General features: G+C 72.5%; 40 protein-coding genes and 1 pseudogene. 18 read left to right on the plus strand and 23 right to left on the minus strand.

Features of this window, described 5'->3' with window-relative positions:
* The 4 genes and pseudogenes from NFU81_RS17035 to NFU81_RS17050 all read right to left on the minus strand — a co-directional run.
* Window positions 1-557: pseudogene (locus NFU81_RS17035) on the minus strand (hypothetical protein); the annotation flags it as partial.
* A gap of 76 nt (window positions 558-633) precedes the next feature.
* Window positions 634-2,184 carry a GT4 family glycosyltransferase PelF gene (gene pelF, locus NFU81_RS17040; protein WP_251490576.1) on the minus strand — a complete coding sequence of 517 codons (1,551 nt, stop codon included), beginning with the start codon at window positions 2,182-2,184 and terminating at the stop codon, window positions 634-636.
* A gap of 109 nt (window positions 2,185-2,293) precedes the next feature.
* A complete protein-coding gene (locus NFU81_RS17045) occupies window positions 2,294-4,471 on the minus strand; it encodes a hypothetical protein (RefSeq protein WP_251490579.1) in 2,178 nt (725 codons plus the stop codon).
* 305 nt (window positions 4,472-4,776) lie between these two features.
* Window positions 4,777-5,346 (minus strand): peptidoglycan-binding domain-containing protein, encoded by a 570-nt coding sequence (locus NFU81_RS17050; protein ID WP_251490582.1) that lies wholly within the window; start codon window positions 5,344-5,346, stop codon window positions 4,777-4,779.
* A 430-nt stretch (window positions 5,347-5,776) separates the two neighbouring features.
* On the opposite strand from NFU81_RS17050, the gene NFU81_RS17055 reads away from it, so the two are divergent.
* The 3 genes from NFU81_RS17055 to NFU81_RS17065 all read left to right on the plus strand — a co-directional run bounded on the left by NFU81_RS17055 (window position 5,777) and on the right by NFU81_RS17065 (window position 9,046).
* Window positions 5,777-6,025, plus strand: coding sequence for a hypothetical protein (locus NFU81_RS17055; protein WP_251490584.1), 249 nt, complete (start codon window positions 5,777-5,779; stop codon window positions 6,023-6,025).
* A gap of 216 nt (window positions 6,026-6,241) precedes the next feature.
* Window positions 6,242-6,727 carry a hypothetical protein gene (locus NFU81_RS17060; RefSeq protein ID WP_251490587.1) on the plus strand — a complete coding sequence of 162 codons (486 nt, stop codon included), beginning with the start codon at window positions 6,242-6,244 and terminating at the stop codon, window positions 6,725-6,727.
* A 186-nt stretch (window positions 6,728-6,913) separates the two neighbouring features.
* Window positions 6,914-9,046, plus strand: a complete 2,133-nt coding sequence (locus tag NFU81_RS17065; RefSeq protein ID WP_251490590.1) for a SpoIIE family protein phosphatase — start codon at window positions 6,914-6,916, stop codon at window positions 9,044-9,046.
* 73 nt (window positions 9,047-9,119) lie between these two features.
* Here NFU81_RS17065 and NFU81_RS17070 read toward each other — a convergent pair whose 3' ends face one another.
* Entirely contained in the window at window positions 9,120-10,616 is a 1,497-nt protein-coding gene (locus NFU81_RS17070) for an immune inhibitor A (RefSeq protein ID WP_251490593.1), read from the minus strand.
* 353 nt (window positions 10,617-10,969) lie between these two features.
* Between NFU81_RS17070 and NFU81_RS17075 the strand changes: the two genes are divergently transcribed.
* Entirely contained in the window at window positions 10,970-12,367 is a 1,398-nt protein-coding gene (locus NFU81_RS17075; protein ID WP_251490595.1) for an NADP-dependent succinic semialdehyde dehydrogenase, read from the plus strand.
* A 117-nt stretch (window positions 12,368-12,484) separates the two neighbouring features.
* On the opposite strand, the gene NFU81_RS17080 is transcribed toward NFU81_RS17075, so the two are convergent.
* Window positions 12,485-15,763 (minus strand): discoidin domain-containing protein, encoded by a 3,279-nt coding sequence (locus tag NFU81_RS17080; RefSeq protein WP_251490598.1) that lies wholly within the window; start codon window positions 15,761-15,763, stop codon window positions 12,485-12,487.
* Between the two features lie 108 nt (window positions 15,764-15,871).
* Window positions 15,872-17,965: a discoidin domain-containing protein gene (locus NFU81_RS17085; protein ID WP_422665224.1), complete on the minus strand. Its 2,094-nt coding sequence runs from the start codon at window positions 17,963-17,965 to the stop codon at window positions 15,872-15,874.
* Between the two features lie 409 nt (window positions 17,966-18,374).
* Here NFU81_RS17085 and NFU81_RS17090 point away from each other — a divergent pair, with 409 nt between their 5' ends.
* The 6 genes from NFU81_RS17090 (at window position 18,375) to NFU81_RS17115 (ending at window position 28,919) form a co-directional block, all read left to right on the plus strand.
* The gene (locus NFU81_RS17090; RefSeq protein WP_251490601.1) at window positions 18,375-19,616 is read left to right on the plus strand and encodes an FUSC family protein; all 1,242 of its coding nucleotides are present in this window, start codon (window positions 18,375-18,377) and stop codon (window positions 19,614-19,616) included.
* Window positions 19,617-19,899: 283 nt separating this feature from the next.
* Entirely contained in the window at window positions 19,900-24,180 is a 4,281-nt protein-coding gene (locus NFU81_RS17095; protein ID WP_251490603.1) for a galactose-binding domain-containing protein, read from the plus strand.
* A gap of 232 nt (window positions 24,181-24,412) precedes the next feature.
* Window positions 24,413-25,849 carry an RICIN domain-containing protein gene (locus NFU81_RS17100; protein WP_251490607.1) on the plus strand — a complete coding sequence of 479 codons (1,437 nt, stop codon included), beginning with the start codon at window positions 24,413-24,415 and terminating at the stop codon, window positions 25,847-25,849.
* A gap of 197 nt (window positions 25,850-26,046) precedes the next feature.
* On the plus strand, window positions 26,047-26,562 hold the full coding sequence (locus NFU81_RS17105; RefSeq protein ID WP_251490609.1) for a mycothiol transferase: 516 nt from the start codon (window positions 26,047-26,049) through the stop codon (window positions 26,560-26,562).
* A gap of 211 nt (window positions 26,563-26,773) precedes the next feature.
* Window positions 26,774-28,381 carry an MFS transporter gene (locus NFU81_RS17110; RefSeq protein ID WP_251490818.1) on the plus strand — a complete coding sequence of 536 codons (1,608 nt, stop codon included), beginning with the start codon at window positions 26,774-26,776 and terminating at the stop codon, window positions 28,379-28,381.
* Between the two features lie 28 nt (window positions 28,382-28,409).
* On the plus strand, window positions 28,410-28,919 hold the full coding sequence (locus tag NFU81_RS17115; protein WP_251490611.1) for a MarR family winged helix-turn-helix transcriptional regulator: 510 nt from the start codon (window positions 28,410-28,412) through the stop codon (window positions 28,917-28,919).
* Window positions 28,920-28,923: 4 nt separating this feature from the next.
* Here NFU81_RS17115 and NFU81_RS17120 read toward each other — a convergent pair whose 3' ends face one another.
* Window positions 28,924-30,432, minus strand: a complete 1,509-nt coding sequence (locus tag NFU81_RS17120; RefSeq protein WP_251490613.1) for an MFS transporter — start codon at window positions 30,430-30,432, stop codon at window positions 28,924-28,926.
* A gap of 153 nt (window positions 30,433-30,585) precedes the next feature.
* Between NFU81_RS17120 and pgm the strand changes: the two genes are divergently transcribed.
* Entirely contained in the window at window positions 30,586-32,226 is a 1,641-nt protein-coding gene (gene pgm, locus NFU81_RS17125; RefSeq protein WP_251490615.1) for a phosphoglucomutase (alpha-D-glucose-1,6-bisphosphate-dependent), read from the plus strand.
* Window positions 32,227-32,274: 48 nt separating this feature from the next.
* Here pgm and NFU81_RS17130 read toward each other — a convergent pair whose 3' ends face one another.
* The 5 genes from NFU81_RS17130 to NFU81_RS17150 form a co-directional block, all read right to left on the minus strand.
* The gene (locus NFU81_RS17130; protein ID WP_251490618.1) at window positions 32,275-34,041 is read right to left on the minus strand and encodes an ABC transporter ATP-binding protein; all 1,767 of its coding nucleotides are present in this window, start codon (window positions 34,039-34,041) and stop codon (window positions 32,275-32,277) included.
* Between the two features lie 184 nt (window positions 34,042-34,225).
* On the minus strand, window positions 34,226-35,311 hold the full coding sequence (locus NFU81_RS17135; protein ID WP_251490621.1) for an S-(hydroxymethyl)mycothiol dehydrogenase: 1,086 nt from the start codon (window positions 35,309-35,311) through the stop codon (window positions 34,226-34,228).
* Window positions 35,312-35,452: 141 nt separating this feature from the next.
* A complete protein-coding gene (locus NFU81_RS17140) occupies window positions 35,453-36,184 on the minus strand; it encodes a chaplin (protein ID WP_251490624.1) in 732 nt (243 codons plus the stop codon).
* 198 nt (window positions 36,185-36,382) lie between these two features.
* Window positions 36,383-36,601, minus strand: coding sequence for a DUF5133 domain-containing protein (locus NFU81_RS17145; protein WP_251490627.1), 219 nt, complete (start codon window positions 36,599-36,601; stop codon window positions 36,383-36,385).
* Between the two features lie 237 nt (window positions 36,602-36,838).
* A complete protein-coding gene (locus NFU81_RS17150; protein WP_251490630.1) occupies window positions 36,839-37,012 on the minus strand; it encodes a hypothetical protein in 174 nt (57 codons plus the stop codon).
* A 389-nt stretch (window positions 37,013-37,401) separates the two neighbouring features.
* Between NFU81_RS17150 and NFU81_RS17155 the strand changes: the two genes are divergently transcribed.
* Entirely contained in the window at window positions 37,402-38,664 is a 1,263-nt protein-coding gene (locus NFU81_RS17155) for an MFS transporter (RefSeq protein ID WP_251490820.1), read from the plus strand.
* A 31-nt stretch (window positions 38,665-38,695) separates the two neighbouring features.
* Here NFU81_RS17155 and NFU81_RS17160 read toward each other — a convergent pair whose 3' ends face one another.
* The gene (locus NFU81_RS17160; protein WP_251490633.1) at window positions 38,696-39,097 is read right to left on the minus strand and encodes a YchJ family protein; all 402 of its coding nucleotides are present in this window, start codon (window positions 39,095-39,097) and stop codon (window positions 38,696-38,698) included.
* Window positions 39,098-39,215: 118 nt separating this feature from the next.
* On the opposite strand from NFU81_RS17160, the gene NFU81_RS17165 reads away from it, so the two are divergent.
* The gene (locus tag NFU81_RS17165) at window positions 39,216-39,593 is read left to right on the plus strand and encodes a hypothetical protein (protein ID WP_251490635.1); all 378 of its coding nucleotides are present in this window, start codon (window positions 39,216-39,218) and stop codon (window positions 39,591-39,593) included.
* Between the two features lie 425 nt (window positions 39,594-40,018).
* On the opposite strand, the gene NFU81_RS17170 is transcribed toward NFU81_RS17165, so the two are convergent.
* On the minus strand, window positions 40,019-41,563 hold the full coding sequence (locus NFU81_RS17170) for an ATP-dependent DNA ligase (protein WP_251490637.1): 1,545 nt from the start codon (window positions 41,561-41,563) through the stop codon (window positions 40,019-40,021).
* 91 nt (window positions 41,564-41,654) lie between these two features.
* On the opposite strand from NFU81_RS17170, the gene NFU81_RS17175 reads away from it, so the two are divergent.
* The 3 genes from NFU81_RS17175 (at window position 41,655) to NFU81_RS17185 (ending at window position 43,740) form a co-directional block, all read left to right on the plus strand.
* Window positions 41,655-42,278, plus strand: a complete 624-nt coding sequence (locus NFU81_RS17175) for an alpha-ketoglutarate-dependent dioxygenase AlkB (protein WP_251490641.1) — start codon at window positions 41,655-41,657, stop codon at window positions 42,276-42,278.
* Window positions 42,279-42,582: 304 nt separating this feature from the next.
* Complete coding sequence (locus NFU81_RS17180; RefSeq protein ID WP_251490644.1) at window positions 42,583-43,077, plus strand: DUF5709 domain-containing protein; 495 nt, start codon at window positions 42,583-42,585, stop codon at window positions 43,075-43,077.
* A 99-nt stretch (window positions 43,078-43,176) separates the two neighbouring features.
* Complete coding sequence (locus tag NFU81_RS17185; RefSeq protein WP_251490647.1) at window positions 43,177-43,740, plus strand: FUSC family protein; 564 nt, start codon at window positions 43,177-43,179, stop codon at window positions 43,738-43,740.
* A 25-nt stretch (window positions 43,741-43,765) separates the two neighbouring features.
* On the opposite strand, the gene NFU81_RS17190 is transcribed toward NFU81_RS17185, so the two are convergent.
* A complete protein-coding gene (locus NFU81_RS17190; protein ID WP_251490650.1) occupies window positions 43,766-44,188 on the minus strand; it encodes a hypothetical protein in 423 nt (140 codons plus the stop codon).
* A 171-nt stretch (window positions 44,189-44,359) separates the two neighbouring features.
* On the opposite strand from NFU81_RS17190, the gene NFU81_RS17195 reads away from it, so the two are divergent.
* Window positions 44,360-45,124: a class I SAM-dependent methyltransferase gene (locus NFU81_RS17195; RefSeq protein WP_251490652.1), complete on the plus strand. Its 765-nt coding sequence runs from the start codon at window positions 44,360-44,362 to the stop codon at window positions 45,122-45,124.
* Between the two features lie 130 nt (window positions 45,125-45,254).
* Here the strand turns inward: NFU81_RS17195 and NFU81_RS17200 are convergent, their stop codons facing one another.
* From NFU81_RS17200 to NFU81_RS17225, 6 genes are all read right to left on the minus strand, one after another.
* A complete protein-coding gene (locus NFU81_RS17200) occupies window positions 45,255-47,882 on the minus strand; it encodes a discoidin domain-containing protein (RefSeq protein ID WP_422665218.1) in 2,628 nt (875 codons plus the stop codon).
* Window positions 47,883-48,313: 431 nt separating this feature from the next.
* Entirely contained in the window at window positions 48,314-49,006 is a 693-nt protein-coding gene (locus tag NFU81_RS17205; RefSeq protein ID WP_251490655.1) for a maleylpyruvate isomerase family mycothiol-dependent enzyme, read from the minus strand.
* Between the two features lie 201 nt (window positions 49,007-49,207).
* The gene (locus tag NFU81_RS17210) at window positions 49,208-51,154 is read right to left on the minus strand and encodes an alkaline phosphatase family protein (RefSeq protein WP_251490658.1); all 1,947 of its coding nucleotides are present in this window, start codon (window positions 51,152-51,154) and stop codon (window positions 49,208-49,210) included.
* Between the two features lie 183 nt (window positions 51,155-51,337).
* Window positions 51,338-52,600 (minus strand): iron uptake transporter deferrochelatase/peroxidase subunit, encoded by a 1,263-nt coding sequence (efeB, locus tag NFU81_RS17215; protein ID WP_251490661.1) that lies wholly within the window; start codon window positions 52,598-52,600, stop codon window positions 51,338-51,340.
* Window positions 52,597-53,856, minus strand: a complete 1,260-nt coding sequence (locus NFU81_RS17220) for an EfeM/EfeO family lipoprotein (protein WP_422665219.1) — start codon at window positions 53,854-53,856, stop codon at window positions 52,597-52,599. The genes efeB and NFU81_RS17220 overlap by 4 nt, the downstream gene beginning before the upstream one ends.
* Window positions 53,857-54,293: 437 nt before the next feature.
* A complete protein-coding gene (locus NFU81_RS17225; protein WP_251490664.1) occupies window positions 54,294-55,052 on the minus strand; it encodes a dienelactone hydrolase family protein in 759 nt (252 codons plus the stop codon).
* A gap of 156 nt (window positions 55,053-55,208) precedes the next feature.
* On the opposite strand from NFU81_RS17225, the gene NFU81_RS17230 reads away from it, so the two are divergent.
* Window positions 55,209-56,057, plus strand: a complete 849-nt coding sequence (locus NFU81_RS17230; protein ID WP_251490667.1) for a LysR family transcriptional regulator — start codon at window positions 55,209-55,211, stop codon at window positions 56,055-56,057.
* A 3-nt stretch (window positions 56,058-56,060) separates the two neighbouring features.
* Here NFU81_RS17230 and NFU81_RS17235 read toward each other — a convergent pair whose 3' ends face one another.
* Window positions 56,061-57,431: a glycoside hydrolase family 3 N-terminal domain-containing protein gene (locus NFU81_RS17235; protein ID WP_251490669.1), complete on the minus strand. Its 1,371-nt coding sequence runs from the start codon at window positions 57,429-57,431 to the stop codon at window positions 56,061-56,063.
* Between the last annotated feature and the right edge of the window lie 240 nt (window positions 57,432-57,671).

A 57,671-nucleotide genomic window follows, 5' to 3' on the forward strand; every position in this document is an offset into this window, starting at 1 on the left:
GCGCCGCCGCTGAGCAGGCAGCGGGCCGCCGCCCGCCGCCGCCCGGCGAGCAGCAGCAGGCCCGCCCGGTGCGCCAGCCCCTGGTTCCAGCCCCAGCTGAACAGCGCCGCCGCGGCCCAGCCCGCGACCGCGCCGCTCACCCCGAACGGCCCGTCGGGGCCGCCCGCCCAGCGCCCGCCGATGACGTAGGCGACGCCCGGCAGCGCGAAGGTCAGGCCGCGCAGGACGCACCGCCCGAGGTCCGTGCGCCACGGGTCGGCGGCCGGCGCCGGCTCCGGGTAGGCGCGCGGCACCAGCGCGAAGAGCGTCCCGGCCAGCGCGAACAGGTCGCGGTGCTCGTAGCGTTCGGTGATCTGCTCGTCGGTCAGGCCCTCGGACTCCAGCAGCGCGGCGATCTCGTCCGGGTGCACCGCGCTCGCGCACGCCTCGGCCAGCCGCTCCGCCAGCTCCACGACCGGGTCGGCGACCGCCCACGACGGCGTCCGCCGCCGCCGCGGCAGCCGCACCAGGGCACCCGCCGCCCCGTCCCCGCCGACCACGGAGAGCAGCCCGCTCATGCGCCGCCCCCCGCCCGGGACCACGGTGCCGGGGCTGCCGCATCCCCGCGGGCCGGCCGTCCGGCCTGCCGCGCGCTCATGCCGTGCCCTCCGCCCGCGGGTCCTGTGCCGCGTCCTGTGCCGGATCCGCGCGCCAGACACGGGACATCCAGGTCACGCCGCCGTACTGCTGCGCGGTACGCGGCTCGGCCGGCGACAGGCCGGTGTAGATGGCGCGGAAGGCGTCGATCGTCTGGCGCAGGGTGAACTGGTCGATCACCCGCAGCCTGGCCGCCTCGCCGAGGGCCGCCCGCCGCGCCGGGTCGCGCAGCAGCGCCAGCGCGGCCAGCGCCATGGCCGCCGGGTCGCGCGGCGGGACCACGAGACCGGTCTCGCCGACCGCCTCGCGCACCCCGCCGACATCCGTCGAGACGGTGCAGCGCCCGCAGGACATCGCCTCGATCAGGGTGAAGGGGAAGCCCTCGCTGATACTGGAGAGCATCACCACCTGGCCGGCCGCGTAGGCGGTGCGGATGTCGTCCACCCGCCCCTCGAAGCTGACCGCGTCCGCCGCCCCGACCTCCGCGGCCAGCGCCTCGCACCGCGCCCGGTAGTCCTCGCCGCCGCGCGGGGTGCCGCCGAAGATGCGCAGCCTGGCCGCCGGTATCTCGTCGCGGACCAGCGCGAACGCGCGGATCAGCGTCTCCAGGTCCTTGATCGGGTCGATCCGCCCCGCCCAGGTCAGCGTCGGCACCTCGGGCTCCGGCCCTGCCGGCGGGAAGGCACCCGGGTCGACCCCGTTGTAGACGGTGCGGATACGGTCCGCGTCCGCGCCGCCGTGCTCCTCCCAGCGGCGGTTGTAGCGGTTGCCGGGGGTGATCAGCGCGCTGTGCCGGTACGCCTCGCGCGCCAGCAGCCGGAAGAAGTGCAGCATCAGGGACTTGACCGGCCAGCGGTAGGGGCCGGTCCGGTGTCCGAGGTAGCGCTCCCGCTGGTAGACCCCGTGCTCGGTGAGCAGCAGCGGCACCTCGTCGCGGTGGTGGGCGAGCAGGCCGGGCAGGGTCGCGAGACCGCCGCTGACCGCGTGCGCCACACCGGTCGGCGCCGCCGCGGCGAGCGGGCGCAGCGCGTGCTCCAGCAGGTCGGTGCCGGTCAGCGCGTCGTGCTGGGTCGGCAGCGCCGCGGCCACGTCCGTACCCGGCCGCCGCCACAGCCCGGCCAGGGTGCGTACCGCTGCCTCCGAGCGCAGCCCCGCCGACAGCGCGCCGGAGCCGGCCCACCTGGCGAGGTCGTACAGCGCGGGGCCGAACAGCTCGTCGTCGCTGCCCCCTTCGGCCAGCAGCGCGGTCAGCAGCCGCTCCCACGCGGCGAGGAAGGCCCGCCGCTCCCGGCCGCGCGGCTCCCGGCCCTGCGGGGTGTCACCCCACATCGGGATCGACTCCAACGCCGTCACGTGCGACGGCAGTTCCCATATTGGCTGCTCAAGTCCCGTCGCGGTGACCGCCGTCACCCGGAATTCGACGTCGGGCATCGCGCGGACCAGCTGGTCGCACCAGACGCTCACCCCGCCGGGGCTGTGCGGATACGTCCCCTCGGTCAGCAGCGTCACCCGCGCGACACGCGACGGCTCGCAGAAGGCTGCGTGCATGAAGTGGTGTCCCCCCTGGACTGGGTCGGTACGGCCGGGGCGCAGCGCGCGCCCTGCCGTGCGGGCGGGGCGACCACCGCCCCGCCCGCACGTGTGTCGCTGCTGCGGGCTAGCTGCGCGCGCTGTCGCCGGGTCCCGCGGGCACGGCGTCCGCGACGCCCTCGGGCACCGGCAGCCGGCCGGCCGGTGCGGCGAGCTTCGCCGGGCTCTGCACCGCGGCCGCCGGCGCCGCCGGAACCGCGGCGGCGGGCAGCGTGAGGGTGACCGAGCTCTGCAGCAGCCCCGGCTGCGCCCAGCCGGACAGCCGGCCCGCGTAGGGGCTGCCGAAGGCGGACGAGCCCAGCAGCTGCGCCTGCCGGGTGGCGGCCGGCGCGGTGACGTCCACCGGCACACCGCTCGGCGCGCTGACGGTGACCGTGCCGCCGATGCGGTAGGCGGTGACCCTGCCGCCCTTCCACGCTGTGCTCCAGGCGGCCCTGCGCTGCAGTTCCGTGGCGATGTCGGCGGTCCGCAGGTTCTCCGTGGGCGTGTCCGCCGCGAAGAGCGCCGCGTAGTCGCCGAGCACCCGCTCCAGCACCGGGTAGGCGATCCGGTCCTCGGCCAGGTTCGACTGGTGGATGAAGTGCGGGCGGGGGTTGTTGCCCAGGACGTGGCCGAGGTCGATCCTGGCCTCCAGCGGCACGATGTACGACGCGTAGCCGGTGGCCGCGTCCAACGGGGCGATCAGGCACGTGGAGTTGCCCGAGGTCGCGCACGCGCCGCTGCCGCCCTGCGCGAGGTTGGTGTAGATCCAGTTGTACTCGTCGGTCTCCTCCTGCGCGGTGCCCGCGTTGTAGAAGACGTTCATCGGGAAGCGCGGCACGGTGAGTGCCGGGCCGACCTTGCGCTGGTCCGGCTCACGGGAGTTGTCGCTCGCCAGGTAGTCGACACCGAGCCCGCTCAGCGCGCTCGCCAGGTTGGGGTTGTCGGCGGGCTGCTGCGGCAGCACCTTGAGACCGGAGTGCTCGCCGGTCACCAACTCCTCGTCGTCCAGGCTCAGTCCGTGGTTCGCGGCCCAGGTGCGGTTGTCCCGGACCGCCGCGGTGATGTCGGCCCTGCTCACCCACTGGGTGGCGCCTGTCGCGGTCGTCTCGCAGCGCCACGGCACCACGCTGACGTCCTGGACGCAGCCCAGGAAGGGGTGCAGATAGGTGTGGTTGACCCAGCGGTAGCTGTTCCTGTCGGCCACCAGCTGGTTCGCCAGCGGGTCGGAGGCCGTGTCGTGGTCGGACTTCCAGTCCTCGCTGCCGCCGCCGTTGAAGACGAAGTCGAAGGTGAGGCCGTGCGCCGCCGACCACTGCCTGGCGTAGGCCGCGTCGGCCGCCGTCATCCGGATCGGGTCGGTGTCCTCGCCGGTGCCGATCGGGCAGTCCACGTCGCCGGGCGTGCAGTCGAGAGTGGAGTTCCACCGGTCGTCGGCCAGGAAGACGTCGTCGACCTGCACCTCGAAGTAGTTGCGGTCGGCGCCCAGATGGATGCCCTGGGTCATCCACTCCACGATGCCGCGGGCCAGCAGCCGGAACTGCTGCTGGTACTGGTTGTAGACGAAGGGGATCACCAGCTCGGTGCGCCCGTCGTGGGCGTACTGCCCGACCAGTACTCCGCGCTGCGTGCTGCCCGGGATGAGCGCGTCCACCAGCGGGGTGAAGCTCGCCCCCGCCGCCTGGGTGCCGAGCGGCGTCGCCAGGTAGCCGTAACTCTCCGACTGGTCGGGGTCGTTGTCCTCGAAGGGCACCGCGCCCCTGAGGTACCCGAAATCGCCCGCCGCGCCCTGCGCGGTCACCTGGCCCCGCACGCCGTCGAGCCGGCCGATGTAGCCGCCGGTCTGCGCGTAGTCCAGGCCCACGGCGGGCTGCGCGTAGGTGTACGCGTCCACCTGCCGGATGCCGAACGCCGCCTCGTACGCCGCCAGCGCCGCCATCTCGGCGGAGCCCGCGCCGAACGGGTTGTCGTTCGGCAGCACCACTGCCTGGAACCTGGCACGCGGCCGCCCCGAGACGGTGTCGCTCAGGAAGCCGGCGTTGATCACCGGCCGGCCGGCGGCGGCCAGGTCCACCGTGGTGTACGGAGTACCCGCGCCGTCCAGCTCCGAGGTGATCGCCGCGGTCGCCGGACCGCCGTCGTCCACCACCAGCACCCTGAGATCGACCCGCGGCGGCAGTGCGGAATGCGCCGCTGTCGGCGCGACCGCCAGTGCCACCAGTGCCGCCGCGGACGCGACGGCTGCGGCACGCAATGCTCTGCCCATGAATTACCTCCCCCGGGAGTCACCGCATCCCTGTCGGCGCACTCCCATGCGCGACGGCCTGTCCGGCCGTATTTCCGGGGACCATGGTGGGGTACTTCGCGGAGGACTTGTGACCATTCTGCGAAGGTGATCGAAAAGGCTGTGTCATACACCGGGGAGTGTTCGAAGCAGAGTTCCTCTCACCTGCGGCGTTGCGGTGTGTCATGTTCGCGGCGCGTGCGGATTATCGACCTTGATGATGAATGGCCGGGCATATTTTCGATTATTACCCGGACGGGGGAGGGAATCGGAATCACGTACGAAATTCACGAAATGAGTGCGGCGCGGGTGCAGATGCCGTATACGCCGGGCGGATCGCAGATCAGGCCGCGGTCGCTCTGCAATTGCCGCACGCCGCGGACGGTGGCGGCGTCGAACACGCCGGTCTGCGAGACGTAGGTGAAGCCCTGGTCGAACAGCAGCCGCTGGAGGTCGGTGACGTCCGGTCCGCGGCTGCCGGCCCGCAGCACGCGCGGGCCGGCAGCCGGGCGGGCCGTGCGGTGCGGCGCCGGGACCCGGGTCGGGGCCGGCTTCCGCAGCGGCTTGCTCAGCGGCTTCTGCACCGGCTTCCGCGCCGGAGGTGCCAGGTCGGGGGCGACGGGGGCCGCACCCAGGTCCTCGGCGGCGGGCGCCGACTGCGGCCAGGCCTGCCAGGCGAGCGCCGCGGCCAGGGCCACGCCCGCGACGGCCAGGGAGCACAGCAGGAGCGGGCGCTCGCGCCAGCCGGGCCGGGGCGCGGGGAAGACCACGTCGATCACGTCGGGCGGTTCCTCGCCGTGCCGCCCCGCGGGTCTCGCCACGATGTCGGCCGGCCTGTGCGCGTCCCTGTCCTTCACTCACGGCACGATAGCGACCCCGCTGCGTGGCCCCCGGCCCACCCTCGCGCTAGTCGATCGGCGGCGGGGACGGCGCAGGCGTGGGCTCGGGAGAGGGCGGGACGGGGGACGGCGGGGTGGGGAGAGGGTTCGGGGCCGGCCCCGGAACCGGATGCGGCTCGGGCGAGGGCACCGGAGGTCCCGGCACCGGCTCGTCCGGCGGCGGCACCGGTGGGAATGTGTCAGGGTACGGACTGGTCATCACACGCTCCGTAGGAGATCGCGTACTGTTCGCCCCCTCGCGTACCCCGCCCTCGCGCACCCATGCGGCGCACGCCCTCCCGCGCGCCCCGCGCGCGCTCCGTGGGGGTGAATCCCGCCCCTTTCTGCAACTGTGCCCCGCCCGCCGCGGTCCCTCCCGGCAACCGATCCACGGCGGAAGGAGTCGACTGTGCCCGACGACTGGGAACGCCACGACTGGGAACGCCACGACCGGGAGTGCCACGACTGGGAACGCCTGCAGGAACCTGGCCTCGTGCACGTGGTGGTCACCGCCCGTGACGCGAACAGCGCCTACCGTGTCTTCGACGCCCTGGTCGACCGCTTCCCGGCCGTCGATCCGCCCGCGTGGCTGACCGCACCGCCCGGCCTGGTGGCCTTCGCCGTGCTCACCCCGACCCGCGCGGCCGACCGCGGCTGAGCCCGCCCCACCCGAACGGTCCCGCCGGCCGCGGCCCGTACGGTCAAGGCCAACACGGCCCGTCCCGGCGGGAGTCGGGCGCCGACCCGGCGCCGTGCGACAGCCGGGCGGTCGGCCCCCGGCGCGCGCCCGCCGGGGCGCCGCCGTTGGATACCGGAAAGTGCCGGCCGCGCCGTTGGAGCGGTCACAGGACCGCCCCCGGCACCGGGAGTGCCGATGCGCGCCGGGCTCATATCCGCAGCCGCCCTCGCCCTGGCCGCGCTCGCGGCCGCCGCGGACGCCCCGGCCGCCCCCGCGGCCGAAGGCCCCGGCTTCACCGCCACCCCGGCCACCGTCGCCCCCGGCGACACCGTCACCCTGCGCGCGGCCGGCTGCGCGGGACGCGCGACCGCCTCGGCGCCCGGCCTGTTCGGCAGCGTGGCCCTCGGCCCGCGCGACGGCGGCGGGCAGAGCGCCACGGTCACCGTCGGCCGGTACGCGGCAGCCGGCGTGCGCCACGACGTCGCCTTCTCCTGCGACGCGGACCGGGCCGCCGTCCCGCTGGCCGTCGTGGACCGCGGCAGCGCCGCGCCCGGCACCGTGCGGACCGGCCTCGGCGGCGGTGTGACCGGCCCCGACTCGGTCAAGGTGGTGGCCGTGGCGGCCCTGATCGGCGCGACGGGACTGGTCGTCGTCCGCCGTCGCCGCACCGCCCCGCGCTGAGCTGCGGTTCGCACGAAGCGGGCCGCGGCCGGCGCCTGGCCCGACGCCCGCCGCCGCCGCGGGAGGGAGAAGTGCATATGGGGGCATAATGGTTGTGATGCCTATAAATCATGCCGAAGCATTCCTGATGGTCCGCCTCGCGGAAGCGGCCCGATGACCGCAGGTCCGACCCCCCGGAGCAAGTGCATGACAGCGCGTAAGCGACCGGTCCGCCGAGGCTACGACCCCAGGGTCGGCCCGGCCATCGATTGGGGACGGCCTCCCGAGGCGGAGATCGGCCCGGGGGAGCGGCTGGCCCTGAACGGCATGGGCAGCTTCGACTGGGACCTCGACCTGGGGACGTTCGAACTGGACGCGGCCGGCCTGCAGGTGTTCGACCTGCGCCCCGAGGAGTTCGACTCGCGCCCCGACACGCTGGTGCTGCGGGTCTCACCCGAGGAGGGCCTGCGGCTGGACTACGCGCTCAGGAGAGCGCTCCAGGCAGGCCACCGCAGCTACGGCGGCTACTTCCAGATCACCCGCAGGGACGGCACCAAGCAGTGGGCGCACACCCAGGGCACGATCCTGCGGGATTCCCGGGGCAACGCGTACCGCATCGTCGGCATCGTCAGGGACGCCACCGACGAGCTGACCCAGGCGCCCGAGGTCGAGCCCGTGCGGCCGGTGGACGAGCGGCAGAGCCTCGCCCCGATCGTCCGGCTGACCACCGAGGCGCTGTCCCGCGCGGTCACCGTCGGGGATGTCACCCGGGTGCTGACCGGCGCCGGCGGCCTGGAGCGCTTCGGCGCCGACGGGCTGGTGCTCGGGCTGATCGAAGGCGGCAACCTGCGGTTCATCGGGGTGAGCGGCGCCGCGGACGGCCCTTTGAGCGAGCTGCCGCCGCTCCGGATCGACGGGTCGCTGCCGCTGGGCGAGGCCGTGATGACCCAGCAGCCGAGCTTCGTGCGGTCCTTCGCCGAGCTGGGAGAGCGGTTTCCCGCCTCCAGGCCCTACGTCGCCGGCCTGACCGGCCTGGACGCGGCCGCCTTCCTGCCGCTGGTTGCCCAGGGCCGCTCCATCGGCGGCCTGGCACTCCTCTACCGCTCGGGCGAGGTCTTCACCCTCGCCCACCGCGAGCTGTGCGCGGCGCTCGCCGCGATCGTGGCGCAGTCCCTGGAGCGGGCGATGCTCTTCGACCGCGAGCGGGAGTTCGCCACCGGGCTGCAGGCGGCGATGCTGCCCAGGGACATACCCCGGGTCGACGGCGCGGGCGTCGCGGTCCGCTACCACGCCGCCTCCAGCGGTCGCGAGGTCGGCGGCGACTGGTACGACGTGGTGGCGCTGCCGCGGAACCGGGTGGGCCTGGTCGTCGGCGACGTCCAGGGCCACGACACGCACGCCGCGGCCGTCATGGGCCAGCTGCGGATCGCGCTGCGCGCCTACGCCGCCGAGGGCCACCCGCCGTCGACGGTGCTTGCCAGGGCCTCCCGCTTCCTCGCTGAGCTGGACACCGAGCGCTTCGCGACCTGCTCCTACGCGGAAGTCGACCTGGCCGGAGGCTCGGTGCGCGCCGCCAGGGCCGGCCACCTCGGCCCGCTGGTGCGGCACACCGACGGCCGCACCGGCTGGCCCCATGTGCGCGGTGGTCTGCCGCTGGGCCTGGCCACGAGCATGAACCTGCAGGAGTTCCCCGAGACCCGGCTCGACCTGGTGCCCGGCGAGACCCTGGTGTTCTGCACCGACGGGCTGGTCGAGGAGCGCGGCCTGGACATCACCATCGGTATGGCGGCGCTCGCCGAGGCGGTGCGCGACGGCCCCGAGCACCACGAGGCGCTGGCCGACCACCTCGCGGACAACCTGTGGCAGCGGTGGGGCTCGCAGGACGACGTGGCGCTGCTGATACTGCGCCGCGACCCCGACCCCGGCACCCCGCGCGCGCCCCGGATGCACTCCTACGTCCACCAGGCCGACCCCGAGGGCCTGGCCGACGCCCGCGGCGCGCTGCGCCAGGCGCTGGAGGGGTGGGAGCTGACGGAGCTGGCCGACGACGTCGAGGTCGCCGCAGGCGAGCTGCTGGTCAACGTGCTGCTGCACACCGAGGGCGGTGCGGTGATGACCCTTGAGGTGCTGCCCGAGCCGGTCCGCCGGGTGCGGCTGACCGTGCAGGACCGCTCCAGCGTGTGGCCGCGCCGCCGTTCCCCCGGCGAGGCCGCCACCTCAGGGCGCGGGCTGCTGATGATCGACGCGCTGGCCACCCACTGGGGTGTCGAGCCGCGGGGTGACGGCAAGGCCGTCTGGTGCGAGTTCGGCGCCGCCGCCGAGCGCAGCCTGCTCGGCTGACGGCCGGGAGCCGGCAGCTGCCGGCTCCCGGCCCCTCCCGCCGGCCGCCGGACGGCCGGCGGGAGGCGGGCGGTCAGCTGACGGCGAGCGCCACGTCGTCGATGACGAAGGACGTCTGCAGCTTGGAGCCCTCGGTCCCGGTGAACTTCACCGTGACCGTCTGCCCGGCGTAGGCGCTCAGGTCGAACGAGCGCTGGGCGAAGCCGGCCGCCGCGTTGACGTTGCTGTACGTCGCCGGCGTGCTCAGCACGGTGCCCGCGGAGTTCAGCACCTGCACCTTGAGGGTGTCGTACACCGTCGAGCCGGTCTCGGCGGTGTCGATGTGCAGCCAGAAGCTCAACCGGGCGGCGCAGCCGGCCGGGATGGTGATCGACTGGGCGACGGTGTCGGTCGTCGCGGTGCCGTAGCCGTCGAGCCACGCCTTGTACGAGCCCGCGTGCGCGGCCTCGCCGCTGCTGTTGTTGATCACCCCGCTGGTCGCCGTCCACGAAGAACTGCCCGACTCGAACCCGGGGTTGGCGATCAGCTGGGCGGCGGTGCAGCTGCCGCCACCACCGGTGGTGCCGCCGGTGGTGGTCGGCGGGGTGGTCGTGGTGCTGCCCGAACCCGCCAGCCAGGCCGTCGCGTTGAGCGCCAGCGCCGCGTCGGTGCCGGCCGGGTCGTTCCACCCGTCGTAGAGCGTGTTGCCCGACTGGCCGGTGCCGTCGTCGGCCGGGGAGCTGTCACCCCAGATCGCCACCCGGCCGCTGCCGAAGGTGCTGGTGGCGAAGAAGGCGCCGCTGTTGCCCGACGAGCCGGTGCGGTAGAGCAGGCCCTTGACGTTCGGGTTGTCGGCCGGCTTGAGGGTGAAGGTGGTGCCGTCGCGCAGGATGCTGCCGGTGACCGTGCCGAACGGGCCGTGCAGCACCGGGTCGGAACTGCTGCTGATCGCACGGGGGTTGTCGGTGCTGATGTCGAGAAGGTCGACGGAGAAGCCGAACGGGTCGGTGTTGTCCACCCCGTTGCTGGTCAGCAGGTCGTTGATCACGCACGGCGAGTCGCAGCCGTCGTTGTTGCGGTCGCTGTTGTTGTGGTCGGAGATCAGGAACAGCCCGCCGCCGTTCTGCACGAACGTCATCACCGCGGTCTTCTCCGCGGCGCTGAGCTTCACGTTGGGCTCGGTCAGCACGAAGGTGTCGAAGTTGCTCAGGTCCTGGGCGTTGGAGCTGCTGCCGTAGGTGATGGTCCGGCCGGACGGCAGGGTGCTGAGGCTGTAGCCGCCGGCCTTCTGCAGGGCGACGCCCCACGAGGACAGCGCGCCGGTCCAGTCGGTCTCGGCGCTCGGCGTGGCGTCCTGGCCGAGCGGGTCGGGCTGGCTGGTGCTGATGATCCAGTCGGCGTTGCCGGCCGTCTCCGCCTTGGTGTTGTCGAACAGCACCCGGTGGGTGCCGGCCGCGGCGGGGGCTGCGGCGGCCGGCGGCGCGGCCTGCGCGCTGCCGGTGGCGACGCCGGCCGCTGCCAGGGCGATCACGCCCAGGGCCGCGGTCGCGCCGAGCGCGATCCTGCTGCGGGACGTACGGGGACCAGGCATCCGTCAACCTCCAGGTGGGGGGCGGTGAATGGGGTGCGGGAAACGATTCTGCGCGCGTAGAACCTGTGACTGATGTGTCGGGCGTTACCAATGGATGAACGCTGCAGGTCAGCTCCTTCCCGGCGGGGTGCCGCCGGTTGCGGGATCACCCGGACGGAGGTAGGTCCGGCGGCCGGGTTGCGCCGGGCGGGTGCCGTGCGCCCGTGCGCGGGCGCAGCGCCGCCGCCCGGCGCGGCGGTCGGGGGCAGGATGGCGGCGCAGCCGCATGGACACGGCAGGCGCGGGTACCCGCGCCTCGTGGGCGCCCGGCCCGCGCGCCCGCCCGGCCGGCCCGCGGCACGAGGAGGAGCAGCATGCCGATCGCCACCGTGAACCCCGCGACCGGGGAGACGGTCCGTACCTTCGACCCGCTCGACGCGCAGGGCGTCGAACAGCGGATCGCCGCCGCGGAGAGCGCATTCCGCAGCTGGCGGGAGACCGACTTCGGGACCAGGGCGCGGCTGCTGGACGCCGCCGCCGACCTGCTCGACAAGGAGCGGGACGAGATCGCCCGCACCATGACCACCGAGATGGGCAAGACGCTGGTCGCCGCCCGCGCGGAGGCGGCCAAGTGCGCCAAGGCGATGCGCTGGTACGCCGCCCGCGCCGAGGGCCTGCTCGCCGACGAGCACCCCGACCCCGCCGACGTCGAGGACAGCGGCGCCGCCCGGGCGTACGTCCGCTACCGCCCGCTGGGGGTGGTGCTCGCGGTGATGCCGTGGAACTTCCCGCTCTGGCAGGTGGTCAGGTTCGCCGCGCCCGCGCTGATGGCCGGCAACGTCGGGCTGCTCAAGCACGCGTCCAACGTCCCGCAGACCGCCCTCTACCTGGGCGAGCTGTTCCACCGCGCCGGCTTCCCCGAGGGCTGCTTCCAGACCCTGCTGGTCGGCTCCGGCGCGATCGAGGGTGTCCTGCGCGACCCGCGGGTGGCCGCCGCGACCCTCACCGGCAGCGAGGGCGCGGGCCGCGCGGTCGCCTCGGTCGCGGGCGACGAGGTCAAGAAGACGGTGCTGGAACTCGGCGGCAGCGACCCCTTCGTGGTGATGCCGTCGGCCGCCGCCGACCTCGACCGGGCGGTCCAGGTCGCGGTCACCGCCCGGGTGCAGAACAACGGCCAGTCCTGCATCGCGGCCAAGCGCTTCATCGTCCACACCGACGTATACGACGACTTCGCCGAGCGCTTCACCCGGGCGATGAGCGCCCTGCGGGTCGGCGACCCCACGACCCCGTCCACCGACGTCGGCCCGCTGGCCACCGAGCAGGGCAGGGCCGACCTGGAGGAGCTGGTCGACGACGCGCTCTCCCGGGGCGCCGAGGCGCTGTGCGGCGCCCGCCGCCCCAAGGCGCTGCCGCCCGGCTGGTACTACGAGCCGACCGTGCTGGCCGGGGTCACCGAGGCGATGCGCATCCACCGCGAGGAGGCCTTCGGCCCGGTCGCCACCCTCTACCGGGTGCGGGACCTGGGCGAGGCGGTGGCGCTGGCCAACGACACGCCGTTCGGCCTGAGTTCCAACGTGTGGACCACCGACGAGGACGAGCAGCGGCGCTTCGTGCGCGACCTGCAGGCGGGCGGGGTGTTCTTCAACGGCATGACCGCCTCGCACCCGGCGCTGCCCTTCGGCGGCGTCAAGCGCTCCGGCTACGGCCGGGAGCTGTCCGAGCACGGCATCCGCGAGTTCTGCAACACCACCACCGTCTGGTACGGCCGCTGAACCCGCACGCCCCTGCATTGTCATGTACATCTGCCTCCCCACGGGGAGTCGTCTTCACCCATGGGGAGGCAGAATCCGTGGGCCGGCCCGCGGCTCGGCGAGCCGCGGGCCGGACCGTCAGGTGACCGTCCAGACGAAGGTCGCGGTGTCGGCCGCGCCCTGCCCGTCCGAGGCCGTCACGTCGACCGTGCTGGTCCCCTTCGCCTCCGGGGTGCCCGAGATCACCCCGTCGCCGCCGATGGCCAGCCCGGCCGGCAGCCCGGTCGCGGTGAAGACCGGGGCACTGCCGCCCGTCGCCTTCGCCGTGACCGCAAGACGCACCGGGACGCCTGCCGGGCTGCTCATGCCGTGCGGGTTGGCCACCGTGACCGAGGCCGCCGCGGTCGCCGCCGCGCCCACGGTCTTCGCGCTCATCGCGGTCGGCACGTTGAGCGTCCCGGTCAGCGGCAGGTTCCGCGACGAGTCGCCGACCATGACCTGGTAACCGCCGGCCGCCGTGGTCCAGTTGTTCGCCGTGGTGTTCCAGTACGCCAGGTCGTGCGCGGTCACCGTGAAGGTCACCTTCGCACTCGCGCCCGGCTGCAGGTCCACCCGCTGGAAGCCCTTGAGCTGCTTGGCGGGCTCACCGGTGGACGCCGGGTCGCCGACGTACAGCTGGGCGATCTCGGCGCCCGCCCTGCTGCCGGTGTTGGTGACCGTCGCGCTCACCGTGGCGTTGCCGCTGCCGTCGAGCGCGCCCACCTGCAGCCCGGAGAAGCCGAAGGTGGTGTACGACAGGCCGTACCCGAACGGGAAGAGCGGGGCGATGTTCTGCGCGTCGTACCACCGGTAGCCGACCTTGAGGCCCTCGCTGTACTGCACGTTGCCGTTGCCCGGCCACTGCGCCGCGGTGTGCGCCGGCACGTCGCCCAGCGAGGCGGGGAAGGTCACCGGCAGCTTGCCCGACGGGTTGACGTCGCCGAACAGCAGCGCGGCAAGGGAGTTGCCGACCTCCTGGCCCGCGTACCACTCCTCGATCACGCCCTTGACCTGCCCGAGCCACGGCATGGTCACCGCGGAACCGGTGTTGAGCACCACCACGGTGTTCGGGTTGGCCGCCGCCACCTGCTGGACCAGCTGGTTCTGCGTGCCGGGCAGGTCGATGTCCGCCAGGTCCGCGCCCTCGTTCTCGCCGTAGCCGACGCAGACCACCGCCACGCTCGCCGCACGCGCCGCGTTCACGGCCGCGTTGACGTCGTTGCCGTCGTTGTACGTCACCGTGGCGCCGGCGCCGGCACGGGCCTTGATCGCGTCGATCGGTGCCTTCGTGCCCGAACTGGTCGCGGTGGCGCTGCCGCCGCCGACGCTGCGCACCCCGGCGCCGCCGTCCGGGCCGATCACCGCGATCGAGGTGGCGTTCGCCCCCGACAGCGGCAGCACGCCGCTGTTCTTCAGCAGCACCGAGCCCTGCTCCGCGACCTGGCGCGCGGTGCTCTGGTGCGCCGCGCTGGTCACCACCGAGTCGCGGTTGCCGGTCTTGACCTTCTCGAAGATCCCGAACGCGAACATCTGCGTCAGCACCCGGCTGACCATCGTGTTCAGCGTCGCCTGGCTGACCGTGCCGTTGGCGAGCGCCTGGGACAGGAAGTCGGCGTAGAAGTAGCCGCCCGGCATCTCGACGGTCATGCCGTTGTTGGCCGAGTCCACCGTGGAGTGCGCGCCGCCCCAGTCGCTGGTGACGAAGCCGCCGAAACCGGCCTGCTGGTAGAGCGCGTTGTTCAGCAGGTTCGCGTTCTGGCACGCGTAGACCCCGTTGACCGTGGAGTACGCGCACATCACCGACGCCGACGCGCCCTTGCCCACCGCCGCCTGGAAGGCCGGGAAGTAGATCTCCTGCAGGGTGCGCTGGTCGACGATCGCGTTGTCCTGCGGCCCGTTGCGGTTGGTCTCCTGGTTGTAGACCGCCACGTGCTTGGCCTCGGCCATCACGCCCTGGCTCTGGATGCCCTGGATGCCGGCGGTAGCCATCTGGGCGCTCAGATACGGGTCCTCGCTGTACGTCTCGAAGGCCCGGCCCCAGCGCGGGTCGCGGACGATGTTCATCGTCGGGCCGAGCGCCACGTCCGCGCCCTTGCCCGCGAACTCGGCGCCGGCGACCGTGCCGTAGCTCTTCTGCAGAGCGGTGTCCCAGGTCGCCGCGGACGACACCGCGGACGGCAGTTGCGTCACCCCGCCGAAGCCGTCGCCGACCCCGCTCGGGCCGTCGTGGAAGCCCATCGCCGGGATGCACAGCGACGGGATCGCCGCGGTGTCGCCGATGTAGGGCGAGCTGGCACCGGTGCCGTGCAGCATCTGGATCTTCTGCGCCTGCGTCATCTGCGCCAGCAGCTGCGCGACCCGGGTGGCCACCGGGGCGGTCGAACCCACCCACGGGCAGTCGCCGTTGCCGCCGCCCGGCGGCGTCGTGGCGTCACCCGGCGTCAGCACCGTGAAGTCCCACAGCGAGTAGCCCCACTGGGTCGCCCTGGCGGTGCCGTACATCCGCACGTAGCGGCCGGTCGCGGTGAAGGAGTGCGTCTCGGTGCCGCCCGCGCCCGCCGTCGTGGAGTAGACGGTGTTCCACGTGCTGCCGTTGTCCGAGACCTGGATCTGGAACGCGGTCGCGTACGCCGCCTCCCAGGTCAGGCTCACCCCGCAGACCGGCTGCGAGGAGCCCAGGTCCACCTGGACCCACTGCGGGTCGGCGGCGGCGCTGGACCAGCGGGTGCCGGGGTCGCCGTCGAAGGCCGCGGACGCCGGGGTGCCGGCGTTCTCCGTCGAGGAAGCGGTCGCCGGCTTGCCGACCGCCGCCGTGGTGTTGCCGCAGGCGGCCGGCTGGGTGCCGGAACCGCCCCAGACCTGGAACTCCCAGAGCGAGTAGCCGTACTGCGTGGCCCTGGCGGTGCCGTACATCCGCACGTAGCGCCCGGTGCCGGTGACGTCCAGGGACTGGGTGCCGCCCGAGCCGGCCGTGGTGGTGTAGACGTCGGTCCAGGACGCGGCGTTGTCGGAGACCTGGATGCGGAAGGCCGTCGCGTAGGCGGCCTCCCAGTTCAGTACGACCTTGCTGATCGGCTGCGACGAGCCGAGGTCGACCTGCAGCCACTGCGGGTCGGCGAACGCGCTGGACCAGCGGGTGCCGGTGTTGCCGTCGACAGCGGCGGAGGCGGCGGTGCCGGCGTTCTCCGCGGAGGACGCGGTGGCCGCCTTGCCCTGGGAGAGCAGCACCGGGTCGGCCGCGCGGGCGATCCTGGGCGTGGCCACCAGGGCCAGCGCGACGACCAGGACGAAGCCGATGACGGCGGCGAGCCGGGACTGGGCGGCGGTCAGCCGCCGTCGCCGAAGCGGTGGGGGAGCGCCGAACGAGGCTTGCAGCATGGGGGTCGCCTCTCTCACCCGTCGGCCCGGGGCCGCCGGGTGGTGTGGGGGGAAGGGCGGATGCCCGGGTCCCGTGCTGCGTGGGACCCGGGCATCCGGGGGTGTGCGCTACTGCGAGACGCGCACGTAGTCGATCAGCATGCGCTGCGGGAAGACCGTGCTGGCGTCCGGTGCACCGGGCCAGTCACCGCCCACCGCGTTGTTGAGGATGATGTAGAACGGGTGGTCGTACACCCACGGGCCCCGGGTGGACTCCACCGTCGCCTTGTCCGCGGTGAAGAAGGCGTGGCCGTCCACCGAGAAGGTCATGTGGCTGGAGTCCCAGTCCACGGCGTAGGTGTGGAAGTCGTTCGCGAAGTCCGAGCCCGCGATCTGGTACGGCTGGCCGTAGCCGTTGCCGCCGTTGTAGGCCGGCGCGTGCAGCGTGGAGTAGACCGAGTCCGGGACCTTGCCGACGTGCTCCATGATGTCGATCTCACCGGAGTTGGGCCACGGGGTGCCGGTCTTGAAGTTGGAGCCCAGCATCCAGAAGGCGGGCCACAGGCCCTGGGTGCCGGACACCTTGATCCGCGCCTCGACGTGCCCGTAGGTGAAGTTGAAGTGGTCCGAGGTGTTGATCCGGCCCGAGGTGTACTGGTGGCCCTGGACGTTCTCCTTCCTGGCCTCGATGACCAGGTTGCCGTTGCCGTCCATCGAGGTGTTGTCCCCGTTGGTGTAGTACTCCAGCTCGCCGTTCTGGCCGCCGCCGACGTCCTGGGTCCACTTGCCGGTGTCCGGCTTGGTGCCCGTGGCGCCGTTGAACTCGTCGCTCCACACCAGGTGTTCGGGGTTGCCCGGGTTCGGCGGCAGGGCGGGCGGCGCGGTGGGGTTGCCGCCGGTGCCGTAGACGTCGAAGGTCCACAGCGAGTAGCCGTAGCCGTTGCTGCGCGCGGTGCCGTACATCCGCACGTAGCGGCCGTTGCCGTCCACGGTCAGGGTCTCCTTGAAGCCCTTGCCCGTGGTGGTGGAGTAGATGCTCGTCCAGTTGGTGCCGTCGGGCGAGGTCTGGATCTGGTACGCCGTCGCGTAGGCCGGGTCCCACTGGAGCACGACCTTGGTGATGTGCGCGGTCGCGCCCAGGTCCACCGCGATCCAGCCCGGGTCGACCCAGCCGTTGGTGTCACTGGTCGCCCAGCGGGTCGCCGGGTCCTCGTCGAACGCCTTGGACGGGGTGCAGCCGGTGCAGCTGTTGGCGTCCTGGTACGTCGAGGAGGTCGCGGGCTTGTTGTACGACAGGAGCTTCGCGCCGTCGGTCGGGGGAGTGGTGGTGCCGCCGGTCGTACCGCCGTTCGCGGCACCGCCGTTGCCGCCGGTACCGCCGGTGAAGACCTGGAACTCCCACAGCGAGTAGCCGTACTGGGTGGCGCGCTGGGTGCCGTACATCCGCACGTAGCGGCCGGTGCCGGTGAGCGTGATCAGCTCGGTGGCGCCGGGTCCGGTGGTGGTGGAGTACGCGTTGGTCCAGCTGGTGCCGTTGTCCGAGACCTGGATCTGGTAGGCCTTGGCGTAGGCGTTCTCCCAACTGAGCTGGACGCCGCAGATGTTCTGCGACGAGCCGAGGTCGACCTGCAGCCACTGCGGGTCGGCGGCCGCGCTGGACCACCGGGTGCCGTTGTTGCCGTCCACGGCGGAGGAGGCCGGGGTGCCGGCGTTCTCGGTCGAGGAGGCGGTCGCGGTCTTGTTCAGCGCCGCGTTCGTGGTGCTGCAGGCGGCGTTGCCTGTGCCGGTGCTGCCGTAGACCTGGAACTCCCACAGCGAGACGCCCCACTGGGTCGCGCGCTGGGTCGTGTTGATCCGGACATAGCGCCCGGAACCGTTTACGGAAAGTGTCCCGTTGCCACCGGTCGCGGTGGTGGTGGAGTAGACGGTGGTCCACGTGGTGCCGTTGGCCGAGGTCTGGATCTGGTAGGCCGTGGCGTAGGCGTTCTCCCAGTTCAGCGTGACCTGGGTGATGTCGGAGGTCGCGCCGAGGTCGACCTGCAGCCACTGCGGGTCGGCGGCGGCGCTGGACCAGCGGGTGCCGGTGTTGCCGTCGACCGCGGCCGAAGCGGGGGTGCCGGCGTTCTCGGTCGAGGACGCGGTGGCGGTCCTGCCCTGCGAGAGCAGGGTGCCCGCGGCCTTGGCCTGGCTCTGGGTGACCGCGAGTGCGAACGCCGCGAGCACGGCGGCGACGAACGCGAAGACGAGGGAGCGGGGTATGCGTCTGGACAGCTGTGGGGGGTTGCCGGTCACGGCGTCTCCTGGGTGCGTGTGAGAGCGCTCTCTGGTTGCTGTGATGATTACGGCGCTGTTGCTGACCCGTCAAGAAAGTGAACGAGATTGGTACTACTGTTTCGGCGCGTTCCGGCTTGCCGTCGATCTCCGAACGATCAGCGAACTCCTTGCCCGTAAAGGTGAGTTATGCGGCATCTCGTTGCGTGCAATGTCTTGACACGCCGTCCGGTGCCGCCGGCCCCATGGCTCCGGGGGTGTGAACCCGCCTTCCCCCGACGTGCCGAACGGCCGTGACGGGCTCCTTCGTGCCTAGGCTGTGCCGGGCCAGCGAGATCGCCAGGAGCGGGAAAGGTCATGGATGCCCGACGTTCCAGAACCCATGGTCAAGCTCGTCCGGTGGTCGGCGGAGCCGGCCTCGGCGCAGATCCTGCGGTCCACGGCGGCCTCCGTCATCTCCTATGTCGTCGCCGTGTGGCTGCTGCCCAACCCGGCCCCGCTGACCGCGCCGCTCACCGCGCTGCTGGTGGTCCAGGTGACGCTGTACTCCACGCTCACCACCGGGATCAGCCGGGTCAACGCGGTGGTCGCCGGCGTGCTGATCGCCATCGGCTTCAGCGCGCTGGTGGGCCTGAGCTGGTGGAGCCTCGGCCTGATCATCCTCACCTCGCTGCTGATCGGCAGGTTCGTGCGGGCCGGCGAGTTCGAGATCGAGGTGGCGATCAGCGCGATGCTGGTCCTCGGGGTGACGCAGGTGGCCAACACCGCCTGGGACCGGATCTGGGAGACGCTCATCGGGGCGGGCGTGGGGCTGCTGTTCAACCTGCTCGCGCCGCCGGTGTGGGTGCAGCCGGCCGGTGAGTCGATCGAGTCGATGGCCCGCCGGATGGGCCGGCTGTTCCGGGACATCGGCGGCGAGGTCGCCGGGCATCTGCCGGTCGCCCACGCCGCGTCCCGGCTGCACGAGGCCCGCCGGCTCGACCACGACATCGCCGAGGTGGACGCCTCGCTGCGGCAGGCGGAGGACAGCCTGCGGTGGAATCCCCGGGTGCGCGAGGGAGCGCTCTCCCGGATCGTGCTGCGGACCGGTCTGGACACCCTGGAGATCTGCGCGGTCGTCCTGCGGGTGCTGTCCCGCACCCTCACCGACCTCGCCAAGCACCGCACCGACGAGCCGCTGTTCCCCGACGACGTGTCGGATCAGCTGGAGCAGCTGTTCGACCACATCGCCTATGCGATCGAGAGCTTCGCGGTGGTGATCACCAGCCAGGTCTCGGCCAGCGCGGAGACCGCGGAGGAGCGGCTCACGAAAGCGCTCGCCGACAGCGAGCAGAGCCGGGACCGGATCGCCGACCTGCTCCTGGTGAAGGTCCAGGAGCACCCCAGGCAGTGGCAGCTGCACGGCGCCCTGCTGGCCGAGGTGGACCGGATCCTGGACGAGCTGGGGCTGGAGAAGCGGTCGGAGCGGCTGGTGGAGGAGCTGGACAAGACCGGCCGGGAGCTGACCGAGCGTTACCCGCGGCTGGCCCTGGTCAAGCGCCGGCTGGGCGACATCGGGCTCTACCGGCGCTCGTCCGCGGCCGTCCGCGACGCCTTCAAGTAACCCGCCGCCGGCGCCGCAAGGAAAACGCTCTCCGGCGCCGCACGGGCCGCGCCGCGAGCGCGGGTGCGCCAACTCGCTTCCCCCGCACACGAATCGTTGCCTTCCGAGGCGTAGACGCCGCCGTAGCGCGTCTGTAACACTCTGCCAACACGTACGCAAATATTGAGCAGAACAACGATGGATCTGCATGGGATGAGCGCAACTTCACATGCTCATCCCGCACGTTTCGGATAGCCCGTCTCGCCCTTCCCCTGATCTTCCCCACACGACACAGAGGGACGTTATGAGAACGAAGCGCTCGATCCCACGGCTGACAGCGGGGGTGGTCGCCACCAGCCTGCTGCTGCTCGGCGGCTCCGCCCTGCCGGCCGTGGCCGCGGGAGTGCCGGACCTTGCCGCAGGCAGGGCCGCCTCGGCCAGCAGCACCGGCGGCGGCAACACCGCCGACCGGCTCAACGACGGCGACCAGAACTCCTACTGGGAGAGCTCGGGCACCGCCCTGCCCCAGTGGGCGCAGGTCAACCTGGGCAGCAGCACCCTGATCGACAAGGTGCAGCTCAAGGTGCCGGCGTCCTGGAGTGCGCGCACCGAGACCCTGTCGCTGCAGGCCAGCGACGACGGCACGCTGTTCTCCACGGTGGTCGGCTCGAAGGCGTACACCTTCACGCCGGCCAAGGACAACACGGTCACCATCAGCTTCCCGGCCACCCAGGCGCGCTACCTGCGCGCCGACGTGTCCGCGAACTCCGCGGGCAGGACCGCCCAGCTCTCCGAGATGACCGTGCAGGCCGCCGCGGCCGCCACCGACAACCTCGCCGCGGGCAAGCCCACCGCCGAGTCCGGCCACGCCGACGTCTACGGCTCGGGCAACGCGGTCGACGGCAACGCCAACTCCTACTGGGAGAGCGCCAACAACGCCTTCCCGCAGTGGCTGCGGGTCGACCTGGGCTCCGCGGTGCCGGTCAACAAGGTGGTGCTCAAGCTGCCGCCCGCCACCGCGTGGGCGACCCGCACCGAGACGCTCGCCGTCCAGGGCAGCACCGACGGCACGACCTTCAACGACCTGGTCGCGTCCACGGGCTACACGTTCAACCCGTCCACCGGCAACACGGTGACGATCACCTTCAACACCGCCACCACGCGCTACGTCCGGCTGAACATCACCGGCAACACCGGCTGGGCGGCCGGCCAGATATCCGAGTTCGAGGTGTACGGGCCCGCCACCGGTGACGTCACCGCGCCCTCCGCGCCGGCCAACCTGGCGTACACCCAGCCCGCCTCCGGCCAGGTCAAGCTGACCTGGAGCGCGGCCACCGACGACACCGGCGTCACCGGCTACGACGTCTACGCCAACGGCCAGCTGCGCACCTCGGTCGCCGGCAACGTGCTGACGTACACCGACAGCCAGCCCGACACCGCGACGGTGTCGTACTACGTACGGGCCAAGGACGCCGCGGGCAACCAGTCGGCGAACAGCAACACCGTGACCCGTACCGGCACCTCCGGCGACACCCAGGCGCCCACCGCGCCGGCCAATCTGGCGTACACCCTGCCCGCCTCCGGCCAGGTCAGGCTGACCTGGAGCGCGGCGAGCGACAACACGGCCGTCACCGGTTACGAGGTCTTCGCCAACGGCAGCAAGATCGCCACGACCGGCGGCAGCACCCTCAGCTACACCGACAGCCAGCCCGACACCGCCACCGTGGCCTACTTCGTCCGCGCGATCGACGCGGCGGGCAACGAGTCGGGCAACAGCAACACGGTGACCCGCAACGGCACCACCCCGCCCACCGGCGGCACCAACCAGGCGGTGGGCAAGCCGATCACCGCCACCTCCACGGTGCAGACCTTCGTCGCGGCCAACGCCAACGACGACGACGTCACCACCTACTGGGAGGGCAGCGGCACCAGCTCGCTGACCGTCTCGCTCGGCGCCAACGTCGACACCGGCTCGGTCGTGGTCAAGCTCAACCCCAGCTCCGCCTGGGGCCCGCGCACCCAGACCATCGAGGTCCAGGGCCGCGAGCAGAGCGCGAGCGGCTTCACCCAGCTGGTCGCCCCCAAGAGCTACGCCTTCGACCCGGCCTCGGGCAACACCGTCACCATCCCGGTGACCGCCCGGGTCGCCGACGTCCGGCTGGTCTTCAGCAACAACTCCGGCGCCGGCGGCGGCCAGGCTGCCGAACTGCAGGTCATCGGCGTGCCGGGACCGAACCCCGACCTCACCGTGACCGGGCTGACCGCCTCGCCCGCGGCGCCGGTCGAGACCGACCCGATCACGCTCAGCGCGACGGTGAAGAACATCGGCACCAACGCCTCGCCGGCCAGCAACGTCAACCTCTACCTCGGCACCGTCAAGGTCGGTACCGCGAACGTCGGCGCGCTGGCGGCCGGCGCGAGCAGCACCGTGACGGCCGGCATCGGCGCCAAGGACGCGGGCAGCTACCAGCTCACCGCGAAGGTCGACGAGGCCGGCACGGTCGTCGAGCAGAACGAGACCAACAACTCGTACACCAACCCGACCGCCCTGGTGGTCAAGCCGGTCGACACCTCCGACCTGGTCGCCTCCCCGGTGGCCTGGTCGCCGGGCAACCCGTCGGCGGGCAACGCCGTCAACTTCTCGGTGGCGATCAAGAACCAGGGCACCGTCGCCGCGGCGTCCGGTGCGCACAACGTCACCTTGACGGTGGCGGACGCCACCACCGGCAGCGTCGTCAAGACGCTCACCGGCTCCTACAGCGGCGCCATCGCGGCCGGGGCCACCACCAGCCCGGTCAGCCTGGGCAGCTGGACGGCCGTCAACGGCAAGTACACGGTCAAGACCGTGATCGCCGCCGACGCCAACGAGCTGTCGGTCAAGCAGGCCAACAACACCAGCACCCAGTCGCTGTTCGTGGGCCGCGGCGCCAACATGCCGTACGACACCTACGAGGCCGAGTCCGGCGTGCTGGCCGGCGGTGCCACGGTGCTCGGGCCGAACCGCACCATCGGCGACCCCGCGGGCGAGGCCTCGGGCCGCAAGGCCGTGCATCTGGCGTCCAACGGCGCCTCGGTCGAGTTCACCACCCTGAACAGCACCAACACCCTGGTGACCCGGTTCAACATCCCGGACGGCACCGACTCGACGACCCTTGACATCTACGTCGACGGCACCTTCCTCAAGACCATCAGCCTCACCTCGAAGTTCGAGTGGCTGTACGGCGACGAGGCCAGCCCCGGCAACTCGCCCGGCGCCGGCGCCCCGCGGCACATCTACGACGAGGCCAACGTGCTGCTCGGGACGACCGTCCCGGCCGGCCACAAGATCCGGCTGCAGAAGGACGCGGCCAACTCCGCGGCCTACTACAACATCGACTCCGTCGACCTGGAGCAGGCCACCGCGATCGCCAACCCGGACCCGGCGAAGTACGTCGTGCCGGCCGGCTTCACCCAGCAGGACGTGCAGAACGCGCTGGACGCCGCACGGCAGGACACCACCAAGCTCGGCGTCTACCTGCCCGCGGGCGACTACCAGACCGCCAGCAAGTTCAACGTATACGGTCGCGCCATCAACGTGCTCGGCGCCGGCCCCTGGTTCACCCGCTTCTACACCCCGACCGGGCAGGAGAACACCGACTCCGGCTTCCTGGCCTCCGCCAGCGGCACGAAGTTCAGCGGCTTCGGGATCTTCGGCAACTACACCAGCCGCATCGACGGCCCCGGCAAGCCGTGGGACCTGACCGGCGTGTCCGACATGACCATCGACAACGTGTGGATCGAGCACACCATCGTCGGTGTCTGGGGCACCAACGTCGACAACTCGACCATCACCAACCTGCGCATCCGCGACACCTTCGCGGACGGTGTGAACCTGACCAACGGCAGCAGCGGCAACACGGTCAGCAACATCGAGGCCAGGTCCACCGGTGACGACAGCTTCGCGCTCTTCCCGGCGACCGACCACTCCAGCGAGCAGGAGGTCAACAACACCTTCCAGAACCTGACGGTGAAGAACGTCTGGCGCGCGGCGGGCCTCGCGGTCTACGGCGGCGGCGGCAACACCTTCAGCAACCTCTACATCGCCGACAGCCTCACCTACCCGGGCATCACCATCGGGTCGCTGCAGTTCGGCGGCATCCCGGCGCTCGGCTTCGAGTCCTCACCGGGGACCACGTTCTCCAACATCTCGCTGGCCAGGGACGGCGGCCACTTCTGGGGGCAGCAGGCCTTCCCCGCGCTGTGGATCTTCTCGGCGGAGTTCAAGCTCCAGGGGCTGCGGCTCAACGACGTGGACATCACCGACCCGACGTACGCGGGAGTGATGTTCCAGACCAAGTGGAACGGCAGCACCTCGCTCAACCCGATCAGCGACACGGTCTTCACCAACCTGTCGGTGACCGGCGCCCACAAGAGCGGCGACGCCTTCGACGCCAAGTCGGGCTTCGGGCTGTGGGCCAACCCGCTGCCCGAGCCGGGACAGGGTCCGGCCGTCGGCTCGGTGACCGTCAACGGGCTGCACGAGAGTGACAACGCGGTCGACATCCAGAACACCACGTCCACCTTCACCATCAACGTCAACAACTAGGGCCGCAGGCCAGGGGCGGTGCCCGCGTTCGAATCCTGAACGCGGGCACCGCCCGCTGCCCGTGACGGACCGTGAGTCCGGCAAACCCGTCTTCAGTTGATGAACGTGGGGGCCTTGACGGGGCATTGGTCTAGTCCTACGGTCACCGATGCGCCGATATTCAGGTCGGCGTCCACCGTTCATTCATCTGAATGGCGGTTCGGGCTGTCCGCTACCGGAAGGCCTCCCCCCCATGCAAAGACCGCGCATCGAGCTGAAGAGACTCGGCGCCCTCACCGCAGTCCCCGCCCTGGCGGCCGGCCTGCTGCTCGCCGCCGGCGCCCCCGCGCACGCCGCGGCCAACCCAGGACCCGGCTTCCCCGCCCAGTACGCCGCGCCCTACGCCGAGGTGTGGAACTCGCCGTCGGCGCTGACCAACGCCAAGAGCGCCACCGGCATCAAGTACTTCACCCTCGCCTTCGTCATCGACGGCGGCGGGTGCAACGCCACCTTCAACGGCGACACCTCGATCACCGACGCGAGCTGGACCTCGGCCATCAACAGCCTGCGGGCCGGCGGCGGCGACGTCATCGCGTCCTTCGGCGGCGCCTCCGGAACCGAGGAGGCCCTCGCCTGTACGTCGGTCTCCGCGCTGGAGACGCAGTACCGGCGGGTCATCGACGGGCTCAACCTGACCCGGGTCGACTTCGACATCGAGGGCGGCGCGCTCGACAACACCGCCGCCAACGACCGCCGCAACACCGCACTGGCCGACCTCCAGCAGAGCTACGCCGCCCAGGGCAAGCGCCTGGACGTGCAGTACACCCTGCCGGTCAGCCCCGGCGGCCTGGAGTCCAACTCCATCAGCCTGCTGAACAACGCCAAGAGCCACAACCTGAACGTCAACCTCGTCAACATCATGACGATGGACTACGGGTCCGCCATGGACATGGGCAACGCCGCCATCAGCGCGGCCCAGGGCCTGCACGGCCAGCTCGGCCAGATCTGGAACACCAAGACCTCCGCCCAGCTGTGGGCGATGGAGGGCAACACCCCGATGATCGGGGTCAACGACACCTCCAGCGAGGTCTTCTCCACCTCGGACGCCACCGACGTGGAGAACTTCGCCAAGGCCAACGGCATCCAGGAGCTGTCCTTCTGGGCGCTCGGCCGCGACAAGGCCTGCGCCACCAACGGCGGCTCGGCGCAGAGCGGCTGCAGCGGTACCTCGCAGTCCGCCTGGCAGTTCTCCGCCGTCTTCAACGCCGTCACGGGCGGCGGCACCACCCCGCCGCCGACCGGCGGCAGCGGGCCGATCACCTCCGGATACGCCGGCAAGTGCGTCGACATCGCGGCCGCAAGCAGCGCCAACGGCACCGCCGTCCAGCTCTACGACTGCAACGGCACCAGCGCGCAGAACTGGTCCGCCGGCTCCGGCGGCACCCTCCAGGCCCTCGGCAAGTGCATGGACGTCGCGGCGGCCGGCACCGCCAACGGCACCAAGGTGCAGATCTACGACTGCAACGGCACCGGCTCCCAGGTCTGGCAGAAGGGCACCGGCAACACGCTGGTGAACCCGCAGTCCGGCAAGTGCCTGGACGCCACGGGACCCAGCTCGGCCAACGGCACCCGGCTGCAGATCTGGACCTGCGCGGGCGGCACCAACCAGCAGTGGACGCTGCCGTCCTGACGGGAGGGCGGCAGCGGTGAGACGCCCGGCGCCGGGCGGGTCGGCGGACCCGTCCGGCGCCGGAGCACGTACCGGAGCACGTACCGGAGTGCATATCCGCCCTCTCGCGGCGGTCATCGGCGAAGATCGGATCATCAGGCCGCCCGACGGGGCCTCGCGCCCCGCGGCCGGCACCGCCCCGCGCCGCGAGGAGTCCCATGAACACCGCAGAACTGCTGGAGGACGGCTACGGCCGGATCAAGGAGGCCGTCCACGAGGCCGTCGAGGGCCTGACCGCCGACGAGCTGGCCGACCGCCTCGACCCGGCGGCCAACTCCGTCGGCTGGCTGGTCTGGCACCTCACCCGGGTCCAGGACGACCATGTCGCCGGCGTCGCGGGCCGCCCGCAGACCTGGACGCAGGAGGGCTGGGACGAGCGTTTCGACCTGCCCTTCGACTCCTCGGAGATCGGCTACGGGCAGAGCTCCCACCAGGTGGGCGAGGTCACCGTGGCCTCCGGCGACCTGCTGACCGGCTACTACGACGCGGTCCACGAGCAGACCCTGGCCTTCCTGCGCGGCCTGACCGACGCGGACCTCGACCGGATCGTGGACCGCCGCTGGAGCCCGCCGGTGACGCTGGGCGTGCGGCTGCTGAGCGTCGTCAACGACGACCTCCAGCACGCCGGGCAGGCCGCCTTCCTGCGCGGGCACCTGCTGCGCCGCCGCGGCTGAGCGGGGCGTCCGCGGTACTCGTCCGACAGGCCGCGGGCACCCGCCCGATGCTAGAGTTACTTAACCTAAGTTAATTAACTGACCCGGGCGGGGTGTGAAGGGCCTGATGGCGACGGACGACGCGACCAAGCGAATACAGCGGCGGGCACCGCGCATCGCGGCCGACCATCCGCACTACAAGTGGGTGGCGCTGTCCAACACCACCCTCGGCATGCTCATCGCCACGATCAACTCCTCGATCGTGCTGATCTCGCTGCCCGCGATCTTCAACGGCATCAGGCTCGACCCGCTCCAGCCGGGCAACGTCAGCTACCTGCTGTGGATGCTGATGGGCTACATGCTGGTCACCGCGGTCCTGGTGGTCACGCTCGGCCGGCTCGGCGACATCCTGGGCCGGGTCAAGATCTACAACGCCGGCTTCCTGATCTTCACCGTCACCTCGGTGATCCTCTCCGTCGACCCGCTGCACGGCGGCGGCGGAGCGCTGTGGCTGATCGGCTGGCGGGTCGCCCAGGCCGTCGGCGGGTCCATGCTGATGGCCAACTCGGCGGCGATCATCACCGACGCCTTCCCGGCCCGGCAGCGCGGCATGGCCCTCGGGGTGAACATGGTCGCCGGCATCGCCGGCTCCTTCATCGGCCTGGTCCTCGGCGGCCTGCTCGCCGAGTGGAACTGGCGCTCCATCTTCTGGGTCAACGTGCCGATCGGCATCGTCGGCACCGTGTGGGCGTACCGCTCGCTGCACGAGACCGGGATACGCCGCCCGGCGAAGATGGACTGGTGGGGCAACATCACCTTCGCGGTCGGCCTGACCGCGCTGCTGGCCGGCATCACCTACGGCATCCAGCCCTACGGCGGCCACACCATGGGCTGGACCAACCCCTGGGTGCTCGCCGGGCTGTTCGGCGGCGTCGCGACGCTGGTCGCCTTCTGCCTGATCGAGAACAAGGTCGCCGAGCCGATGTTCCCGCTCAAGCTGTTCCGCAACGCGGCCTTCGCCGGCGGCAACGCTGCCACCCTGCTGGGCTCCATCGCCCGCGGCGGCCTGCAGTTCATGCTCATCATCTGGCTGCAGGGCATCTGGCTGCCGCTGCACGGCTACAACTACGCCGACACCCCGCTGTGGGCCGGCATCTACCTGCTGCCGCTGACCGTCGGCTTCCTGGCCGCGGGACCCGTCGCCGGCGCGCTGTCCGACCGCTACGGCGCCCGGCTCTTCGCCGCCTCCGGCTTCGTGGTGATGGCCGGGTCCTTCGCCGGGCTGCTGCTGATCCCCACCGACTTCAGCTACTGGGTCTTCGCGCTTGTGGTCTTCCTCAACGGCCTCGGCGGCGGCCTGTTCGCCGCGCCCAACACCTCGATCATCATGGCCAGCGTGCCCGCGGAGTCCCGCGGCGCCGCCTCCGGCATGCGCGCGACCTTCCAGAACGCCGGCATGGTGCTCTCCATCGGCGTGTTCTTCTCGCTGATGGTCGCGGGCCTGGCCCGCTCGCTGCCGCACACCCTCAGCTCCGGCCTGACAGCCCAGGGCGTGCCCGCGGCCAACGCCCACGCGGTCGCCAACCTGCCCCCGGTCGGCACCCTCTTCGCGGCCTTCCTCGGCTACAACCCGATCCAGCAGCTGCTCGGCCCCGACCTGCTCGGCAGGCTGCCCGCGGCCAACGCGCACACCCTGACCGGCCGGGAGTTCTTCCCGCACCTGATCTCGGGTCCCTTCCACGACGGCCTGGTCGTGGTGTTCGCCCTGGCGATCGTGATGTCCTTGGTCGCAGCAGGGGCGTCGCTGATCCGCAGCCGCCGCACCGGCACGGACAGCTGACCGCGGCACACCCAGGAGGCGCCCCGCCATGACCGACACCGACGGGCGCGGGGCGCCCTCCTCGACGGCCGTGCCCCGGCTGCGGCTGGTCATCGCCCGGCTCTACCGGCAGCTGGCGCAGGCCTCGGGCGACGACCTCAACCTCACCTACGCCCAGCTGTCCGCGCTGGCCAGGACCCAGGAGCACGGCCCGCTGCGGATCGGCGAGCTGGCCGCGCACGAGCAGGTCGCGGCGCCCTCGCTGACCCGTACGGTGGCGCCGCTGGCCGCCGCCGGCCTGGTCAGCAAGCAGCCCGACCCCTCCGACCGCCGCTCCTGGCTGGTCACCATCACCCCGCAGGGCGCCGACCTGCTCGGCCGCATCCGCCGCGAGCGCTCCGAGCTGCTGGCCCGCCGTATCGCCAGGCTCGACCCCGGCCAGCTCGACGCGCTGCTCGCGGCCCTGCCCGTACTGGAGCAGCTGCTGACCGAACCGGAGCCGGAAGGCGACCCCGATCCCGCGCCCGGGGCCGACTCGCCCGGGGCCGACCGGGCCTGACCGGTCACTGCCGGCGCGCGCCGCTGGTGCCCGGCTCCAGCGGCGGAGCCGAGAAGCCGCAGTTCGCCCGGCACTCCGGCAGCACCCCGGTAGCGCCCTCCTCCTCGCCCAGCCCGCCCTTCGGCACCAGCGTGAAGGCCAGCAGCGCCGCGAGCAGGCACAGCCCCGCGCAGATCAGCATCGACGAGCTGAAGGCGTCGTTGACCTTCTGCGGCGAGCGGTAGGCCTGGTCGGAAAGGCCCACCGCGAGCGGCAGCGCGGCGACGATCAGCAGCTGCGCCACCCGGGCCGCCGCGTTGTTCACACCGCTGGCGATCCCGGCGTGGTCCACGTCCACCGACGCCAGCACCGTGGCCGTCAGCGGCGCCACGAACAGGCTCATCCCCAGCCCCTGCACCACCACGGCGGGCAGCACGTCCACCCAGTACGACGAGGAGTCAGGACTGAGCCTGATGAGCAGCAGCAGCCCTGCCGCCGTCACCAGCGGCCCCACCGTCAGCGGCAGCCGCGGCCCGATCCGCTGGGCCAGCGCGCCGGCCGGCGCCGACAGCAGCAGCATCAGCACCGTCACCGGCAGCGTCGCCAGCCCCGCCCGCAGCGCGCTGTAGCCGGCCGCGATCTGCAACTGCACCGGCAGGATGAAGAACACCCCGCCGATCGCCGCGTACAGACACAGCGTCACCACGTTTATCGAGGTGAACAGCCGGGAGGAGAACACCGACAGCGGCAGCATCGGATGCTCGCGGCTGCGCTCGGTCCGCACGAAGGCCACCCCGCAGGCGACCCCCGCCACCGCGGGCAGCGCGACCGACGTCCACGACGGATGGCTCGACGCGGCGATCAGCGCGTAGGTGATGCCGGCCAGGCACAGTGCGGCCAGCGCCGCGCCGCGCACGTCGAAACTGCCGGTCGCCGTACGGTCGCGGCTCTCCGGTACGTGGCGGACCGCGATGGCCACCACCGCGGCGGCCAGCGGCAGGTTGACCAGGAAGATCCACCGCCAGCCGGGGCCGTCGACCAGCCAGCCGCCGAGGAACGGGCCGACCGCGCCCGCCACCCCGCCCAGGCCCGACCAGGCGCCGACCGCCTTGGCCCGGTCCTCGGGCCTGAAGGTCGACTGCACCAGCGCCAGCGAACCCGGCGTCAGCAGCGCACCGCCCACGCCCTGCAGAGCCCGGGCGGCGATCAGCACCCCGCTGCCGGGCGCGGCCCCGCACGCCGCGGAGGCCAGCGCGAACCACACCACGCCGATGACGAAGACCTTGCGGCGCCCGTAGCGGTCGCCGAGCCCGCCGCCCAGCAGGATCAGGCCGGCCAGCGTCAGCAGATAGCCGTTCACCGTCCACTGGAGGTCCGCAAGTGTGGCGCCGAGGTCCTCGCCGATCCGCGGAAGTGCGATGTTCACGATGGTGCCGTCGAGCAGCGCCATCCCGGAGCCGAGAACGGTACAGGCCAGTACCCAGCGGCCGGTTGCGGACGCCAGCGGTACACCGGCGGCGGACTCGGAAGGCATAGCCGCACTCTATGGTGTCCGGCCCGGTGGCCGGGGGTAGGCCCCCCGCGGGAGCGTCGTGGCTCGCGAGGGCGGTGCGGTGCGACGACGCGGGCCCGGCACGGACAACAATGGACGCGCAGGACGAAGCAAGCCGTAGCGAAGGAGACGAGGATGCCGCACCAGCGTGCCGGGACACCGGCTCGGCCGGAGGACCTGGTGGACGTACCCCGCCTGATCACGGCGTACTACGCGCTGCACCCCGACCCGGCCGACCCCGGGCAGCAGGTGGCGTTCGGCACGTCGGGCCATCGCGGCTCGTCGCTGGACACCGCGTTCAACGAGGACCACATCGCCGCCACCAGCCAGGCGATCTGCGACTACCGCAGCGCGCAGGGCACCACAGGCCCGCTCTTCCTCGGCGCCGACACCCACGCGCTGTCAGAGCCCGCCCGGGTCACCGCCCTTGAGGTCTTCGCCGCCAACGGCGTCACGGTGCTGCTGGACGAGAACGACGGCTGGACGCCGACCCCCGCGGTCTCGCACGCCATCCTGGCCTTCAACAACGGCCGCACCGGCAACCTGGCGGACGGCGTCGTCGTCACCCCGTCGCACAACCCGCCGGCCGACGGCGGCTTCAAGTACAACCCGCCGACGGGCGGCCCCGCGGCCTCCGACGCCACCGGCTGGATCCAGGACCGGGCCAACCAGCTGATCGCCGACGGCCTCAAGGGCGTCCACCGGATCAGCTACGCGCGGGCGCTGGCCGCGCCCACCACCGCCCGCTACGACTTCCTCGGCCGCTACGTCGACGACCTGCCCGCCGTGCTCGACCTGGTGGCGGTGCGCAGGGCGGGAGTGACGATCGGCGCCGACCCGCTGGGCGGCGCCTCGGTCGAGTACTGGGGCCGGATCGCGGAATGGCACGGCCTCGACCTGACGGTGGTCAACCCGCAGGCCGACCCGACCTGGCGGTTCATGACGCTGGACTGGGACGGCAAGATCCGGATGGACTGCTCGTCGCCGTACGCGATGGCCTCGCTGATCGCCCGCAAGGACGAGTACGCCATCGCCACCGGCAACGACGCCGACGCCGACCGGCACGGCATCGTCACCCCGGACGGCGGGCTGATGAACCCCAACCACTACCTGGCGGTCGCCATCGGGTACCTGTCGGCGCACCGCGAGCAGTGGCGCCCCGACCTGGCGATCGGCAAGACGCTGGTGTCGTCCTCGATGATCGACAAGGTCGTCGCCGACCTCGGCCGGCCGCTCACCGAAGTCCCGGTCGGCTTCAAGTGGTTCGTCGACGGGCTGCGCGGCGGCACCCTGGCCTTCGGCGGCGAGGAGTCGGCCGGCGCGTCCTTCCTGCGGCGCGACGGCGGCGCCTGGACCACCGACAAGGACGGCATCCTGCTGGCGCTGCTGGCCGCCGAGATCACCGCGGTCACCGGACGTACGCCGTCCGAGCACTACAACGACCTCACCGAGCGCTTCGGGTCGCCCGCCTACGCCAGGATCGACGCGCCCGCCGACCGCCGGCAGAAGGCCGTACTGGCGAAGCTGTCGGCAGGCCAGGTACCGGCCAGGGAGCTGGCAGGCGAGCCGGTCACCGCGGTGCTCACCGAGGCGCCGGGCAACGGAGCGGCGCTCGGCGGCATCAAGGTGTGCACCGACAACGCCTGGTTCGCCGCCCGCCCTTCCGGCACCGAGGACGTCTACAAGATCTACGCCGAGTCCTTCCTCGGCGCCGACCACCTCGCCGAGGTGCAGCAGGAGGCGCAGGCGATCGTCGGCGCCGCACTCGGCAGCTGACCGCGGCCGTATCGCCGGGGGTCCCGTGCGCGGGACCCCCGGCGGCGGTCAGGCCAGCTGGGCGGCCTGCAGGCCCGCGTACGCGCCGCCGCCGCGCAGCAGTTCGGCGTGCGAGCCGATCTCCGCGATCCGGCCCCCGTCGAGCACCACGATCCGGTCGGCGTTCCTGATGGTGGACAGCCGGTGCGCCACCACGAAGACCGTACGGCCGCGCACCAGGCGGGTGAGCGCCTGCTGCACCAGCGCCTCGGAGCGCGAGTCGAGCGCCGAGGTGGCCTCGTCGAGGATCAGCACCCGGGGGTCGCGGATCAGCGCCCGGGCGATCGCCAGCCGCTGCTTCTGCCCGCCCGACAGCCGGGCGCCGCGCTCGCCGACGACCGTGTCGAGGCCGTGCGGCAGCCGGTCGATGAACTCCAGCGCGTTGGCGTCCCGCAGCGCCGCCCGCACCCGCTCCTCCGGCACGTCGTCCATGCCGTAGGTGACGTTCTCGCGGATGCTGCCCTCGAACAGGATCGACTCCTGCGGTACCACGGAAAGCCAGCTGCGGTAGTCGCGCAGATCCAGTGTCTCCATGTCGACACCGTCGAGCAGGATGCTGCCCTCGGTCGGCCGCAGGAAGCCGATCACCAGGTTCAGCACGGTCGACTTGCCCGCTCCCGAGCCGCCGACCAGCGCGATCGTCTCACCGGGCCGCACATCCAGGTCGAAGCCGCTGACCGACGGCCGGTCCGCCTCCGGGTAGGTGTGGCCGACGCCGCGGAACTCGAACCGCCCCAGCACACCGGCCACCGGCGCCTTGCCGTTGTTCTGCTCCAGGTCGGGCGCCTGCAGCACCTCGCCGATCGAGCGGACCGACTCCAGGCCCTTGCCGATCTGCGGGGTCAGGGTCAGCAGCGTGGTGACCGAGCCGGTGAGGCTGGAGAAGTACGCGCTGAGCATCACCACCGTGCCGGGCGTGATGCTCAGCCAGCCGTAGTACGCGACCAGCGCCGAGCCCGCCAGGCAGGCGACGCCGATCGCGTTGAGCAGGATCCAGGCCAGCGAGCCGAACCAGCCGTTGAGCCGGTCCAGCCGCAGGCCGGCGTGCAGCACCTCGCCCAGCGTGCGGTCCACCCGGTGCAGCGCGGTGTTCTCCAGGCCGTGGGCGCGGGTGATCGGGATCAGCGCGGTCATCTCGTTGACCCGCGAGGACAGTTGCTCGACCTGCTGGCGGAAGGACTCGTTGCGTTCCCGCAGCCGGCGCCGCAGCTTGACCACCAGGACGGCGGAGGCGGGCACCACGACCATGTAGACCGGCAGGAAGGCCGGCGCCTGGATGCCGATCACCACCAGCCCGCCGGTCAGCGTGGCTATCGCGGCCAGCCCGTTGTCCGCGGTCTGCTGCGCCGCGGTCTCGATCGCCTCGACGTCCCTGATCACCTTGGCCTGCAGCACACCGGCGCTGACCCGGGAGTGGTAGCCGATGGACAGCTGCTGCATCCGGTGGCAGAGCGCGGTCCGCAGCCGGGTGCCGGTGCGGCGGATGGAACCCTGCATGCAGCGGACGTACGCCATGTGCAGCGGCAGGTTGAGCACCAGGATCACCAGCAGCACGGCGGAATTCCACCACAGCACGGAGATCGGGCGGTGCTGGACGACGACGTCCACGACGTTGGCGGTGATCAGCGGCAGCAGCCACACCGGGGTGTGCTTGCCGAAGAACGCGGCGACGGCCAGGGCGACCCGGCGCCGGTCGGGGTGGAAGAGGTAGAGGAGGGTTCTTACGGGGTGCTCGCCACGGTAGCGGTGGCTGAGCGTGCCTTGCGGCAACGCCATTGCAGGCTCCTCGAATCACGTCTTCGCGGTGATGCGGTTAAGTGCGGTTCCGGGCGCACCGATCGGCACCTCGGCGCTGAGGTGCTGAAGGCGTTCATGTGCGCGCATCCACCCTATGGCCCGGGCGGCCTGCGGCGCCCGGGCCTTTACCGGCGGGACCCGCTGGTCGGGGAGCCGCCCGCGGTCACATCACCACGACGGAGCGCAGCACGTCGCCGGCCTGCATGCGGGTGAAGGCGTCCTCGATCTCGTCGAGCGCGATGGTCTCGCTGACGAACGCGCCCAGGTCGAGCCGCCCCTGGAGATGCAGGTCGATCAGCATCGGGAAGTCGCGCGAGGGCAGGCAGTCGCCGTACCACGACGACTTGAGCGCGCCGCCGCGGCCGAAGACGTCCAGCAGCGGGATCTCCAGCTGCATCTCCGGGGTGGGCACCCCGACCAGCACGACGGTGCCGGCCAGGTCCCTGGCGTAGAACGCCTGCCGGTAGGTCTCGGGGCGGCCGACCGCCTCGATCACCACGTCGGCGCCATGGCCGCCGGTCAGCCCGCGGATCGCCTCGACGGGGTCCCGGTCACGGGAGTTGACGGTGTGGGTGGCGCCCAGGGCGGAGGCGGTGGCGAGCTTGCGGTCGTCGAGGTCCACCGCGATGATCCGGGCGGCGCCGGCCAGCCGGGCGCCGGCGACCGCCGCGTTGCCCACCCCGCCGCAGCCGATCACCGCGACCGAGTCGCCGCGGCCGACCGCACCGGTGTTGACCGCCGCGCCGATCCCGGCCATCACCCCGCAGCCGAGCAGCCCGGCCACCGACGGCGACACCGACGGGTCGACCTTGGTGCACTGCCCGGCCGCCACCAGGGTCTTCTCCGCGAAGGCGCCGATACCCAGGGCCGGGGTCAGCACCGTGCCGTTCGCGGTGGTCATCTTCTGCCGGGCGTTGTGGGTGTCGAAGCAGTACCAGGGCCGCCCGCGCCGGCACGCCCGGCACCGGCCGCACACCGCACGCCAGTTGAGGATCACGAAGTCGCCGGGCGCAACCTCGGTGACGCCGTCCCCGACCTCCTCGACCAGGCCGGCGGCCTCGTGCCCGAGCAGGTAGGGGAAGTCCTCGCCGATCCCGCCCTGCCGGTAGTGCAGGTCGGTGTGGCAGACCCCGCACGCCTGGACCCGCACCACCGCCTCGCCGGGACCCGGGTCAGGCACCGTGACCGTCTCGATCCGCACCCGCTCGCCCTTGCCGGGCGCGAGCACCCCGCGGACTTCCTGTGCCATGGCTGAGCCCTCCTTCGCGACGTCCCACCGCCGACCATAGGCGCCGGGGACGCCCCTTCGGCAGTACGCGGCGGCGGCCGACCGGGTGGTGCCGCGCCCGCCGGACGTGCCGGGCGCGGGCGGCCGCCGCGAACCCCGCGGTCAGCGCCGGGCGGTGGCCCTGGCCCTGCGGTAGAGGACCGTGCCGCCGAGCAGCAGCGCCAGGCTGCCGCCGACCGCGGTGCCCACGCCCTCGGCGCCGGTGTGCGCCAGCGTCGGCGCCGCGGGAGCGGCGGGCGACACCGGCTCGGGAAGGTCGGCGGGCGGTGCCGGGATCGGAGCGTGGGCCGGCGGGGCGGGCGGCGCGTCGTCGTTGACCGCGGTGTTGCCGAAGGACGGGTTGCCGATGCCGACCACGTTCACCGAGTTGCCCGACACGTTCAGCGGCAGGTCGACCGGCAGCTGCAGCCCGTTGCCCGACAGCACCCCCGGGGAGCCGTGCGTGCTGCCCGCGGCGTGCGCGCCGCCGCCCGAGCGGCTGCCCGCCGCGGCCGCCGACTCGTCGGCCGCGGCACCGGCGTGCCGGGCCGGGCGGGCGGCGCTCTTGGACCCGGACGCGCCGGACGTCCCCGACACCGAGGACGTGGCCGACGAGGACCGGTTGGCGCACGCGTTGCCCGACACCGGGTTCAGCAGGCCGACGACGTTGATCGTGTCCCCGCACACATTCACCGGCACATGCACGGGAACCTCTACCGAATTGCCCGACAGGACTCCCGGCGAACCCGCGGTGTCCCCTTCGGCGGCCGCATCGGCCTGCGCGTATCCCGCGGAGGCGAGTACGCCGCCGGCGACCATCGCGGAGACAAGTCCCTTTCGGGCGAGCCTGTTCATACGATTCCTGCCTTCCGGACATCATCACGGGCCGTATGCCCGCACCGTGACAACGCCCCGGAGGGCCAATCGGGTCATGCCGCCGGGCAATTTCATCCCAACGGGTTTCTTCTGCCCGCCGGTTGTGACAGCCGGATATTCACACCGGAAGAGGTGGGGAGGTGAAATTCCGTACCGCCGATCGGAAGTGGTGGACCGTCAGGCAGCGGCCGCGTCCTGGTCCTCGATACGCTCCCGGGCCGCGGCGAGCGCCGCACCGATCTCCCGGGTGCCGGTTGTCACGCACAACGTGTAGGCGGTGTCCCGCAGCTGCTGCTCGATGCGTGGGTCGGTGCTGTCGGGGCCTGCGGCGCCTGCGGTCAGCGACTCGTAACGTGCCACCAGGTTCCGCAGGACGGTCGGGTGGGCCATCAGCATCGTGGTACTCCTCGAAGATCGGTGAAGTCGCCCCCCGTATGCCCGCTCCCGGCAGTGTGCATGCGCGATACACGCGCAGTGTCGCGCAGGTCTCATCGGCTCCTCCCGCCCCCGGCCGGCGCACCGGCGCGGCCCGGAGGCCGCGCACGGCTGCGGGCCGGGCGGGGGACCTGGATGAATGTCCCCCGCCCGGCCCGCGGGAGCCTGGCGCTGTTCGCCGTTCGTGGATTGAGTCGACTAGTCGATACTGCGCAGGATGTGCGTCTCCGACAGATCGTCCTCGTATCCCGCGAGACGGATCGGTGCGCACCTGGACCAGGTGTCCAGGGGGCCTTCGTCCTCGAGGAGCGTGGCGGTCTCGCCGCCCTGCTCCGCCGATGTCTCTTTGCGCTTGAGCTGATCTCGTGACACCGCGCACTCCTTAGCGTCGCGTCGACCGGTTGCGCCCTACGCGGCCATGGCCCTGCGTCGGACGCCCGGATGGATTCCAAATTCGGGCGGTGCGGACGCGGTGGCGCCTGTTGCGGTAGCCGGAGTCGTGGCCGAGGTGGCGACTCGCTCCGGGACGGGGGCGCCCGAGGGGCCGGTACTTCCCCTGGGGCCTGCTCGTCACGCACAGCGTATTCCCGGCGACCCCGCTGCCACCAGCCGGTTTTGCCTCCGGTTCAACCGCAGGGCGCCGTCCGTACAACCGCCGGGAGACGACCCGGCCGCCGCAGCACTGGGCACTGTTGCTACCGTTTCCCGTGCTCAAGAGCGAGAAGGACCGCAAAAACCGGACTGGGCCATCCGGGTCAGCGATACCGGCCCAGGCGTCCACCGGGCGCAGAAACCGGCTGCTCGCCGATATCGGCCCGCTGCGCGAGCACGCGGACTTCCGGCGGCTGTGGTTCGGCAACACCGTGTCGTACATAGGCCAGCAGATGACCGCGATGGCCGTCGCGCTCCAGGTCTACGCGATCACCGGCTCCAGCTTCTACGTCGGCCTGGTCGGCCTGTGCTCGCTGGTCCCGCTGATCGTCTTCGGGCTCTACGGCGGTGCCGTCGCCGACGCCGTCGACCGCCGCAGGCTCGGCCTGGTGACCGCGACCGGCGCCACCGTCCTGTCGGCAGCGCTCGCCGCGGTGGCCATCGCCCACGTACGGTCCGTCGGGGTGCTCTACGCGATCGTCGCCCTGCAGGCGGTCTGCTTCGCCATGAACTCCCCGGCCCGCTCCTCCATGATCCCCCGGCTGCTGCCGCCCGAGCAGCTGCCCGCGGCCAACGCGCTGGCCTCGCTGGCCGGCGGCGTCGGCCAGATGGCAGGACCCATGCTCGGCGGCCTCTTCGTCGGCCTGTGGGGCTACCAGGCCGCGTATCTGATCGACGCCGCCGCCTTCACCGCCTCGCTCTACGCGATGTGGCGGCTGCCGTCGATGCTGCCGGGCGACGGCGACGGGACCGCCAAGCGGCGGCCCTCGGTCATGGAGGGCCTGCGCTACCTGGGCGCCCGGCCCAACCTGCGGACCACGTTCGTCTCCGACCTGGCGGCCATGGTGCTGGCCCAGCCCCGGGTGCTCTTCCCCGCGGTCGCCGGGCTGTGGTTCGGCGGCGACACCCGCACGGTCGGCCTGCTGGCCGCCGCGCCGGCGGTGGGCGCCCTGCTGGGCAGCGTCTTCTCCGGCTGGTACGGGCGGGTACGCCGCCAGGGCATGGCGGTCCTGGTCGCGGTGGCCTCCTGGGGCGCCGCGGTCGCCGTCTTCGGCCTGACCCGCAACCTCTGGCTGGGCCTGTGCTTCCTCGCCCTCGCCGGCTGCGCCGACACCGTCAGCATGGTCTTCCGCAACACCATGCTCCAGTCCGCCGCCCCCGACGACATGCGCGGCCGCCTCCAGGGCGTCTTCCTCGTGGTCGTCGTCGGCGGCCCCCGTCTCGGCGACTTCCTCGCCGGCACGACGGCCGACGTCTTCTCCCCGACCACCGCCGTCGTCGGCGGCGGCCTGGCCTGCATCGCCGCGATCACGCTCATCGCGCTCTTCCAGCGCAGCTTCGTCTCCTACGACTCCCGCCGCCCGGTCGCCTGACCCCTGCGGGCGGGCGGCCCGCGGCCCGCGGTCACCGCCCGGGGCGCGCCGCCTCGCCGACGTAGACCCAGTTGCCGTCCTCCCGGACGAAGCGGCTGTCCTCGTGCTGCTCGCCCGCCGCTCCGCCGCTGCGGTAGTGCGCCCGGAACTCCACCGTGCCCTCGGTGTGGAAGGCGCTGCCCCCGGTGGAGCCGAGGATCTCCAGGCCGGTCCAGCGCACGTCCCGGTCGAAGGCCAGCTCGCGCGGCCTGGTCGAGGAGTGCCAGCTGCGCAGCAGATAGCCGGCGTCGCGTACGGCGAAGGCGCTGTAGCGCGACCGCATCAGCTGCTCGGCCGTCACGGCCGCACCGCGGCCGGCGTGCAGAGCACCGCAGCAGTCGTCGTACGCGGCGGGCAGGCCGCAGGGGCAGGGGGCGGGCATGCGTGCAGACATGCCCCCGATTGTCGCGGACGGGCGCTGCGCCATTCGCAGCAACAGGTGTTTCGTCCGCGCCTGAGCGGAAATGCGCTGAGCGGGACAGCAGCATCCCGCACAACGGAAGGACACCCCCGTGAGTACGGCATCAGAGCAGCCGGCAGAGCCCTCGGCCCAGGTCACCGTCACCCTCGACAGCTGCGCCAAGGAGGACGCCGGGACCGTGCTCGACGCGCTGCACACCAGTTTCGCGTGCGACCGGGACGCGGACGACGCGCCCGGGGAGGCGCCGGACGGCGGCCCGATCGTCTGGACCGCCACCTTCGACGTGTCCCGCACGCTCGCCCTCCCCGGCGGCCAGGCCCATCTCGGCGAGCCGGTCACCCTCAACGCGCAGGGCGGCTACCACGCGGTCGACCGCCTCCGCGGGGCCCTCGCCGGGTCCTTCGCCGTCACGGTCGTCGGCACGGCCTCAGGCGACCAGGAGGAGGAAGTCACCTTCCGCCTCCGCTGAGCCCCTGCGGGGTTGCCCGCCCGTGAGGGGGTGCCCCTTGCGGCGGCCTGCCGCCTTCCCCCGGCGGTGGGTCGCGCGCGCAGTTCCCCGCGCCCCTTCAGGGCTTGCCCCTTGCGGTGCGTTGCCTGCGTGCGGTCGGTCGTGGCTTGTCGCGCAGTTCCCCGCGCCCCTGGAAAACGCGTGCCCTCTGCGGCAGGCGGCAAGGCACCTGGCAGAAGCCCTCGCCTGGCCTAGGAGGACGCAGGCCCAAAGCGGCGCGGGGAACTGCGCGAGGAGCCGCAGCGGAGCGGCGCTGTGAACGTAGCGGGAGGGGGCTGCCACCCAGGGGCGCGGGAACTGCGCGACCAGCCGAGGCGGCGGGAAGAAGGCACCGCCACAGCAACTGGCAGCCGCCCCAGGGGCCGGGCGGGAGCCCGGGGGGAGGGTCAGGGCGGCGCGTGCGCCGCGCGCACCGCGTCGATCGTGTCGGCCTCGTCCGCCGACTTGTCCTCCCGGTAGCGCACGACGCGCGCGAACCGCAGGGTGAGCCCGGCGGGATAGCGCGGCGAGGTCTGGACACCGTCGTAGGCGATCTCGACGACGAGTTCCGGCCGGACGGTCACCACGTGACCGTCGTCCCGGACGGCGAGCCCGAGCAGCCGCTCGGTCTGCCACGCGAGCACCGCGTCGGTGAGCCCCTTGAAGGTCTTCCCCAGCATGACGAAGGCCCCGTCCTCGCCCCGCGCCCCGAGGTGCAGGTTGGACAGCCTGCCGGTCCGCCGCCCGTGCCCCCACTCGGCGGCGAGGACCACCAGGTCCAGCGTGTGGACGGGTTTGACCTTGATCCACGAGGCCCCGCGGCGCCCTGCCGCGTAAGGACCGCCGTCACCCTTGACGACGACCCCTTCGTGGCCGCGCCCCAGCGTCGCCGTCATGAAGTCCTCCGCCGCACGCAGCGCCGCCGGGTCACCGGGATCGGCGACGACGGCCCGCCGCACCCGGACAGGCTCGGGGACGAGCCTGTCGAGCTCCGCCCGGCGCTCCGCGTACGGCAGGTCCAGCAGGTCCCGGTCCTCCGCGTACAGCACGTCGAAGAAGACCGCGCGTACCGGCATGGCGCGGGCGGCCGCGGCCACGTCGACCCGGGAGCCGACCCGGCCCGCGGTCTCCTGGAAGGGCCGCGGGCGCCCGTCGGCGTCGAAGGCGAGCACCTCCCCGTCGAGGACGAACCGCCGGCCGTGGAGTTCGCGCACGGTCGCGACGACCTCGGGCAGCCGGTCGGTGACGTCGTCGAGCGTGCGGGTGAACAGCCGCACGTCGTCGCCGTCGCGGTGCGCCTGGACGCGGATGCCGTCGAGCTTCTCCTCGACGGCGCACGGCCCGCCGGCCTTGGCGACGGCCTCGGGCACGGATTTGGCCGACGCCGCCAGCATGGGCAGCAGCGGCCGGCCCACGGCGAGCCGGAATTCGGCCAGCGCTGCGGGGCCGCGGGCCAGCAGCGCCTCCGCGACCGGTTCGAGCGCCCCGGCCAGCATGACCGCACGCCGGACGTCGGCGGAATCCGCACCGGTGGCCGCCGCCAGGCCTTCCGCCGCGGCCGCGTCGAGCGCGCCCTGCCGGACCTCGCCGGTGACCAGGCCGATCAGATACTCCTGCTCCGCCGCGGTGGCCGCGGCCAGCAGGTCCTGGAGCAGGCCGCGCCGCCCGGCCTGCGCGCCCTGGCCGGAGACCGCGGCGACCGCGGTGAGCGCCGCGTCCACCTCGGCGACGGTCAGCGAGGGGACGGCCGCGGGGGCCGCCCGGTCGCGCAGCGCGGCCCAGCCGACGCCGAGCCGGCCCTGGGGGAGCCGTCCCGCGAGGTAGGCGATGGCGATCGGCGCGTCCTGCGGCCCGACGTCGCGGAAGAAGCCGGCGAGCAGCGCGGTCTTGCGGGACCGCGACGACGTGCCGGCGACCTCCCGCGAGACCCGGGCGACCTCGGCGAAGAGCATGTCTCCATCCTGCGACGCCCCGGGACGAAGCGCGCGGGTTCACTCGAACGGGTAATCGAAATGATGTGCGAATGGAGGTTATGGTGGAGCCATGGCCCATCAGCAGACATCCCTCTTCGCCACCGGAGCACCGGTCCTCGGCAGCCTGGACGAGGCGCGGCGCACCGAGCTGAGCCGCGGCGCCTGGACGGACGTGCTGCCCGGCTGGCTGAGCGGTGCCGACGACCTCTTCGCCGAGCTGGCCGCCGGGGTCCCGTGGCGCGAGGAGCGCCGCACCATGTACGACAACGAGGTGGCGGTGCCGCGGCTGCTCGCCCACTACGGCGAGGGCGAGCCGCTGCCCGACCCGGTGCTCACCGAGGCCCGCGACCTGCTGAGCGCGCACTACGCGGCGGAGCTGGGCGAGCCCTTCGTCAGTGCGGGCCTGTGCTTCTACCGCGACGGCCGGGACAGCGTCGCCTGGCACGGCGACCGCTTCGGGCGCGGCGCCACGCACGACACGATGGTCGCGATCCTCTCGCTGGGCGACCCCCGGCCGCTGCTGCTGCGCCCGCGCGGCGGCGGCGCCCCGGCCTCCCGGGTGCCGCTGGGCCACGGCGACCTGATCGTGATGGGCGGCAGCTGCCAGCGCACTTGGGACCACGCGATACCCAAGACCCGGGCGGCGGTCGGCGGCCGGATCAGCGTGCAGTTCCGCCCCCGCGGCGTGGCCTGACGGTCCCGGTCCCGGCCGCCCGGGAGGCGTCCGCAGGCGCGGGGTGCGGGTTCGCGCGCATGATGGAGGGGGGCCGTTCGGAGTATTCGCCGGGCGGTGGCCCAGGCCGGTTTCCGCCCCGGACGGGCGGGCAGGCGCGCGGGTGGACGAGGCTGTCGTGGTGACACGAGGCGTGGCCACCCCGAGCAGGAAGGACGTGGTGTTCCGTGCGAACCGCATCCCCCGCAGCAGACCAGGCCGCCGTCCTGCGGGCGGTGGCGGCCGGCGTACACCTTCGGCCGCCGGGTGAGGCAGGTGCGGCGACATGAGCGAGCGGATCGACGGCACCATGGGCGACGACGTGTACCAGCCGGACGGCAGCGAGATCCAGGAGGACACCGGGCCGCTGGAACCCGAGGACACCCTGGACGACCGAGGGATCGCCGAAGTGCTCGACGAGGGCTACTCGCCCCCGGAGCGGCCCTTCGGCGTGGACGAGATCGGCACCACGGCGGCCGAGCAGCAGGCGGGCGAGACCCTGGACGAGCGGCTGCCGCGCGAGCGCCCCGACATCGGGGTGAGCGCGGACGACGGCCTGGGCGACGCGACCGACACCGACGGCGAGCTGGTCGACATCGAGGCGGGCGAGCTGCGGTCCGGCCGGCTGGTCGGCCCCGACGAGGGGGTGCGCGGCCGCCTGGACGGCATGGTCGGCGAGGACGTCGGCATCGACGGCGGCGCGGCCTCCGCCGAGGAGGCGGCGGTGCACGTGGTGCAGGACGCGGACTGGCCGCTGGAGGAGGACGACGACGAGGCGTGACCGCGCGTCCCGCTCGCGGCCCGGCCGGCGACGGCCGGGGGCGGAGCGGGGCGGGCGGTGCGAGTCCGTGACGCCGCAGGAAGGCAAGGAGCCGGTGCTATGAGCGAACTGTTGAAGCCCCAGGACACAGCCGGTGTTCCCGCCGGCCACGAACGCATCAGCGGGCCGGCGAACGTCCGGGCCGAGGCCGAGTTCTTCGACGACCGGGCCCGGGCGGACTCGCATGCCGTCGTGGAGGCCCGAACGCACCACGAGGGCCTGTCGGCCCGGGTGGTGGCGTCGGGCGCGGGCGTGCACACCCTGCTGGAGCGGTTGCGGCACCGCGGCACCCCGTCCCGCGGCGAGCTGCGGCCGCTGGCCGACGCGCTGGCCAGGCACTGCGAGGCCACCGAGGTCACCGCCCGCCAGGCGCTGGAGGGCAAGCACGGCGAGACGGGCGCCGTCGTGCGCGAGGACCGCGCCGAGGGCGAGGAGCTGCAGCGCGAGCTGGCCTACCTGATATCAGGCAAGCTCCCCGAGGGGACCTACCCCCTGACGGCGGGCGGCACCTTGTCGGCCATCGACCAGTACGTCGGCCACGAGCAGCGCGGTCTGGTCCCGGCGATCGACCGCGAGCTCTCCCCCTTGGAGAGCGCCCGGCTGGCCAGGGCCTTCCCCGGCTGACGGCGCCGGCCGCCGCCGGGGCCTGTCACAGGCCGATGAACTGGTAGTCCGTCGCGATCCGCCCGTCAGGGCCGAGCAGCAGCACCTGCAGCCCGCCGCCCTGCGGTTCGCCACCGTCCAGCGGTGCCCACACCCAGCTGAACCTGACCAGGTCGTGCAGCCGCTGGACGTCACCGCGGACCCGGAAGTCCGCGGCGCCGGGCGCGACGAACTCCTCGTACGCCGTCCGCACCCGGAATTCGAGCGCGTCATGGCCGCGCGCCTCCATGACGACGGTCCGCATCCCCACCTTCTCCGCCGCCTCCCGCATCACCTGCGGCGGCTGGAGCAGCTGGAGCGCGTCCTCGCACCACAGCTCCTCGACGGCCTTGCGCCGCGCGCCGGGGTCCGGTTCGTTCCACACCGCGATGTAGCGGGATGCGAACGCGTCGAGATCGATGTCGGCCATCGGTACCACCTTGCTGGGAGTCGTCGTGCGCTGTGTCGCGCCTGACGACTGTGCTGCGCCCGCGCGGGCCGGACAATTCCCGCCCGGGAATGGCCCGCCCTCCCAGCCGGCCCGCGGGACCCGCGGGAAATCCGCTGGCCACCGGAGCCGGCCCGCGGCCATCCTGGGAGCATGGCACGCGAATTCGACGACCTGGTGGCCGAGGCCGACGCGGTGTCCGTGGACGGCTGGGACTTCTCCTGGCTCGACGGGCGGGCGAGCGAGCAGCGCCCCTCCTGGGGCTACCAGCGGGCGATGGGGGAGCGGCTGGCGGCGGCCACGGCCGCGCTGGACATCCAGACCGGCGGCGGCGAGGTGCTCGCCGGCGTCCCGCGGCTGCCGCCCCTGATGGCCGCGACCGAGTCCTGGCCGCCGAACCTGGCCAAGGCCACCGCGCTGCTGCACCCGCGCGGCGCCGTCGTCGTCGCCGACTCCGACGAGCCGCCGCTGCCCTTCGCCGACGCGGCCTTCGACCTGGTGGTCAGCCGGCACCCGGTCACCGTGTGGTGGGACGAGATCGCCCGGGTGCTGCGGCCCGGCGGGAGGTACTTCTCCCAGCAGGTCGGCCCGGGCAGCGCGGTGGAACTGACCGAGTTCTTCCTCGGGCCGCAGCCCGGCGCGCTCGGCGGCCCGCGGCACCCGGACCGGGCCAGGGAAGGCGTGGCCGCGGCCGGCCTCGACCTGGTCCAACTGCGCCCGGAGACGCTGCGGATGGAGTTCGGCGACATCGGCGCGGTGGTCTACTACCTGCGCAAGGTGATCTGGATGGTGCCCGGCTTCACCGTCGACCGCTACCGCGACCGGCTGCGCGACCTGCACGACCGCATCACGGCCGAGGGCCCGTTCGTCACCCGCTCCACCCGCATGCTGGTCGAGGCCCGCAAACCGGCGGCGTGAACCCGCCGGTGGGGTCTTGCCGCGCCGGGCGCGGCGCCCGGACACGGAGCAGGGGCCGCCGTCCTGTGGCAGGACGGCGGCCCCTCGGGTCACCGCATCGGATCAGGCCGTCGGTCGCCCGGCCGATCGGTTACGGGTACGACGTCACCGTCGAGGGCGTCGTGCCGGTGCCGGACGTTCCCGGACCGGTGTTGTTGATGACATGGGCGTATTGGCCCATGCCGCCGAGCGAGACCACCAGCAGGTCGTGGAACTTGACCCCCGCGGTGGTCGGCGCCTCGAACCCGTGGTCCTGGATGATCGTCGGGTCCGCGGTGTAGTTGCAGTAGCTGCCCAGGCCCCAGCCCTCGTGCGTGGTGACGTTGTCGTCCACCTTGTACGCGGCGAAGCCCCGGACACTGCCGTTCTGCACCGCCGCCTGGTTCGGGGCGTCGTACGCCTTCTCGTTCTGGAAGAAGATCGTCCTGCCGCCCTGGCCGGACCACTCCACGTCGTACTTCTTGAAGTGCTCCACGAACAGCCCGGTGGCCAGCACGTTGTTGCCGTTCACCTTCAGGCCGATGTCGGCCGGGTTGACCGTCCAGCCGGTCGGTGCGCTGCCGTGGTCGGCCCGCCAGATCCAGGTGTGGTCGATGATCACATCGTTGCTGTTGATCTCGAACGCGGTCTGCGCCTGCGCCGGACGGGCGCCGCCGACCCGGACGAAGACGTCCTGGATGGTGGTCGGGTTGGCCGCGTGGCTCGCGGTCGAGCCCTGCGCGCCCACCTGCAGCAGCTGCGGCGAGTTGCCCGCACCCGCGTCGATCAGGAAGCCGGCCAGCCGCACGCCGTCGACGTCCGAGACCTTGACCGCGTCAACGCCGTTGTCCGGCACGACGGTCGCGTAACCCAGGCCCAGCACCACGGTGTTGGCGCGGGTCACGTTGATCGGCTGGTCCACGTGGTAGATGCCCGGCGTGAAGACCAGGTTGAGGCCCTGGGCCAGCGCCGCGTTGATGTGCGCCGCGGTGTCGCCCGGGTGGGCCACGTAGAACTGGCTCAGCGGGATGGACGTCCCCGGGGTGTTCGGCCACGACACGCCACTGGCGTTGGTGCGCAGGTTCGGCACGAACACCGCGTAGTTGCCGCTGCCGTCCAGGTACATGTACGGCTTCTCGCGCGACTCGGGCGTGGTGTTCAGCGTCGTGTAGACCGGGTTCGGGAAGCCCTGCGCCGGAGCGCCCTGGACACCCGAGAACACCATGTTCCACACGCCGTTGGTCCAGCCCTGGATGGCGCTGTCGCGGGTGTACCACTGCTGCTGCGAGTACGGGCCGACGGTGCCGTCGATCTTGCTGTCGGCGATGTAGCCGCCGGAGGCCCAACCGTAGCCGTTGGGCGCCAGGTTCAGGCCGCCCTCGACGTGGATGCGGCGGAAGGGAGCCGCCTGCGCGACCGCCCAGCGGTCGGTGCCGTTGACCGGCTTGACCGCCAGGTTCTCCACCGAACGCCAGAAGTTCTGGGTGGCGTTGCCGTTGAACCAGCCCGCGTCCACGGTGATGTCACCGTTGATCTGGACGTCGTCGGGGTTCTTGCCCAGGCCCGAGACCGAGGTGTAGAAGCCGACCTGGTCGTTGAGCCCGTTGTAGGTGCCCGGCTTGAAGAACACCTGGTAGCGGGCGTCGCCGAACTGGTTGCTCTCCTGCTGCTGGAAGATCGTGTCCAGCTGGCCCTGGATGTTCGGGGTCGAGGGGTCGAAGACCTTGACGTTGGGGCCGAGGTCGCCGCCACCCTGGATCGGGCCGCCCGGGTCGGTGGGCGGAGTGGTCGGGCCGCCGTCACCGGCGGTGCCGAACACCTGGAACTCCCACAGCGAGTAGCCGTAGCCGGTGCCGCGGGCGGTCCCGTACACGCGGACGTAGCGGCCGGAGCCGGTGACGTTCAGCGTCTGGTTGCCGCCGGTGCCGGTCGTGGTGGAGTAGACGTCGGTCCAGTTCGAACCGTCCGCCGACGTCTGGATCTTGAAGGCCTTGCCGTACGCGGACTCCCAGTTGAGCGTCACCGAGCTGATGGTGTCGGTGGCGCCGAGGTCGACCTGCAGCCACTGCGGGTCGGCCGCCGCGCTGGACCAGCGGGTGCCGGTGTTGCCGTCGACGGCCGCGGACGCCGGGGTGCCGGCGTTCTCCGTCGAGGACGCGGTGGCGGTCTTGCCCTGCGAGAGCAGGGTGCCCGCGGCCGGCGGGGTGCCGCCGCCCGTGGAGCCGTAGACCTGGAACTCCCACAGCGAGTATCCGTAGCCGGTGGCGCGGGCGGTCCCGTACATCCGGACAAAGCGCCCGGAACCGTTTACGGCGAGCGTCTGGACGCCGCCGGTGCCGGTCGTGGTGGAGTAGACGTCGGTCCAGTTCGAACCGTCCGCCGACGTCTGGATCTTGAAGGCCTTGCCGTAGGCCGTCTCCCAGTTGAGGGTGACGGACGAGATGGTGTCGGTGGCGCCGAGGTCGACCTGCAGCCACTGCGGGTCGGCCGCCGCGCTGGACCAGCGGGTGCCGGTGTTGCCGTCCACCGCGGCGGACGCCGGAGTACCGGCGTTCTCCGTCGAGGAGGCGGTCACGGTCTTGCCCTGCGACAGCAGGGTGTCGGCGGCATGCGCGGAGCGCATGGGCACGAAGAGCAGCAGCGAGGCGATCAGCGCCGTGATGACCGCCGCGGCCGTCTTGCGCCGGTTCGACAACACCGAGGTTCTCAGTGCGGCCGTACCGGTGGGGGGAGCGAGCATGGGCAACTCTCCTGGTTCCACAGGTGGGGGAGCAGTGGGGTGCGCGTCCGGCCGTCGCGCGGCCGGACGAGGAAAACAGGGCAGTTCACGTCCCGGTGAGCGCTCTCCCGGTGGAAACCGGGTAGAAATGAGAGCGCTCTCCCGACGCACACGGCGATGTTTCTCCCTGTGTTTCATCCATGTCAAGAGTTGTGCACAAAGCAGGGGTGGCGAAACGGTGAAGCGTCCACAACTCAGGCAAATGTCCCGTAACTTGCGACAGGGTTTGAACTTGACGCGGTGACCAGCGCGTATCGCTGAGGGTGTTCGGAAAACGCCTCCGCCGTCACTCTTGCCGCACCTCGCTCGGGCAAGTGGCGGGTCGCGGCCGGGTCGTGAGGTGCCTTCAGTTCATGAACGCGGAAGCGGCGGGTCCGTTCCGCCGGCCCGGGTCAGGCGACCAGTGGCCCGCGCAGCGCCGCGCCCGCCGCCTCCCGGTCGCCCTTCCACACCAGGCCCGGGTCGCCGGCCGGCAGCCGGCCCCAGAGCATGAGCAGCAGGTCGCCGGCCGCCCCGCTGACCGACGCGGCCGGCGCGCCGGGCCCGTACGTCCAGGAGCTGCCGGTGTCGGTCGCCTCGAACCCCACCGCGCACGCCGGGGCCGCGGCCCGGCCGGCCTCGATCTGGCGGGGTGCGAAGGTGTCGAAGACCTCGGCGATCCCGTCCGCCGCCAGTTCGGGGTCCAGCGGTTCGGTGGCGCCCAGTGCGTGCTGGGCGTCCCAGCGGTGCACCAGGGTCTCCAGGCACCGCCGCCGCTGCCAGAAGCCCACGGTGTGCGGCGGGTGGAAGGTCCAGGCCGGGGCGGCCGTGTCGCCGTCGAGTACGTCGAGCAGCACCGCCGTCTGCCGGTCGAACCAGCTAAGCAGCGCGGCCGGTTCGCGCGGTGCGGCGGGGGAGCGGTGCCCGGGGTGGTGGGCGGTGATCGCGGTGGCCGCCCACCGGTTGCCCGCGCCCAGGTGGTTGGCCAGGTCGTACAGCGTCCAGCTGCCGCAGTGCTCGACCTGCGCCGTCAGGTCGCCGAGCAGGGTGCCGCGGAAGGCATCGGTCTCTCGGAGCAGCGCGGGGAGATATCCGGCGGTTTCCATACAGCTGAGCCTAAACCCGGCGTGTCGTGAGGCCCTGTTGCGACGCGGCCGTTGTGTCGCCGCGGCGCCCCGGCCGCGGCGACACGCCAGCGGTGCCCGCCGCGCGAAGGCCGCCCCGGCGGTGCCGGGGCGGCCTTGGTGAACCGGCGTGAGGGTGCCGGTTCGGTGTGCGTGGTGCTGCCGGGCGCTGCCGGCGTGTCGTCAGGCGGTGGTGACGGCCTGACGGCGGTGCCTGCGGGCGTAGTAGAGCGCGCCGCCGCCGACCAGCAGCACGCCGGCGGTGATGCCCAGCGGCATGACCGGCGAGGAGCCGCCGGTCTCGGCCAGGGTCTGGGTGACGGCGTTGTTGCCCGAGCCGCCGGTCGCGGAGCCGTGGCCGCCGGTGGAGCCGCCGTTGCCGTTGCCGCCGCCGTTGGCGTTCGAGCCCCCGTTGGAGCCGCCGTTGCCGTGGCTGCTGATCGGCTTGACCGACTTGACCGAGCCGTCGGTGTTGAGCAGCACCTGCTTGTTGTTCGGGTGCTTGAAGTCGAAGGCGCCGTACAGCGAGTTGGCACGGCTGTCGAAGGCCGCGTCACCGATGCGCCCGGTGTTCCAGTTGTCCTCGATGAACTTGGTGATCGAGGTCTGCTCGGTGCGGGTGTGGTCGACCGAGTTGACCTTGCTGTAGGGCGAGACCACCAGCAGCGGCTGCCGGGTGCCCGGGCCGCAGCGGTCGGCGTAGCCGCCGGCCGACGCGGGACCCGCCTGGCAGGCGGGGCTGTCGACGGTCTTGCCGTTGGAGCCGACCGTGGTGTCCTTCGAGCCGTTCTGCGGCTTGGCGTACGCGTGGTCGTACCAGCCGTCGGAGTCGTCGTAGGAGATGACGACCGCGGTGTCCTTCCACTCCGGCGACTGCTGGAGCTGGTTGATCTCCTTGATCAGGAAGTTCTGCTCGTCGATCGGGTCGGAGTACGCCCCGTGGCCGTCCTGGAACTCGGCCGCCTTCAGGAAGCTGACGGCCGGCAGGTTGCCCGCCTTGAGCGTCGCGTCGAAGTCGGTCAGGTCGTAGTTGTGGTTCGCCTGGCCGTTGTGGCCGATCTCGGCGGTGTTCTTCGGCGCCAGGTGGTGCGGGTTCGACGTCGACTTGTAGTACTGGAACGGCGAGTGGTGCGGGCTGTAGTCCACCGAGGAGGCGCCGCCCACGTTGGTGTGGGTGCTGGCCTGGCAGCTGGCGTAGTCGCCGGACTTGCCGTCCCACGGGGTGGACGGGCGGAAGCCGCCCTGGAACCAGCCCCACGTCACACCCTGCTTGTTGAGCAGGTCGCCGACGTTCTTGCCCTGCATCACGGCCAGCGCGTTGCTGCCGGCGTGGCTGGCGTCCGAGCAGTCGTCGAAGGCCGGGTCGGGGTCGTTGATGACCGTGCCGACGCCCTTGGCGTCCGGCGAGAGGACCGTGTACGGGTCCGGCTTCGCGGTCTGCTGGGGGTTCTCGGTGCCCGACTTGGGGTCGACCGAGATCACGCCGTGCGTCTGGCCGGAGATCAGGTTCAGCGCACCCGGGGTGGAGGGACCGTACGTGGTGCTGTACGAGTTGTCGCCGAGCGAGTAGTGCTGGGCGTAGTTCCACAGACCCGTGACGGTGTTGCCGTCGTAGTAGTCCATCACCAGGCCGGGCTCGCCGAACAGGCCGCCCGAGCAGGTGCTGGTCTCGGTGTTCTGGACGTACGAGTCGGCCTTGCCGCCGTTGGCGGCGTACTGCTCGGCCCCGTAGTTGTGGTTCTGGTCGCAGGTCACGGCCTGCTGGGGGGTGAGCCGCTTGGGGGCGTACTGGTTGGGGTTGTTCTTCAGCAGGCCCGCGTGGCTGAGGGTGTCGATGTCCTTCGGCGTGTTCTTGGCCGCGGTGAACTTCGTGCCGTCGGTGTTGGCCGCGACCGGGTAGCTGCCGAAGTAGTGGTCGAACGAGATGTTCTCGTCGAAGATGACGACCAGGTGCTTGATCGGCGTGGCGGTCTTGCCGCTGCCGCCGCCGTGGTTGTCCGAGTCGGCGTAGGCGGGGGCCGCGCCGCCCGCCAGTACGAGTGCCGCAGCCCCGGCGAACGCCGCCAGGCGTGCCGCGCGCTTGCGCGAACCGGCCCCTCTTCTCCTGCTCGTACCGCCCGTGGTGCTCATGCTTTCTCAGCCTCCGCTAAGTGGCGCTTTACGCGTGCCGCTGTGGATTCGTGCACGTTGTCGAACGCGATCGTCCGGTCGGTCCGCGACATGGCAACGGCACGGTGGTGGCGCCCGGGTGAACAGCGGGTCAGTAAATCCAGGGCAAGTCTTGACCTGCCTTTTGCCCATCGGGCGCCGGCCTCAGGCGAGCAGGGCGCGCCCGAGCCAGTCGGTGCGGTCGCGCACTCCCGGCAGAGCGTAGAAGTAGCCGCCACCGAAAGGTGAGATGTAGTCCACCATGGGTTCACCCGCGAGTCGCTGCTGCACGGCGGCGAACTGCCGCTCCAGGTCCTGCTGGTAGCAGACGAAGACCAGCCCCATGTCGAGGTTGCCGTTGCTGTCCATGCCCCGGTCGTAGTTGTAACCGCGGCGCAGCAGGCGGGAGTTCTCGGTCTTCGCAGTCCGCGGGTTGGCCAGCCGGATATGGCTGTCCAGCGGGATGACGTCGCCGGCCGGGTCCTGCGAGAACTTCGGCGTGTCGAACTCGTGCGAGCCGTCCAGCGGGGCGCCGGTGTCCCGGGTGCGGCCGAGCATCCGCTCCTGCTCGGTGATCGAGACCCGGTCCCAGAACTCGACCAGCATCCGGATCAGCCGCACCACCTGGTACGAGCCGCCCGCCGTCCAGGCCGGCTCCGCCCCGGCGCCGACCCACACCAGGTGGTCGGCGACCGCCGGGTCCGCGACCTCGGGGTTGGCCGTTCCGTCCTTGAAGCCCAGGTGGTTGCGCGGGGTGCCGCTGGGCCGCGGCGGGCTGGTGAAGCCGTCCATCCGCCAGCGCACCTGCATCCCGCCCCTGGTGTTGCGGGCGATGTCGCGCAGCGCGTGCAGCACGGTGTCCGCGTGCGGCGCGCTGAGCTGGAGGCTCAGATCGCCGTGGCACCAGGCCTCGTCGAGGTCGTCGTCGTCGAAGGCCGGCATCCGCGTCAGCCGCAGCGGCTTGCGGTCGGCGAGCCCGAACCGCCCGTCGAAGAGCGACGCGCCCACGCCCGCGGTCACCGTCAGCCCGTCGCCCGGCACCTGCGGCCCCAGCGTGCCGCTGTCCGACGGCGAGTCGGTGATGCCCAGCGCCGCGGGCGTACCGCCCGAGGTGAGGAAGCGCGCCCGCTCGGTGACGGTGTGCAGCAGCTCGGTCAGCTCCCGCCGGTCGGCCGCGGTGACGTCGAGGGACAGGAAGGCGGTGGACAGCTGGACGTCCTCGACGATGCCCGCCTGGTGCACCCCGTGGAAGCCGGCCTTGCGCCGGGCGGGCGCGGCGGGCGAGGTCGCCGAAGGGGTGGCGGCGGTGGCGGCCGAACCGGCCAGGACCGTTGCGCCGCCGGCCACCGCGCCGACCGCGCCGACACCCAGGGCCGCGCCGCGCAGGAAACCGCGCCGGTGCAGGTCGCTGTGCGGGTTGTCGGTCATGCCGTCCTCCGTACTTCGAAGATCGCCGCCACCGGGGCGAGTTGTTCGAGCAGATCGCCGAAGTCGGCGTTGATCTGCTGGCGCTGGGCGTGGGTGAGCCTGTCCACCGGCGTCCAGGTGCCGCCGTGCTGCTGCGCGTCGAGCGCGGCCTGCGTACGGTCCAGCGCCGCGTCGAGCTTGGCCAGCCCGGCGTCGCGGGGCACCAGCAGGCTGCGCAGTTGACCGAGGATCGCCCTGGTGCCGTCGACGTTGGCGCGGGCGGTGGCCAGATTCGTCCCGCTGCCGTAGTCGGTGCGGGCGGTCAGCTCGAACTGCTCGGCGTTCTCGATGATCTCGTGGGCGCGCAGGCCCATCGCCGCCGGGTCCATCCGCGCCTCGGACCAGCCGTCCCGCAGGGTGCGCACCGCGCTGTCCAGGGCGGCGGCCGGTGCGCGCAGCGAGGCCGCGGACTCGCCGTGCCACAGGCCGTACTCGATCCGGTGGAATCCGGCGAAGTCCGGGTCGTCGACGGCGCCCGGGGTACGGGCCACGGTCCCGTTGATCGCCGCGTCCGCGTCGCCGAAGGTGTCGTAGGCGGCGCCCATCCGCTCGTAGACCAGGTGCGCGGGCAGCCAGTCGCGGCGGGCGGCGGCCAGGTCGCCGCGGTCGATGTCGGCCTTCAGGGTGCCGGTGCCGGCCGCCAGCTCGCCGATCCGCTGCCCCACCCACTTCTGGTACGCCAGCGTCGGCGGGATCAGGTCGTGCTGGTTGACCGGGGCGGCGGCGGGTCCCTGCGGCTGCCTGCCGGCCACCACGACGGTCGGCCCGGTCACCGCGTCGGTGTCGTCCTGCAGGCACTTGAACGCGTAGCTGCCGCTGCCCAGGTCGACGGTCATCGGCCGGGTCGTGCCCGGGGCCAGGCCCTCGACCTCGCCGAAGATCCTGCCGGTCCGCGGGTCGGTGAGGTCGACCTCGGAGGCCGTGCCCGACGTGTTGTGCAGGTCGAAGACCTGCGTGCCGGCCTGCGGCCGGCTCCAGCCGCGGCCGCAGGTGCCGGTCGAGACCTCGACCGCGGTGTGCCGCAGCCCGTCGGCCGGGGCGGTGGCCTTCGCGTCGGTCCGCGGGGAACCACCCCCGGAGCCGGCGGCCAGCACGGTGGCGGTCACCGCGGCGGCGACCACGACGACCGCGGCTGCGGCCTGCCACCGGCGGACGAGGTGCGTCCGGGAGGACGAGGGCGGGTGTGGCGGTTCTATGCCGTCAGGTTCGGCGGACACGCCGGACCTCCAGTTTCGGTGCAGTGGATCGGTGCGGCTCATGCTAAGCACCGGTTGGCTGCGCCATGCGGTTGGTGACGGGCGGGAATCCACAATTCCGCGCCAGTTCACCAGCCAGCCACCTAAGGGTGCCCTTACCGGGGTTTTCGGCCCCCGCGCTGTCCGCCCGGCTCAGGTGAATGCTCCTGGCGCGGGGCGCGCGGTCTCCGGGTGCGTCGTGGTCGGGCTCGCCGTCCGCAGGTGGGTGCCCCTTGCGGTGGGCGCCGCTTTTCGCCCGGTGGGGGTTGGGCGCGCAGTTCCCCGCGCCCCCGGGTGATGGCCCCTTGCGGGGGTGCGTGCCTTTCCGTGCGTTGTGGCTGGGCGCGCAGTTCCCCGCGCCCCTTTGGGGCTTGGCCTCTGCGCGGAGGGCGGGCGTTTTTCAGGGGCGCGGGGAGGGGTCAGCGGAGGAGGGTGGCGGACAGGTGGTGCCAGGTGGTGGTGGCGGGGGTGGGGCGGAAAGTGGGGCGGTCGTCGGCGAGGAAGCCGTGGGGGGTGTCGGGGTACACCACGATCTCGTGCGGGACCCCCGCGGCGGCGAGCCGCTGCCCGACGAGGCGGGTCTGGTCCGGCGTGATCACGTGGTCGTCCGCGCCGACCACGTACAGCAGGCGGCAGCCCTGCTCGGCGATCCGCGGCGCGAGATCGACCAGCGGCCCGGGCCGGCTGAGCGCGGTGCCGGCGACGTCCAGCCAGCCCGGGTAGACCGTCGCGACCGCGGACAGCGGCAGCTGGCTCGCGGCGTAGAAGGCGATGTGGCCGCCGAGGCTGAAGCCGACCATCCCCGGCCGCCCCGCGGTGTCCTCGCGCTGCTCCAGATGGGTGAGCGTGGCCAGCAGGTCCGCCGTGACCTCCTGCCGGGTGAGCCGGTCGAGCAGCGCGAACGCCCGGGCGCGCCCCGGCTCGTCAGCGGTGCCGGAGAAGCCCGGCTCGGTCCGGTGGTAGAAGTCCGGTACGACCGCGAGCAGGCCGAGCCCGGCCAGCCGGTCCGCGGTCCTGCGGATGTACGGCGTCAGGCCGAACATCTCGAAGCCCACGATCACCGACGGCCACGGCCCGTCGCCCGCCGGCCGGCTGACGTACGCGGCCATCGGTTCGGCCGAGCCGGCCACCGGGATGCCGACCGTGCCGCCGGCGGCGGGACGGGATGTCGCTTGCATGACGATGCCACTCCTCGTACGGATCGGATGATGCGACCGAGTCTGCGATCGCGCAGGCAGCCGCGTCCAAGACCCGTTCCGGCCGCGGCGATACCCTCGGCGCATGGCCGTGGCACCGCACACCAGGCGGCGCCGCGGCGGGAAACGGGGGCGGCAGTGGATCTCGACCTGCGCAAGCTGCGCTACTTCGTCGCGGTGGCGGAGCGCCTGCACTTCAGCCGCGCCGCGGAGGACCTGCTCATCGCACAGCCGGCGTTGAGCCGGCAGATCCGCGCCCTGGAGAAGGAGTTGGGGACCGAGCTGTTCGTCCGGGACAGCCGCCGCGTGGCGCTGACCCCCGCGGGACGCCAACTGCTGGACGACGCCCGGCCGCTGCTGGCCTCGGCCGATGCCGCCCGCCGCCGGGTCGCGCGGGTGGCCGAGGGGGCCGGCCGGCTGGTGGTCGGCTTCCGTACCGGCATCCGGGTGACCGACGCGGTCCGAGCGTTCGGCGCCGACCACCCGGCGGTGACGGTCGAGGTGCGCCGGGTGGAGTGGGACGACCAGGCCGAGGCCGTACTCGACGGCCGTGTCGACCTGGCGTACGTACGGCTGCCGGTGCTGGAGCCCGGGCTCCGGCTGACCCCGCTCTACGGCGAGCCGCGGATGGCCGCGCTGCCCGCCGGGCACCCGCTGGCCGCCCGCGAGCAGCTGACCGCGGCCGAGTTCGGCGCGCAGACCGAGATCCTGCACCTGTGCGGCAACACCGAGGCCGCCGGCCCCGGGCAGGTCTCCGCCGTCCGCACGGTCGAGGAGAAGCTGGAGTACGTGGCGGCCGGCCGCGGGGTGACCTGCCTGCCGCGCTCGGCCGCGCTGCTGCACCGGCGCCCGGACGTCGTCTACCGGCCGGTGGCCGACCTGCCGCCCGACCAGGTCGCGCTGGCCCGCCCCGCGGGGCGGCGCTCGGCGCTGGCCGACGCCTTCACCGCGGCGGCGCGGCGCACCGCGCCGCCCGCCGCGGGCTGAGCGTCAGCAGGTCAGCAGGCCGGCGTTCTGCTTGGCCGTCAGGACGCGGGTCACGCTGTCGAAGACCGCGCTGCGCAGCGCGGCGTCCTGCGGCATCCGGCTGAGCACCGCGGCGGTCATCGGCACGATGTCGCTCGGCTTGACGGTGAGCAGCAGGTTGCCGCCGGCCTTGAGGAAGTCCACCGCCCGCTGGGCGGGGGTGTGGTCGCTGACCGCGACGGCCGCGCCGAGGTCGTCGGAGATGATCGCGCCCTTGAAGCCGAGCGAGCCGCGCAGCAGGTCGCGCATCACCGCGGAGGAGAAGGCGGCCTGGGTGTGCGGGTCGATCTTGGAGTAGATCGCCGACGACACCATCACGAACGGCGTGCCCGCCTGGATCGCGCTGCGGAACGGCTCCAGGAACGGGTCGGTGCGGGTGGTCGTGGAGTCGGTGACGCCGGAGCTGAAGTCGGTGTTGCCGGTCACCCGGCCGAGGCCGGGGAAGTGCTTGGCGCTGGTGATGACGCCGGCCTGGAGCATGCCGCGTACGAAGGCGGTGCTGTGGGTGGCCACCGTGGTGGGGTTGGTGCCGTACTCGCGCTGCAGCTTGCCGATCGGCGCGTTGATGTCGACCAGGTTCGGCGGCACGGTGTCGGCGACCGGTGCCAGATTCATCGTGACCCCGGCCGCCCGCAGCTGCCGGCCCCAGGTCTTGGCGTCCTTCTGCAGGGTGCTCGTGGACAGCTTGCCCTGCTGCAGGGCCGTCGGGATGGCGCTGAAGCCCGGGCCGCTGAGTACCTGGACCTTGCCGCCCTCCTGGTCGGTGGAGACCAGCATGCTGACGGTGGCGCCCTTCACCGACGGCGCCAGCTTCCTGACCTGGTCGGTGACCCGCTTGACCGCCGCGGTGCCCGCGGTCGTGTGGCCCATCAGGAAGACCGAGCCGACCCGGCCGCCGGTGATCGCGGCGGACTGCGCACCGGTCATGCCCGAGCTGCTCACCGCGCTCATGAACAGCTGGCCGACCTGCTGCGACTGGCTCATGCCGGAGACTGCCCGGCTCACGCAGCCGGCCGGCTTGGCGGTGGTGGTGTGGGGCGGCGGCGGCACCGCCGTGGTGTGCGAGGCGGACGGCGAGGCCGACGTGGTGGTCGCGCTGGGCGTGGCGGTGGTGGTCGCGGGGGAGGAGCCGGGGGCCGACGCCGACGTGGTGCTGCCCGAGGAGTTCGAGCCGCCGTCGCCGCACGCGGTCAGGCCCGCGGTCGCGGTGGCGAGCAGGCCGAGGACGAGTCCCGCCCTGCGGACGCCGCCGGACAGGAGGCCGCCGCGCGATCCGGTACGGATCGGCGCGCGGCGGGATCGCGGAGCGTCGGGGGAACGTGTCGGCTGGCGCACGGTGGGACCTCACACCTCATCAGTCGTTCGGGAGGGCCGGAGACGGCGGTCGCGTCTCCCCTTCTTCCTGCCACCCGAGACACCAGTCATCTCATGTGAAGAAAAGAAACCCTCGTGAGTGGATCAGCATGCCCCCTGATGGCCCTGTCGCGCATCTCCTGAGCTGCCGTATGCAGGGTGCTTGACGGTGCGCAACGCCCGGGGCGAGCATGTGGGAGCGCTCCCATAGGCGGACGGGCG

Source organism: Actinacidiphila cocklensis (genome assembly GCF_907177275.1).
Taxonomy (GTDB): Bacteria; Actinomycetota; Actinomycetes; order Streptomycetales; family Streptomycetaceae; genus Actinacidiphila; species Actinacidiphila cocklensis.

Excerpts from the sequence above, each read along its gene's own strand:
- pelF (WP_251490576.1), bottom strand. The coding sequence starts at position 2,184 with ATGCACGCAGCCTTCTGCGAGCCGTCGCGTGTCGCGCGGGTGACGCTG.
- NFU81_RS17045 (WP_251490579.1), bottom strand. The coding sequence starts at position 4,471 with ATGGGCAGAGCATTGCGTGCCGCAGCCGTCGCGTCCGCGGCGGCACTG.
- NFU81_RS17060 (WP_251490587.1), top strand. The coding sequence starts at position 6,242 with ATGCGCGCCGGGCTCATATCCGCAGCCGCCCTCGCCCTGGCCGCGCTC.
- NFU81_RS17065 (WP_251490590.1), top strand. The coding sequence starts at position 6,914 with ATGACAGCGCGTAAGCGACCGGTCCGCCGAGGCTACGACCCCAGGGTC.
- NFU81_RS17070 (WP_251490593.1), bottom strand. The coding sequence starts at position 10,616 with ATGCCTGGTCCCCGTACGTCCCGCAGCAGGATCGCGCTCGGCGCGACC.
- NFU81_RS17075 (WP_251490595.1), top strand. The coding sequence starts at position 10,970 with ATGCCGATCGCCACCGTGAACCCCGCGACCGGGGAGACGGTCCGTACC.
- NFU81_RS17080 (WP_251490598.1), bottom strand. The coding sequence starts at position 15,763 with ATGCTGCAAGCCTCGTTCGGCGCTCCCCCACCGCTTCGGCGACGGCGG.
- NFU81_RS17090 (WP_251490601.1), top strand. The coding sequence starts at position 18,375 with ATGCCCGACGTTCCAGAACCCATGGTCAAGCTCGTCCGGTGGTCGGCG.
- NFU81_RS17095 (WP_251490603.1), top strand. The coding sequence starts at position 19,900 with ATGAGAACGAAGCGCTCGATCCCACGGCTGACAGCGGGGGTGGTCGCC.
- NFU81_RS17100 (WP_251490607.1), top strand. The coding sequence starts at position 24,413 with ATGCAAAGACCGCGCATCGAGCTGAAGAGACTCGGCGCCCTCACCGCA.
- NFU81_RS17105 (WP_251490609.1), top strand. The coding sequence starts at position 26,047 with ATGAACACCGCAGAACTGCTGGAGGACGGCTACGGCCGGATCAAGGAG.
- NFU81_RS17110 (WP_251490818.1), top strand. The coding sequence starts at position 26,774 with ATGCTCATCGCCACGATCAACTCCTCGATCGTGCTGATCTCGCTGCCC.
- NFU81_RS17115 (WP_251490611.1), top strand. The coding sequence starts at position 28,410 with ATGACCGACACCGACGGGCGCGGGGCGCCCTCCTCGACGGCCGTGCCC.
- NFU81_RS17120 (WP_251490613.1), bottom strand. The coding sequence starts at position 30,432 with ATGCCTTCCGAGTCCGCCGCCGGTGTACCGCTGGCGTCCGCAACCGGC.
- pgm (WP_251490615.1), top strand. The coding sequence starts at position 30,586 with ATGCCGCACCAGCGTGCCGGGACACCGGCTCGGCCGGAGGACCTGGTG.
- NFU81_RS17130 (WP_251490618.1), bottom strand. The coding sequence starts at position 34,041 with ATGGCGTTGCCGCAAGGCACGCTCAGCCACCGCTACCGTGGCGAGCAC.
- NFU81_RS17135 (WP_251490621.1), bottom strand. The coding sequence starts at position 35,311 with ATGGCACAGGAAGTCCGCGGGGTGCTCGCGCCCGGCAAGGGCGAGCGG.
- NFU81_RS17140 (WP_251490624.1), bottom strand. The coding sequence starts at position 36,184 with ATGAACAGGCTCGCCCGAAAGGGACTTGTCTCCGCGATGGTCGCCGGC.
- NFU81_RS17145 (WP_251490627.1), bottom strand. The coding sequence starts at position 36,601 with ATGCTGATGGCCCACCCGACCGTCCTGCGGAACCTGGTGGCACGTTAC.
- NFU81_RS17160 (WP_251490633.1), bottom strand. The coding sequence starts at position 39,097 with ATGTCTGCACGCATGCCCGCCCCCTGCCCCTGCGGCCTGCCCGCCGCG.
- NFU81_RS17170 (WP_251490637.1), bottom strand. The coding sequence starts at position 41,563 with ATGCTCTTCGCCGAGGTCGCCCGGGTCTCGCGGGAGGTCGCCGGCACG.
- NFU81_RS17175 (WP_251490641.1), top strand. The coding sequence starts at position 41,655 with ATGGCCCATCAGCAGACATCCCTCTTCGCCACCGGAGCACCGGTCCTC.
- NFU81_RS17180 (WP_251490644.1), top strand. The coding sequence starts at position 42,583 with ATGAGCGAGCGGATCGACGGCACCATGGGCGACGACGTGTACCAGCCG.
- NFU81_RS17185 (WP_251490647.1), top strand. The coding sequence starts at position 43,177 with ATGAGCGAACTGTTGAAGCCCCAGGACACAGCCGGTGTTCCCGCCGGC.
- NFU81_RS17190 (WP_251490650.1), bottom strand. The coding sequence starts at position 44,188 with ATGGCCGACATCGATCTCGACGCGTTCGCATCCCGCTACATCGCGGTG.
- NFU81_RS17195 (WP_251490652.1), top strand. The coding sequence starts at position 44,360 with ATGGCACGCGAATTCGACGACCTGGTGGCCGAGGCCGACGCGGTGTCC.
- NFU81_RS17200 (WP_422665218.1), bottom strand. The coding sequence starts at position 47,882 with ATGCTCGCTCCCCCCACCGGTACGGCCGCACTGAGAACCTCGGTGTTG.
- NFU81_RS17205 (WP_251490655.1), bottom strand. The coding sequence starts at position 49,006 with ATGGAAACCGCCGGATATCTCCCCGCGCTGCTCCGAGAGACCGATGCC.
- NFU81_RS17210 (WP_251490658.1), bottom strand. The coding sequence starts at position 51,154 with ATGAGCACCACGGGCGGTACGAGCAGGAGAAGAGGGGCCGGTTCGCGC.
- efeB (WP_251490661.1), bottom strand. The coding sequence starts at position 52,600 with ATGACCGACAACCCGCACAGCGACCTGCACCGGCGCGGTTTCCTGCGC.
- NFU81_RS17225 (WP_251490664.1), bottom strand. The coding sequence starts at position 55,052 with ATGCAAGCGACATCCCGTCCCGCCGCCGGCGGCACGGTCGGCATCCCG.